Source organism: Enterobacter sp. Ap-867 (genome assembly GCF_011752855.1).
Lineage (GTDB): Bacteria > Pseudomonadota > Gammaproteobacteria > Enterobacterales > Enterobacteriaceae > Cedecea.
In genome coordinates this window covers 1,540,628-1,597,239 of record NZ_VWWS01000001.1, presented here as the reverse complement: position 1 = coordinate 1,597,239, position 56,612 = coordinate 1,540,628, and the positions used below count along the sequence as shown (strand labels likewise).

56 protein-coding genes (2 of these 56 running past the window's edge) are annotated in these 56,612 nt (G+C 55.2%); 25 read left to right on the top strand and 31 right to left on the bottom strand.

Annotated features, from left to right (window positions below):
* Both F3J26_RS07480 and F3J26_RS07475 read left to right on the top strand, forming a co-directional pair.
* A protein-coding gene (locus F3J26_RS07480; protein ID WP_166993002.1) for an aminoglycoside phosphotransferase family protein crosses the window boundary here: on the top strand, positions 1-814 show its 3' portion. 41 nt of this gene lie to the left of the window's left edge; 814 of the gene's 855 nt are visible here — the last part of the coding sequence; the start codon falls outside the window, past its left edge; the stop codon is at positions 812-814.
* A 10-nt stretch (positions 815-824) separates the two neighbouring features.
* On the top strand, positions 825-1,307 hold the full coding sequence (locus F3J26_RS07475) for a glutathione peroxidase (RefSeq protein WP_166992830.1): 483 nt from the start codon (positions 825-827) through the stop codon (positions 1,305-1,307).
* Between the two features lie 207 nt (positions 1,308-1,514).
* On the opposite strand, the gene F3J26_RS22780 is transcribed toward F3J26_RS07475, so the two are convergent.
* The 9 genes from F3J26_RS22780 to F3J26_RS07430 form a co-directional block, all read right to left on the bottom strand.
* On the bottom strand, positions 1,515-2,528 hold the full coding sequence (locus F3J26_RS22780) for an Imm63 family immunity protein (protein WP_353621168.1): 1,014 nt from the start codon (positions 2,526-2,528) through the stop codon (positions 1,515-1,517).
* Between the two features lie 35 nt (positions 2,529-2,563).
* A complete protein-coding gene (locus F3J26_RS07465; protein WP_166992827.1) occupies positions 2,564-2,986 on the bottom strand; it encodes a hypothetical protein in 423 nt (140 codons plus the stop codon).
* A gap of 354 nt (positions 2,987-3,340) precedes the next feature.
* Positions 3,341-3,634, bottom strand: coding sequence for a YciI family protein (locus tag F3J26_RS07460; protein ID WP_166865036.1), 294 nt, complete (start codon positions 3,632-3,634; stop codon positions 3,341-3,343).
* A 173-nt stretch (positions 3,635-3,807) separates the two neighbouring features.
* Positions 3,808-4,839 carry a methionine synthase gene (locus F3J26_RS07455; RefSeq protein ID WP_008459294.1) on the bottom strand — a complete coding sequence of 344 codons (1,032 nt, stop codon included), beginning with the start codon at positions 4,837-4,839 and terminating at the stop codon, positions 3,808-3,810.
* 25 nt (positions 4,840-4,864) lie between these two features.
* A complete protein-coding gene (locus F3J26_RS07450; protein WP_008459291.1) occupies positions 4,865-5,842 on the bottom strand; it encodes a DUF1852 domain-containing protein in 978 nt (325 codons plus the stop codon).
* 243 nt (positions 5,843-6,085) lie between these two features.
* Complete coding sequence (locus F3J26_RS07445) at positions 6,086-9,154, bottom strand: efflux RND transporter permease subunit (RefSeq protein ID WP_166992824.1); 3,069 nt, start codon at positions 9,152-9,154, stop codon at positions 6,086-6,088.
* On the bottom strand, positions 9,154-10,266 hold the full coding sequence (locus tag F3J26_RS07440) for an efflux RND transporter periplasmic adaptor subunit (protein ID WP_166992821.1): 1,113 nt from the start codon (positions 10,264-10,266) through the stop codon (positions 9,154-9,156). The genes F3J26_RS07445 and F3J26_RS07440 overlap by 1 nt, the downstream gene beginning before the upstream one ends.
* Before the next feature lie 78 nt (positions 10,267-10,344).
* Positions 10,345-10,962 carry a TetR/AcrR family transcriptional regulator gene (locus F3J26_RS07435; RefSeq protein WP_166992818.1) on the bottom strand — a complete coding sequence of 206 codons (618 nt, stop codon included), beginning with the start codon at positions 10,960-10,962 and terminating at the stop codon, positions 10,345-10,347.
* A gap of 82 nt (positions 10,963-11,044) precedes the next feature.
* A complete protein-coding gene (locus tag F3J26_RS07430; protein ID WP_008459283.1) occupies positions 11,045-11,923 on the bottom strand; it encodes a LysR family transcriptional regulator in 879 nt (292 codons plus the stop codon).
* 107 nt (positions 11,924-12,030) lie between these two features.
* Between F3J26_RS07430 and budA the strand changes: the two genes are divergently transcribed.
* The 4 genes from budA (at position 12,031) to F3J26_RS07410 (ending at position 17,339) form a co-directional block, all read left to right on the top strand.
* Complete coding sequence (gene budA, locus F3J26_RS07425) at positions 12,031-12,810, top strand: acetolactate decarboxylase (protein ID WP_034809472.1); 780 nt, start codon at positions 12,031-12,033, stop codon at positions 12,808-12,810.
* A 23-nt stretch (positions 12,811-12,833) separates the two neighbouring features.
* Positions 12,834-14,513: an acetolactate synthase AlsS gene (alsS, locus tag F3J26_RS07420; RefSeq protein WP_166992815.1), complete on the top strand. Its 1,680-nt coding sequence runs from the start codon at positions 12,834-12,836 to the stop codon at positions 14,511-14,513.
* A gap of 19 nt (positions 14,514-14,532) precedes the next feature.
* Positions 14,533-15,303, top strand: a complete 771-nt coding sequence (locus F3J26_RS07415; protein ID WP_008459277.1) for a (S)-acetoin forming diacetyl reductase — start codon at positions 14,533-14,535, stop codon at positions 15,301-15,303.
* Between the two features lie 143 nt (positions 15,304-15,446).
* Positions 15,447-17,339 carry a potassium transporter Kup gene (locus F3J26_RS07410; RefSeq protein ID WP_166992812.1) on the top strand — a complete coding sequence of 631 codons (1,893 nt, stop codon included), beginning with the start codon at positions 15,447-15,449 and terminating at the stop codon, positions 17,337-17,339.
* On the opposite strand, the gene F3J26_RS07405 is transcribed toward F3J26_RS07410, so the two are convergent.
* Positions 17,336-17,917, bottom strand: a complete 582-nt coding sequence (locus F3J26_RS07405; RefSeq protein WP_008459273.1) for a TetR/AcrR family transcriptional regulator — start codon at positions 17,915-17,917, stop codon at positions 17,336-17,338. The two genes, F3J26_RS07410 and F3J26_RS07405, sit on opposite strands and share 4 nt — an antisense overlap.
* A gap of 41 nt (positions 17,918-17,958) precedes the next feature.
* Positions 17,959-19,464, bottom strand: coding sequence for an MFS transporter (locus F3J26_RS07400; protein WP_166992809.1), 1,506 nt, complete (start codon positions 19,462-19,464; stop codon positions 17,959-17,961).
* Positions 19,465-19,653: 189 nt separating this feature from the next.
* Between F3J26_RS07400 and F3J26_RS07395 the strand changes: the two genes are divergently transcribed.
* Positions 19,654-20,268 (top strand): alpha/beta hydrolase, encoded by a 615-nt coding sequence (locus F3J26_RS07395; RefSeq protein ID WP_166992806.1) that lies wholly within the window; start codon positions 19,654-19,656, stop codon positions 20,266-20,268.
* 97 nt (positions 20,269-20,365) lie between these two features.
* Here the strand turns inward: F3J26_RS07395 and F3J26_RS07390 are convergent, their stop codons facing one another.
* Entirely contained in the window at positions 20,366-21,400 is a 1,035-nt protein-coding gene (locus F3J26_RS07390; RefSeq protein WP_008459267.1) for an AI-2E family transporter, read from the bottom strand.
* Positions 21,401-21,653: 253 nt separating this feature from the next.
* Here F3J26_RS07390 and F3J26_RS22850 point away from each other — a divergent pair, with 253 nt between their 5' ends.
* From F3J26_RS22850 to mrdB, 6 genes are all read left to right on the top strand, one after another.
* The gene (locus F3J26_RS22850) at positions 21,654-21,752 is read left to right on the top strand and encodes a protein YdgV (RefSeq protein ID WP_442892170.1); all 99 of its coding nucleotides are present in this window, start codon (positions 21,654-21,656) and stop codon (positions 21,750-21,752) included.
* A gap of 106 nt (positions 21,753-21,858) precedes the next feature.
* Complete coding sequence (gene mdtJ, locus F3J26_RS07385) at positions 21,859-22,236, top strand: multidrug/spermidine efflux SMR transporter subunit MdtJ (RefSeq protein WP_157141423.1); 378 nt, start codon at positions 21,859-21,861, stop codon at positions 22,234-22,236.
* The gene (gene mdtI / locus F3J26_RS07380) at positions 22,223-22,552 is read left to right on the top strand and encodes a multidrug/spermidine efflux SMR transporter subunit MdtI (RefSeq protein ID WP_008459264.1); all 330 of its coding nucleotides are present in this window, start codon (positions 22,223-22,225) and stop codon (positions 22,550-22,552) included. The genes mdtJ and mdtI overlap by 14 nt, the downstream gene beginning before the upstream one ends.
* 134 nt (positions 22,553-22,686) lie before the next feature.
* On the top strand, positions 22,687-24,840 hold the full coding sequence (locus F3J26_RS07375; protein WP_166992803.1) for a bifunctional diguanylate cyclase/phosphodiesterase: 2,154 nt from the start codon (positions 22,687-22,689) through the stop codon (positions 24,838-24,840).
* Between the two features lie 192 nt (positions 24,841-25,032).
* On the top strand, positions 25,033-25,674 hold the full coding sequence (locus F3J26_RS07370; RefSeq protein WP_008459260.1) for an ATP-dependent Clp protease proteolytic subunit: 642 nt from the start codon (positions 25,033-25,035) through the stop codon (positions 25,672-25,674).
* A gap of 134 nt (positions 25,675-25,808) precedes the next feature.
* Entirely contained in the window at positions 25,809-26,921 is a 1,113-nt protein-coding gene (mrdB, locus tag F3J26_RS07365; protein ID WP_166992799.1) for a peptidoglycan glycosyltransferase MrdB, read from the top strand.
* 51 nt (positions 26,922-26,972) lie between these two features.
* On the opposite strand, the gene F3J26_RS07360 is transcribed toward mrdB, so the two are convergent.
* The 5 genes from F3J26_RS07360 to ynfM all read right to left on the bottom strand — a co-directional run bounded on the left by F3J26_RS07360 (position 26,973) and on the right by ynfM (position 31,473).
* Positions 26,973-27,779: a trypsin-like serine peptidase gene (locus F3J26_RS07360; protein ID WP_008459256.1), complete on the bottom strand. Its 807-nt coding sequence runs from the start codon at positions 27,777-27,779 to the stop codon at positions 26,973-26,975.
* 98 nt (positions 27,780-27,877) lie between these two features.
* Positions 27,878-27,958: a small membrane protein YdgU gene (gene ydgU, locus F3J26_RS22845; protein ID WP_483862443.1), complete on the bottom strand. Its 81-nt coding sequence runs from the start codon at positions 27,956-27,958 to the stop codon at positions 27,878-27,880.
* Positions 27,959-28,073: 115 nt separating this feature from the next.
* The gene (gene asr / locus F3J26_RS07355; protein WP_166992796.1) at positions 28,074-28,511 is read right to left on the bottom strand and encodes an acid resistance repetitive basic protein Asr; all 438 of its coding nucleotides are present in this window, start codon (positions 28,509-28,511) and stop codon (positions 28,074-28,076) included.
* A gap of 152 nt (positions 28,512-28,663) precedes the next feature.
* Positions 28,664-30,148: a carboxypeptidase M32 gene (locus F3J26_RS07350; RefSeq protein ID WP_166992793.1), complete on the bottom strand. Its 1,485-nt coding sequence runs from the start codon at positions 30,146-30,148 to the stop codon at positions 28,664-28,666.
* A 74-nt stretch (positions 30,149-30,222) separates the two neighbouring features.
* Positions 30,223-31,473: a multidrug efflux MFS transporter YnfM/SxtP(Kp) gene (gene ynfM / locus F3J26_RS07345; RefSeq protein ID WP_008459250.1), complete on the bottom strand. Its 1,251-nt coding sequence runs from the start codon at positions 31,471-31,473 to the stop codon at positions 30,223-30,225.
* A gap of 99 nt (positions 31,474-31,572) precedes the next feature.
* Between ynfM and ynfL the strand changes: the two genes are divergently transcribed.
* From ynfL to bioD, 3 genes are all read left to right on the top strand, one after another.
* Entirely contained in the window at positions 31,573-32,475 is a 903-nt protein-coding gene (gene ynfL, locus F3J26_RS07340; protein ID WP_166992790.1) for a multidrug efflux transcriptional activator YnfL/SxtR(Kp), read from the top strand.
* Between the two features lie 125 nt (positions 32,476-32,600).
* The gene (mlc, locus tag F3J26_RS07335; RefSeq protein WP_166992787.1) at positions 32,601-33,818 is read left to right on the top strand and encodes a sugar metabolism global transcriptional regulator Mlc; all 1,218 of its coding nucleotides are present in this window, start codon (positions 32,601-32,603) and stop codon (positions 33,816-33,818) included.
* 123 nt (positions 33,819-33,941) lie between these two features.
* Positions 33,942-34,637, top strand: a complete 696-nt coding sequence (bioD, locus tag F3J26_RS07330; protein WP_008459243.1) for a dethiobiotin synthase — start codon at positions 33,942-33,944, stop codon at positions 34,635-34,637.
* Here bioD and clcB read toward each other — a convergent pair.
* The 9 genes from clcB to F3J26_RS07285 all read right to left on the bottom strand — a co-directional run bounded on the left by clcB (position 34,590) and on the right by F3J26_RS07285 (position 43,605).
* On the bottom strand, positions 34,590-35,882 hold the full coding sequence (gene clcB / locus F3J26_RS07325) for a voltage-gated ClC-type chloride channel ClcB (RefSeq protein WP_166992784.1): 1,293 nt from the start codon (positions 35,880-35,882) through the stop codon (positions 34,590-34,592). The two genes, bioD and clcB, sit on opposite strands and share 48 nt — an antisense overlap.
* A gap of 96 nt (positions 35,883-35,978) precedes the next feature.
* Positions 35,979-37,124, bottom strand: coding sequence for an osmoprotectant ABC transporter ATP-binding protein OsmV (osmV, locus tag F3J26_RS07320; RefSeq protein WP_166992781.1), 1,146 nt, complete (start codon positions 37,122-37,124; stop codon positions 35,979-35,981).
* A gap of 33 nt (positions 37,125-37,157) precedes the next feature.
* Positions 37,158-37,355, bottom strand: a complete 198-nt coding sequence (locus F3J26_RS07315; RefSeq protein WP_008459237.1) for a hypothetical protein — start codon at positions 37,353-37,355, stop codon at positions 37,158-37,160.
* Positions 37,356-37,366: 11 nt separating this feature from the next.
* Positions 37,367-38,005 (bottom strand): osmoprotectant ABC transporter permease OsmW, encoded by a 639-nt coding sequence (gene osmW, locus F3J26_RS07310; RefSeq protein WP_008459235.1) that lies wholly within the window; start codon positions 38,003-38,005, stop codon positions 37,367-37,369.
* Positions 38,006-38,014: 9 nt separating this feature from the next.
* Positions 38,015-38,920, bottom strand: coding sequence for a glycine betaine ABC transporter substrate-binding protein (locus tag F3J26_RS07305; protein ID WP_166992777.1), 906 nt, complete (start codon positions 38,918-38,920; stop codon positions 38,015-38,017).
* A gap of 18 nt (positions 38,921-38,938) precedes the next feature.
* Positions 38,939-39,655 (bottom strand): osmoprotectant ABC transporter permease OsmY, encoded by a 717-nt coding sequence (gene osmY, locus F3J26_RS07300; protein ID WP_008459233.1) that lies wholly within the window; start codon positions 39,653-39,655, stop codon positions 38,939-38,941.
* 312 nt (positions 39,656-39,967) lie between these two features.
* Complete coding sequence (gene dmsD, locus F3J26_RS07295; protein ID WP_166992774.1) at positions 39,968-40,594, bottom strand: Tat proofreading chaperone DmsD; 627 nt, start codon at positions 40,592-40,594, stop codon at positions 39,968-39,970.
* Between the two features lie 90 nt (positions 40,595-40,684).
* The gene (ynfE, locus tag F3J26_RS07290) at positions 40,685-43,126 is read right to left on the bottom strand and encodes a selenate/tellurate reductase subunit YnfE (RefSeq protein ID WP_166992771.1); all 2,442 of its coding nucleotides are present in this window, start codon (positions 43,124-43,126) and stop codon (positions 40,685-40,687) included.
* A 206-nt stretch (positions 43,127-43,332) separates the two neighbouring features.
* On the bottom strand, positions 43,333-43,605 hold the full coding sequence (locus tag F3J26_RS07285) for a DUF1161 domain-containing protein (RefSeq protein ID WP_008459230.1): 273 nt from the start codon (positions 43,603-43,605) through the stop codon (positions 43,333-43,335).
* Between the two features lie 107 nt (positions 43,606-43,712).
* Here F3J26_RS07285 and F3J26_RS07280 point away from each other — a divergent pair, with 107 nt between their 5' ends.
* Positions 43,713-44,423: a YnfC family lipoprotein gene (locus tag F3J26_RS07280; protein ID WP_166992768.1), complete on the top strand. Its 711-nt coding sequence runs from the start codon at positions 43,713-43,715 to the stop codon at positions 44,421-44,423.
* 52 nt (positions 44,424-44,475) lie between these two features.
* Here the strand turns inward: F3J26_RS07280 and F3J26_RS07275 are convergent, their stop codons facing one another.
* The 4 genes from F3J26_RS07275 to F3J26_RS07260 are packed head-to-tail and all read right to left on the bottom strand — an operon-like array spanning position 44,476 to position 48,479.
* A complete protein-coding gene (locus F3J26_RS07275) occupies positions 44,476-45,264 on the bottom strand; it encodes an HPr family phosphocarrier protein (RefSeq protein WP_166992765.1) in 789 nt (262 codons plus the stop codon).
* Positions 45,251-46,675 (bottom strand): fructose-specific PTS transporter subunit EIIC, encoded by a 1,425-nt coding sequence (locus F3J26_RS07270; protein WP_166992762.1) that lies wholly within the window; start codon positions 46,673-46,675, stop codon positions 45,251-45,253. The genes F3J26_RS07275 and F3J26_RS07270 overlap by 14 nt, the downstream gene beginning before the upstream one ends.
* Positions 46,676-46,685: 10 nt before the next feature.
* Positions 46,686-47,600: a 1-phosphofructokinase gene (gene pfkB / locus F3J26_RS07265; RefSeq protein WP_166992759.1), complete on the bottom strand. Its 915-nt coding sequence runs from the start codon at positions 47,598-47,600 to the stop codon at positions 46,686-46,688.
* Between the two features lie 24 nt (positions 47,601-47,624).
* The gene (locus F3J26_RS07260; RefSeq protein WP_166992756.1) at positions 47,625-48,479 is read right to left on the bottom strand and encodes a tagatose bisphosphate family class II aldolase; all 855 of its coding nucleotides are present in this window, start codon (positions 48,477-48,479) and stop codon (positions 47,625-47,627) included.
* A 352-nt stretch (positions 48,480-48,831) separates the two neighbouring features.
* Here F3J26_RS07260 and F3J26_RS07255 point away from each other — a divergent pair, with 352 nt between their 5' ends.
* The 8 genes from F3J26_RS07255 to paaY all read left to right on the top strand — a co-directional run bounded on the left by F3J26_RS07255 (position 48,832) and on the right by paaY (position 56,467).
* Positions 48,832-49,626 (top strand): DeoR family transcriptional regulator, encoded by a 795-nt coding sequence (locus F3J26_RS07255; RefSeq protein ID WP_166992999.1) that lies wholly within the window; start codon positions 48,832-48,834, stop codon positions 49,624-49,626.
* Positions 49,627-49,636: 10 nt separating this feature from the next.
* Entirely contained in the window at positions 49,637-50,590 is a 954-nt protein-coding gene (locus F3J26_RS07250) for a sugar kinase (RefSeq protein WP_008459223.1), read from the top strand.
* Between the two features lie 74 nt (positions 50,591-50,664).
* Complete coding sequence (locus F3J26_RS07245; protein ID WP_166992753.1) at positions 50,665-52,062, top strand: ATP-binding protein; 1,398 nt, start codon at positions 50,665-50,667, stop codon at positions 52,060-52,062.
* Positions 52,049-52,711, top strand: coding sequence for a winged helix-turn-helix domain-containing protein (locus F3J26_RS07240; protein ID WP_166992750.1), 663 nt, complete (start codon positions 52,049-52,051; stop codon positions 52,709-52,711). Before F3J26_RS07245 ends, F3J26_RS07240 begins: the two co-directional genes overlap by 14 nt.
* Positions 52,708-53,526: a DUF2861 family protein gene (locus tag F3J26_RS07235; protein ID WP_166992747.1), complete on the top strand. Its 819-nt coding sequence runs from the start codon at positions 52,708-52,710 to the stop codon at positions 53,524-53,526. Before F3J26_RS07240 ends, F3J26_RS07235 begins: the two co-directional genes overlap by 4 nt.
* 89 nt (positions 53,527-53,615) lie before the next feature.
* A complete protein-coding gene (locus F3J26_RS07230) occupies positions 53,616-54,803 on the top strand; it encodes a cellulase family glycosylhydrolase (RefSeq protein WP_166992744.1) in 1,188 nt (395 codons plus the stop codon).
* 126 nt (positions 54,804-54,929) lie between these two features.
* The gene (paaX, locus tag F3J26_RS07225; protein WP_008459212.1) at positions 54,930-55,856 is read left to right on the top strand and encodes a phenylacetic acid degradation operon negative regulatory protein PaaX; all 927 of its coding nucleotides are present in this window, start codon (positions 54,930-54,932) and stop codon (positions 55,854-55,856) included.
* Between the two features lie 14 nt (positions 55,857-55,870).
* Entirely contained in the window at positions 55,871-56,467 is a 597-nt protein-coding gene (paaY, locus tag F3J26_RS07220; protein WP_008459210.1) for a phenylacetic acid degradation protein PaaY, read from the top strand.
* A 124-nt stretch (positions 56,468-56,591) separates the two neighbouring features.
* Here the strand turns inward: paaY and azoR are convergent, their stop codons facing one another.
* Positions 56,592-56,612 carry the 3' end of an FMN-dependent NADH-azoreductase gene (gene azoR, locus F3J26_RS07215; RefSeq protein ID WP_008459208.1) on the bottom strand. It continues 585 nt past the right edge of the window, so the window shows 21 of its 606 coding nt (coding positions 586-606); its start codon lies beyond the right edge, outside the window; its stop codon occupies positions 56,592-56,594.

Genomic DNA, 56,612 nt, shown 5'->3' with positions numbered 1-56,612 from the left:
TCTGATTCCGGACGGCACTCCCTTTCAGACCCATACGTCGCAGCTGCTGCCGGTGAAAACCGCAGCTGATGGCGCTGAGGCTATGCTGAAAGTGACTGCCGACAGGGATGAACAAACGGGGAACTCGCTGCTGGTCTGGTGGGCAGGCAGGGGCGCGGCGCAGGTTATTGCCCATGAAGATGAAGCCATTCTTCTCGCCCGGGCCACCGGCTCCGCGTCATTAGCCACAATGTCCAGAGAAGGTCAGGATCTCGAAGCCTGCCGTATCTTATGTGCTACGGCAAACAGGCTGCATCGCGTTCGGCAAAAGCCTTTGCCCCAGTTGCCTTCGCTGGATGATTGGTTTGCTTCGCTAAAAATAGTGGCGCAGCAGCGGGGCGGCTTGCTGGCATTTTGTTCAGATATCTCCCAAGAACTGCTTACCACTCCGCAGGATGTTGTGGCCTTACATGGTGATTTACACCACGGCAATGTGCTTGATTTTGCATCATCGGGCTGGCGGGCGATCGATCCTAAAGGCGTCATAGGGGAGCGAGGATTCGATTTTGCTAATATTTTCACCAACCCGGATCTGGATAACCCAGCTCCGCCGGTCGCTACCGTGCCGGAGATTTTTAAGCGCAGGCTGCGTGCCGTGAGTGAGATAGCAAATCTCGACAGAGAGCGGCTTCTCAAATGGATCATTGCCTGGGGCGGACTGTCCGCAGCGTGGTCATTGGAAAGTGAAAGCACTAACCCCACTGCATTATGCGTGGCTAAGCTAGCGATAGAAGAATTACGGCCCGCGCTGCGTGGCCATTTTGACGTGCACTGAGGACCCCAACATGAATCCATTTCATCAACTGACGGCCACGAGCCTGACTGGCCAGCAGATCGCTCTGTCCGATTACGCCGATAAGCTGGTGCTGGTGGTCAATACTGCCAGCCAGTGTGGCTTCACGCCGCAGTACGCAGGCCTCGAGGCGCTCTATAAGAAGTACGCCGCGCAGGGGTTGGTGGTGCTTGGTTTCCCCTGCAATCAGTTTGGTAAGCAGGAGCCCGGTGACGCCGACGAAATTGCCCGGACGTGCCATATTAACTATGGCGTGAGTTTTCCGATGTTTGCAAAGGTCGAGGTCAACGGTACCTCCGCGCATCCGGTGTTTCGTTATCTGAAGAAAGAATTGCCTGGCCTACTGGGCGGGCGGATCAAGTGGAACTTCACTAAGTTCCTGATTGGCCGGGACGGAAAACCGCTGAAGCGTTTTGCACCGTTCACTACCCCGGAGAAAATGGAAGCTACAATCGTGGCGGCACTTAAAATCTGAGGTGCCCGTCATTGGAAAAGTAATGCTATCTGTGCGACGTGAAAGGGCTAAGTGAAGAACAGGGTGATGCAAAAAACTGGCGATCTCTCAATCAGGTGCTGCGGATATACGTTGCACAAGAGCTTGGCCTCGGAAGGCTTGTCGGCCCCTTGCCGGAAGCAGCCTATAGAGTAATACCATTAAGGTGAATAATGACTATTCCAGAGGTTATACGTGAAGATGAGATTTGATTTCATTTTTCTCTCTGGTTGCCCACGCTGTTTTTATTGAAAGCATCAAGTAAAACCGCTTTCTAAAATACGCCGTCCTGAACTCTTCATCAGGCGAGGCGTGTGTAGCAGCGTAACTTGAAGCTAACGCATTGACGCCGCAACTAGTAAACCAATAAAGAATTTCCTCATCACTTGGCGTTACCTTTCGTGTGATCTCCATACCTCGCTCGTTCACCACAAAATGATATTCCTGGTCATGAATCTCCAGGTAGGGTGTCGCGAAATAGTCAGGCTTATCAGGAATAATAAAGTAATGGTTTGGCCTGACGCCGCCCCCGAGTTGCTCGCCAATAGCCAGAAGCTCAGCTCTCAGCGTTTCGATAGTTTTCATTGTGCGATGTTCAACATGTCGGTTCTCCCTCACTCCAGGCTGGGTGTTTAAGTTTTTTATTAATACACCAGTGTTCAATGAAAGTTTGAAGTCTACCCATCCACCAGGAGGATCCCATTCTCCCCGAGCAGAAATGATATCGCCATCAATATCATCTATCACTACGCCATCAATAGCGCACATTTGGGACTGCCAGAGAATACCTTTAGTGAGGTTGAGCAAAAAAACGTAGCAGTAAGTTGCGACCAGGAAATTCTCGCTAAGCTCAGTGCTGGCAGGGTTATAGATTGAGTAAATATGCCCGACAGAGTCGCCAGGTCGTATGCTTTTGACCTGTTTTGAAGATATTTCAACGATATGTACGTGCTGGCCTGACAGGATAACCACGTATTCATTATTACTTAGCATTTCACAAAAACAGCTATCCGTAATATAGCCGTCATTATCCACCTCAACATAAACGTTGATCAATAAAACAGGGGCGCCATGCTCACAGACTAACACCTTCGTTCTTAAGTGATGGGATTGTGGATTTGGGTCCGCATCTATATTCGAAATGGAATGGTGAAGATAACCATCATCGTTAGATGTGTCTAAGAAATGAGCGCTGTATCGCACTGCAAAGGACTCCATCTGGAAGAGAAAAGTAATGCCTATGAAAATGTTACCTGCATTTCTGGTTGAGATTTAGCCCATTCGATAACCTCGTCTGAGGACACTGTTTTTCCAGAACAGAAATCGACGAGATAACCCTCGGATAATTTTGTCAGGCAGCTTGCAGCTGCGAGTGCAGCAATGGCTTCAGCAGCAGGCGCCCCGGCGCAAAATGAGATATCGAAGTTCAGGGATCTGGATAAGTTAAGTTCATTGAGCACCTCGTTATCCAGGTCGCTGGCGTAATATTCGAAGCCAGAAATTACGCCGTTAACTGAACAGGGCAGGAATCCACTGAACGTTAGTAAGGCGATATCGCTGTCAAGCTCACAGGGAAACCCTTGCTGTAATATCTCTTCTTTCCACTCTTCTGGCGTCGGTAGGTTGTGCGTGTGTAAATAAACACCGAAATCACGAGACATATTTAACTTGCCCTGATTTGAACTTAGTTTTTCGACGAAAAATAGGAGCGTGCCGAACCGCAGATAACGAAAGCGATAATGATGCTGATCAACCAGGGAATCTTCGAACCATAAAAGAAACGATTGCCAATCTCGTTTCCCAGAGTAAAACACGTAAATATCGTAGCACCTGAGTACCAGGCTCGGATAAAGTCTCTTTTCTTGAGCATCTTATAACTTCTCGAATGTCGAATACCAGGATGCTACTGCTGACGCGGGTAAAAAATCAATGACCACAACCTGACAATATTGGTAGTTATCAAACGTTATGCGCAATTATGTTTGGCATCGCTGGAATGCTGATTCGGACTTAAGTTAAAAAACAACGTCCAGTAACTGCGTTTTCATTGTGGCTTCAAAGGGCAGAATTTCAGCTGTAGCAATGTTGAGTTTCTGGAATGGATCCTGGCTAAGGCGGGCTTCCAGAGACTCAATGCTGTCACATTTTGCAAGAATAACGCCGCCATTACGGGGAATTCGTCTTCCTGACGCAAGAAATACTCCCTCTGCGTAACCTTTCTTCAGCCACTCAACATGAGCAGGAATTTGAGCGTCAACTTCTTCTAACGGTTTTATATAAGTGAGAACAACAACGTAAATGATGCTCATCATAAGATCCTGATGTAAGAAACCGCGGGTTTGTGAGTCATTTATAAATGGACAGACGTACGAATGCAAAGCCCGGCAGGTTGCTCGTTTTAAGCTATGAGAGTAGACGCTATCGTACGGAATAAAAAACCTGGCGATCTCTCAATCGCCAGGCGGGTTGCAAAGACTTTAGGTTATTTACCCAGAATCTCTCTGCGGACGATCTCTGCCCCAGCGCTCAACGCGTGCAGTTTGCCTCTGGCCACATGGCGCGGCAGCGGAGCCATACCGCAGTTGGTGGATGGGTAGAGATTCTCGGCATCAACGAACTGCAGCGCTTTGCGCAGCGTGTTAGCAACTTCTTCCGGGGTTTCAATGGCGTGGTTGGCCACGTCGATGGCGCCCACCATCACTTTCTTGCCACGAATCAGCTCGAGCAAGTCCATCGGCACGTGGGAGTTGTGGCACTCCAGCGAGATGATGTCGATGTTTGAGGTCTGCAGCTTTGGAAACGCCTCTTCGTACTGGCGCCACTCCGAGCCCAGCGTTTTCTTCCAGTCGGTGTTGGCTTTGATGCCGTAGCCGTAGCAAATATGCACGGCGGTTTCGCACTTCAGGCCTTCGATGGCGCGTTCCAGCGTGGCGATGCCCCATTCGTTAACTTCGTCGAAGAACACGTTGAAGGCTGGCTCATCGAACTGAATGATGTCCACGCCGGCGGCTTCCAGCTCTTTCGCTTCCTGGTTCAGGATTTTGGCGAATTCCCAGGCCAGTTTTTCACGGCTTTTGTAGTGGTTGTCATACAGCGTGTCGATCATGGTCATCGGGCCAGGCAGCGCCCATTTGATTGGCCGATCGGTCTGTTTGCGAAGGAACTTCGCATCTTCCACAAACACCGGTTTTTGACGAGCCACGGCACCGACCACGGTCGGGACGCTGGCATCGTAGCGGTTACGAATGCGCACGGTTTCGCGTTTCTCGAAATCCACGCCGTCCAGGTGTTCGATAAAGGTGGTCACGAAGTGCTGGCGAGTCTGCTCGCCGTCGCTGACGATGTCGATATCGGCCAGCTGTTGTTCGTGCAGCGCCAGGCGCAGGGCGTCCTGTTTACCCTCAATAAGTTCCTGATCCTGCAGCTTCCACGGCGACCACAGCGTTTCAGGCTGGGCCAGCCAGGACGGTTTTGGCAGGCTGCCGGCAGTGGACGTAGGCAATAATCTTTTCATGTCGAATAACCTTGTGTTTGGTGTCTCAAAGAGGGTAGTTAGCAGACCACTGCTCTAAAATTGTTTGGTACGGTTTGATGAAGTGCTCTTCAGTAAACTTCCCTTGTTCGATGGCCAAACGGCTGCGTTCTTCACGATCGTAAACAATTTGAGTAAATGAATGATCCTGGTGGTTCAGGCTTGGCTGGAAGCACAGCCCGGCCGGAGAATTCGCGTTGTAAATCTCAGGGCGGTAGATCTTCTGGAACGTCTCCATGGTGCTGATGGTGCTGATAAGCTCGAGATTCGAGTAGTCATTCACCAGGTCGCCCGTGTGGTAGAAGGCAAACGGCGCCACGCTGTTGGGCGGCATGAAATAGCGAGCCTTCAGCCCCATTTTGTTGAAGTAGAGATCGGTCAGGGAAGATGAATCTTGTTCATATTCAATGCCGAGCACCGGGTGGCGGTTTCCGGTCTGGCGGTAAACGTTTTTGCTGGAAACGCTCAGGCAAATCACCGGCGCTTTATTGAAATTTTCTTTGTAGGTGTCTGACCCAACGAAGTGTCTGAACAAGTTCCCGTGCAGCACGCCGTAATCTTCCGGGATGGTGAATTCTGCGCGATCCTGGTTGTACGCTGGCAGCAGAACGCTGAAATCATAGTCGCGAACGTAGGAAGAGAAATTGTTCCCGACAATGCCTTCGATGCGCTGGCCTGTTTTCTTATCCAGCACGTGAGTTTTTAAAATCTCAATCGCCGGGAAGGTCTTGCCGTTGCCTTCGACATCCAGCTCAACGGAAATAATTTCAAGTTCAACGCCGTAGCGGTCGGAGGTGGGGTTGTCCCAGTTCGCCAGGGAGTTGAAGCGGTTATCAATCATGATCAACGCGTTACGCAGGTTCTCCTGACGCTTCTCGCCGCGGGCCAGGTTAGCAAAATTGGTTGTGATGCGCGTATTCCCTGACGGGTTGTAATTCTCATCAAAAACAATGCTCTTAAGAGTAAAAGTAAACGCTTTAGTCATGGTAATCCGGCACCTTAGTTCTGTTTTTTGCCTGTATCTACTGCTTGATTTCTCACATATAACCTTTGGTTAGCTGTGGTTTTACCTGTCAGTAATCTTCACATTGCATGTCGTTAACAATATTGCATCTTTTATGCCTGAGTCACAGTTTTAGTAAAAGTGATTTAATTTCATTAGAACATGAGCGGTGTTCATGATTTGGAATATGGCCCGGAGAGGAGTCCTCCGGGCCTGATGAATCGGTCAGTTATCAACCTTTGGCGGGCGAATTTTGAACCAGATCGCATACATGGCGGGCAGGAACAGCAGCGTCATAAAGGTGCCGCCAAACGTCCCGCCGATAAGCGTGTAGGCCAGCGCTCCCCAGAACACGGAATGGGTCAGAGGAATAAACGCCAGAATCGCCGCCAGGGCGGTCAACAGCACCGGGCGCGAACGTTGGACCGTCGCTTCAACCACGGCATCAAAAGGCGTCAGCCCGGCCTGCTCGTTATGCTTAATCTGGCCGATGAGGATCAGCGTGTTGCGCATCAAAATCCCTGAAAGCGCAATCAGCCCCACCAGGGCGTTGATGCCGAACGGCTGGTTGAAAATCAGCAGCGTCGGTACCACGCCGATAAGCCCCAGCGGGCTGGTGGCGAACACCATCAGCATGGCTGAGATCGACCTAACCTGAAGAATAATCACCAGCAGCGTTAGCGCGATCATGATCGGGAACAGCGGAGCCATTGCCGCCGTGGCCTTGCCGGATTCTTCAATGGCGCCCGCTTCTTCGATGCGGTACCCCGCCGGAAGCTCTGCCACAATAGGTTGAATTTGTTTCACGATCGCCGTCGACACATCCGGCGGCTGAAGGCCATCGGCGACATCGCCCCGCACGGTAATGGTTGGCGTTCTGTCGCGACGTCGGAGCACCGGATCTTCCATCACAACTTCAACCTTACCGATTTGCGAGAGCGGCACTTTTTGCCCGTTCGCGCCAATGAGCGTTAGCGCGGCGAGCTGTGCCGGGTCGTCCCGCACGCTGCCGCGCGCCCGGCCCGTGACCTGCACGGAGCGAATATCTTCCCGCACTTCGGTCAACGGCGCGCCGGAAAGCAGGAATTGCAATTGCTGCGAGACGGAGGCGGTGGTTAAGCCCACGGCGTAAAGCCGGTCCTGGTTCAGGGTGAAATGTAGCGTAGGCACCCGGGAGCCCCAGTCGATGTTCACGGTGCGCATCAGCCCGCTTTGATTCATCACTTTTTCAACCCGTAACGAAATCGTTCTGAGCACGTCCGGGTCTGGCCCCATCACGCGAAACGCTACCGGGTAGGGCGTATAAGGACCGAAGACAAGTTGGGTGACGCGCACCTGAGCCTCCGGAGCCAGGCCGTTGCTGATGGCCTGCCGCAGCCGCATTTTCAACGCTTCTCGCGCATCAGGATCGGGCGTGAGAATCACGATTTTTGCGAACGAAGGGTCGGGCAGCTCCGGAGCCATGGCCAGGTAGAAACGCGGCGCGCCCTGGCCAATGTAGGAGGTGACGATTTTTGACTCTTTCTGCGCGCTGAGCCATTGCTCAATGCGCTCGGTAGTCTTCGTCGTTTGCTCGATAGACGTCCCGTAAGGCAGCTGAACTTCTACCAGCACTTCCGGGCGGTCTGAGATGGGGAAGAACTGCTTTTTCACCACGGCCATTCCGGCTATCGCCAGCACAAACAGGCCGACGACTGAACCGGCGGTCAGCCACTTGCGGGCGATGACTTTTTTCAGCAATGCCCGGAAGCGATTGTAATTTTTGCTGGTGTACAGCGCGTGTTCCGCCAGCGCGGCTTTGTGCATATCGGGTAGCAATTTCACGCCGAGATAGGGCGTGAATACCACGGCCACCAGCCAGGATGCTATCAGCGCGATACCGACGATCCAGAACATGTTGCTGGTGTACTCCCCGGCGGTGGAGTGGGCGAAGCCGTTCGGCATAAAGCCGATGGCGGTTACCAGCGTGCCCGCCAGCATGGGCGCGGCGGTGTGGCTCCAGGCGTAGGCGGAGGCCTTAACACGGCTGTAGCCTTCCTCCATTTTCACCACCATCATTTCAATGGCGATGATAGCGTCGTCCACCAGCAGGCCCAGCGCCAGAATGAGTGAGCCTAAGGTTATCCTGTCGAAGTTTTTATCGGTGGCGGCCATGACGATAAACACCACCGCCAGTGTCAGCGGTACGGCGGCGGCAACCACGATGCCCACTCGCCAGCCCATGCTGATAAAGCAGACCACCATCACCACCAGCAGGGCGACAAAAAACTTCACCATAAACTCATCCACGGCGGAACTGATGTTCACCGACTGATCGCTGACTTTACTGAAGCTCATGCCGAGCGGCATCGTGTCGTTGATTTTACGGGTTTCCTGATCCAGGGCTTTGCCCAAATCAAGCCCGTTCCAGCCGTCGCGCATGACCACGCCGAGCAGCAGGGCCGGCTCGCCGTTGTTTCTGACGAGGAACGTAGCCGGGTCTTCATACCCGCGCTCGACGTCAGCTACGTCGGACAGTTTCAGCGTTTTCCCCTGGGCCACAATGGGGGTATCGCGGATTTTTGAGAGCTGATCCAGCGCGCCATCCACGCGAATAAACACCTGCGGGCCGGCAGTTTCTATTGAGCCTGCGGGGGTAAGCAGGTTCTGGTTACTCAGCGCCTGAAAGATGTCCAGCGGCGAAACACCAAGCGTGGCAAGCCTGTCATGAGAGAACGAAACAAAAATGCGTTCCGCCTGTTCACCGATAATATTCACCTTTTTCACGCCGGGGACGTGCAGCAATTGCTGGCGCAGGTTCTCGGCATCGCGCACCAGCAGGCGCTGCGGCTCGCCTTTTGCTTTCAGGGCAAACAGCGCGAAGGTGACGTCCGAAAATTCGTCATTTACCAGCGGGCCTATAACGCCATCCGGCAGATTTTTGGCCTCATCGCTGATTTTTTTCCGCGCCTGGTAAAACGCCTCCGGCACGTTGGCGGGCAGCGTGCTGTCTTTTAGGGAGACAACGCTGTAGGCAAGACCCGGACGGGTATAGGTTTCCGTGCGGTCATAATCGTCCAGCTCCTGCATTCTCTTTTCCAGCGGCTCGGCCACCAGATCCTGCATTTGCTGCGCGGTGGCCCCCGGCCAGGCGGTGATCACGGTCAGCTGTTTCACCGTAAAAGGCGGATCCTCGGCTCGGCCCAGTTTAAAGAACGCGATGATCCCGGCCAGCGTAATGAGCAGGATCAGGAACAGAGTGACTGATTTTTCACGTACCGCGAGGGCGGAAAGGTTAAAGCGAGAGTCGCTCATTACGGTGCTCCCGCCAGATCGGTGGCGCCCTGTGCAAGCAGTCTGACTTCTTCGCCGTCATGCAGCAGATGTGCGCCGAGGGCAACGATGCTGGCGTGGCTGTCGATTTGGGTGGCAACAATGGCGGATTCATCGGTGATGCGGCGGATGCTCACCGGGTGCCAGCTCACTTTGGCCGGTTTACCGCTTACCACCCAAATGCCGGTGCCTTTCTCTTTCCCGGCGTCATAGAGCGAGGCCAAAGGCACAATCACGTTTTGTGAGGGAGTGCCTGCGTCAGGAATGGTGACGGTCACCGTGCTGCCGAGCGGCGCCTGGGCAAGTGCGCCAGCGAGCACAAACTTCGCTTCAAATGTGCGGGTTTGTGGGTCGGCGGCGTCGGAAAGCTGACGTAAGGTAGCGGCCACGGGAGCGCTATCTGAACCGTAAAGATGAGCCTGAGCTACGGTGCCCAGCGCCGGGCGCAGCGTTTCCGGCAAATCGACGACCGCTTCACGCTGGCCCGCCCGGGCGAGACGAATCACCCCTTGCCCGGCGGCGACAACCTGGCCTGGCTCGGCCAGCGTATCCACGATCACGCCGTCAGAATCAGCCGTCAGCACCGCATAATTCATGGCGTTTTTAGCCACATTGGCCTGGGCAATGGCCGCCTGCAGATCCGCTCTGGCGCTGTCGGCCTGGGCTTTGATTTGATCGTACTGCGAGGCTGAAATCGCGCCGCTGCCGACAATGCTTCTGTAGCGGGCCTCATCGGCGGCGGCCTGTTTAGCGCGGGCTTTGGCAGCGGCGACGGCCTGATCCTGCGCTTTAGCCTGCAGGCTTAAATCCTGAGGATCGAGTCGGAGCAGGGGCTGGCCGTTTTTTACCGTCTGGCCTTTGTCCACCAGGCGCTCAAGAATTTTTCCCGGAACGCGAAAACCGAGGTCGCTTTGGATTCGCGAGGCGACAATGCCGGTAAAAGCCCGGGCGTCATCATTGGCGGACTGAACCGCGACAACGCGAACCAGCGGAGGCTCGGTACGCGGATCCTCTGGCTGAGATGAGTCACCGCAGGCGGTGAGCGCCGAGCACAGCAGCGCCACGGCGGCTGGAAAAGGCTGAAGACGAAACATACGTTCCCTTATAAACGCGGAGCAGGAACGCAGATAATTATTCAAGTGACCAATTTAGTCAATGGTCACAAGATGCGATCAGGGCATTAAACTTTTCAGGAGCAGCGCGGGCAAAAGCTGTTCGGCTTGCTTAGCCAGTTCGAGGTTGTATTGCAGCTGTATCGGGCTGATATACGGCAGCATGACGAGAAAAACGGCGTTAACGGTTTCATCCATCGGGCTGCGGCGCTCAAATTCACCGGACTGGCGGCCGGCATGAATAATGGCGGTAAGCACTTCCCGCAGCTGCAGCTTGTAGCGTTCGGCCGAGGGCCAGTTTTCCAGGCAGGAAACAATGGCGATGTCGTGGAGCTTACGGTCGTAGAAAAACAGATCGCTGCCTGCGGCAATGAGCGCGCTGAACATCGCCCGCAGCTTAGCCGACGCACCGGGGGCGTCATCCACCGACTGACTGACGATTGCCATCATCTTTGTCAGGCGGTTGTCGCAGATAACTTCGCCGATTTCCTGCTTGGATTTGAAGAACTTGTAGATATAAGCCTTGGAATAGCCGATGGCTTTGGCGAGATCGGATACCGTCGTTTTTTCAAACCCGTAGTGGCCAAAGAATTCGGTCGCTGCCTCGATGATCTGTTCCCTGACGCTGTGTTCCGCAGGCCCTCTGGTTTCCCCGCCCTGAACGTGAGTTTCAGACATATTTTCTCCCTGTGTTCGGATTTGTGAATGGTGACTATTGTAGCATTGGGTCACTCAGGGAGCGATGTCGTTGCGGCCAGGCTCAGTGGGCGAACAGCTGGATAAAGCGTTTCACCGTCGGAGAGCGTTCAAACTGCCGCCAGGCCAGCGCAATGTCCGTTTTCACCTGGTCACCGCGAATCGCGTGGAAGGTGACGTTCGGGCAGGCGATGCAGGTCATCGATTGGGGGACTAAGGCGAACCCGAAGCCTGCCGAGACCATGCTTAACGAGGAAGAAATTTGCGAAGCCTGGCAGGCACTTTTCAGATCGATGCCCGCTCGCAGGCAGGCGTTATACATCAGTTCATATAATCCGGGGGCCACTTCTTCCGGGAACAGCACTGGCGGCACATCGGCCAGCGCCTGCAGGGCCAGCTCTTTCTCGCCGGATAGAGGATGGTCCTTGTGCAGGGCAATCATCATCGGCTCTTCGTCAATTAGCTTGAGCGTAAACCGCTTGCTGCTTTCACAGGGCAGGCGCACAAACGCCACGTCCAGCAAGCCATCATCCAGCTCCTGCATCAGGCCCGCCATATTGGTTTCTCGCTGGCGCAGTTCGATGGCCGGATAGTGCGCCTGAAACTGGCGCAGCAGGGAAAAAATCTTTGGATTGAACGCGTTTGAACTGGTTATCCCGAGCGACAGCTTGCCGTTAATACCGCGGGCAATGCCGCGGGCTTTCTCCAGCGCGGCATCGCTGTGGGCCAGAATCTGGCAGGCATCCTGATAAAACGCTTCTCCCGCATCCGTCAGCTCTACACCTCTGGTCAAGCGGTGCAGCAGGGGCGTGCCCACTTCACGCTCCAGGCGCTGAATCTGCTGGCTAAGAGGAGGCTGCGAAATACCCAACAGCTCGGCTGCCCGGGTGAAATTATGCGTCTGGGCAACGGCGACAAAATAGCGGAGATAGCGAAGTTCCATATCGAAAACGTCTCAAACCAGAAGGGCTTTTATATTGGAACTGTGAGCTGGATCACGTCAACATTTAATTAATGTTTCTTAACCTTCAGCCCGAGGTGACAGACGCCATGAGCGATCTAACTCTATGTTCCTGCGAAGAAAGTCTTTTAGAGATGGTCGAGACCTTCGCCGCAGCCAATAAAGAAAACATGATATATCAGACTTCATTGATGAGCGCATTATTGAGCGGCGTCTATGAAGGGGAAACCACCATGGCCGACCTGCTTAAGCACGGTGACTTTGGCCTGGGGACCTTTAACGAGCTGGACGGCGAGATGATTGCCTTCAACAGCAACGTGTATCAATTACGGTCAGACGGCAGCGCCAGGGCGGCCAGCCCGCAGCAGAAAACCCCGTTTGCGGTGATGACCTGGTTTAAACCTCAGTACCGCTTGCGCATCAATAGCCTGACCAGCCGTCAGAAACTGCACGAGATTATCGACGCAAAAATTCCCTCCGATAACCTGTTTTGTGCGCTGCGCATCGACGGTCATTTCCACCACGCACATACCCGCACGGTACCGCGCCAGAAGCCGCCATATCGCGCGATGACAGACGTGCTGGACGACCAGCCGGTGTTCCGCTTTAACGGCCGTAAAGGCGTGCTGGTGGGGTTCCGCACCCCACAGCATATGCAGGGCATCAACGTGGCGGGCTATCACGAACACTTTATTACCGATGACCGCCAGGGCGGCGGGCATCTGCTCGATTATCAGCTGGAGCAAGGCGAGCTGACCTTCGGTGAGATCCACAAGCTGATGATCGATCTTCCGGCAGACAGTGCATTTCTTAACGCCAACCTGCACCCCGAAAATCTCGACGCGGCTATCCGCGCGGTTGAAAACTAGCGTTCCCTGAGGAGATGTGAGCCATGAATAATAAAAAACCTTTGCGCCAGTGGGCGCACGGCGCTGACATGGTGGTCAGCCAGCTTGAAGCTCAGGGCGTGAAGCACGTCTTTGGGATCCCCGGGGCGAAGATCGATAAGGTCTTTGATTCGCTGAACGACTCGCCGATTGAACTGATTCCGGTCCGCCACGAAGCCAATGCAGCCTTTATGGCGGCGGCGGTGGGGCGCATCACCGGGAAAGCGGGCGTGGCACTGGTGACCTCCGGCCCAGGTTGCTCAAACCTGATCACCGGCATGGCAACAGCCAACAGCGAAGGTGACCCGGTTGTGGCGCTGGGTGGCGCGGTAAAACGTTCAGATAAAGCCAAACTGGTACATCAAAGCATGGACACCGTGGCGATGTTCAGCCCGGTGACGAAATACTCGGTGGAAGTCCCTTCTTCGGACGCCATTGCTGAGGTGGTTTCAAACGCCTTCCGCGCCGCCGAGCATGGTCGCCCCGGTAGTGCCTTTGTCAGCCTGCCGCAGGACATCAGCGACGGCCCGGCAACCGGGAATATTTTGCCAGCCAACGGGGCGGTGAAAGCCGGTGCAGCGCCTGACGCCGCTATTAACGATGTGGCGAAACTTATCTCGCAGGCTAAAAATCCTGTATTCCTGCTTGGGCTGATGGCAAGCCAGCAGGAAAACAGCGCGGCGCTGTTCCATCTGCTGGAAAAAAGCCATATCCCGGTCACCAGCACCTATCAGGCCGCAGGCGCGGTGAATCAGCAGCACTTTGCTCGTTTTGCCGGGCGCGTGGGGCTTTTTAATAACCAGGCCGGTGACCGCCTGTTACAGCTTGCGGACCTGGTGGTTTGTATCGGCTACAGCCCGGTGGAGTATGAGCCGGCGATGTGGAATACCGGTGATGCCACGCTGGTGCATATTGACGTTCTGCCCGCCTATGAAGAACGTAACTACGTGCCGGACGTCGAGCTGGTGGGCGATATCGCCAGCACGCTGGACAAGCTCACCGCCCGTATAGAAAAACCGCTGGTCCTTAGCCCACGTGCGTCAGAAATCCTTGTTGACAGGCAGCATCAGCGTGAACTGCTGAGCCGCAGGGGCGCACAGCTGAATCAGTTTGCACTCCACCCGTTGCGCATCGTCCGGGCGATGCAGGACATCGTGAACGACGACGTGACCCTGACCGTCGATATGGGCAGTTTCCACATCTGGATCGCCCGCTATCTTTATAGCTTCCGCGCCCGTCAGCTGATGATCTCCAACGGCCAGCAAACCATGGGCGTAGCGCTGCCGTGGGCCATTGGCGCGTGGCTGGTGAATCCGGGCCGCAAGGTGGTTTCGGTGTCCGGCGACGGCGGGTTCCTGCAGTCCAGCATGGAGCTGGAAACGGCGGTACGTCTGGGCGCTAACGTGCTGCACATCATTTGGGTGGATAACGCCTACAACATGGTGGCGATTCAGGAAGAGAAAAAATACCAGCGTCTGTCCGGCGTGAACTTCGGGCCGGTGGACTTCAAAGCTTACGCGGATGCCTTCGGTGCACGGGGCTTCGCGGTGGAAAGCGCGGAGGCGCTGGAGCCGACTTTACGCGCCGCCATGGATGTGAAGGGTCCGGCGGTGGTCGCCATTCCGGTTGATTACAGCGACAACCATTTGCTGATGAGTCAGCTGCACCTCAGCCAAATTCTTTAAACTACAGAAGGATATTGTGATGAAAAAAGTAGCATTGGTTACCGGGGCCGGTCAGGGGATCGGGAAAGCTATCGCGCTGCGTCTGGCTAAAGATGGCTTTGCCGTCGCCGTGGCGGACTACAACGCCAAAACCGCAAAAGAAGTGGCGGACGAAATTAACCGCAATGGCGGCCGCGCGCTGGAAGTGACTGCGGACGTGTCCGACCGCGATCAGGTCTTCGCCGCCGTTGAGGCTGCCCGCAAAGGACTGGGCGGGTTTGATGTCATCGTCAACAACGCTGGCGTAGCCCCTTCCACGCCTATCGAGGACATCACCCCGGAAATCGTCGATAAGGTCTATAACATCAACGTGAAGGGCGTGATTTGGGGTATTCAGGCCGCGGTTAAAGCCTTTAAAGCCGAAGGGCACGGCGGGAAAATCATTAACGCCTGTTCCCAGGCTGGGCACGTGGGTAACCCCGAGCTGGCGGTTTACAGCTCCAGCAAATTTGCCGTGCGCGGCCTGACCCAGACCGCGGCGCGCGACCTGGCCCCGCTGGGCATCACAGTGAATGGTTACTGCCCAGGGATCGTCAAAACCCCAATGTGGGCCGAAATCGACCGTCAGGTGTCTGAAGCAGCGGGTAAACCGCTGGGTTATGGCACCGCAGAATTCGCCAAACGCATCACTCTGGGACGTTTGTCCGAGCCGGAAGATGTGGCTGCCTGTGTGTCTTACCTGGCCAGCGCGGACTCTGACTATATGACCGGGCAGTCGCTGCTCATCGACGGCGGGATGGTCTTTAATTAAAAAAAGGTTTTAATGTGGAGTACCTTTTGGCCTGGCGGGGAACCGTTGGGCCTTTTTTATTTGCCACTGTTTATCTTAAGTTTTTTATCCACCTCTATACTTTGTGATGGCAACAGCCAGAAAAATCACAGAAAGGACTGGACATGACAAACCTGTCGCAGACGGACGGCGCGGAAGCCTCCGGGACAACGCCGCATAAATTTATCCTCGCGGGAAGCGCCCTCGGCGTGGTGTTTGGCGATATCGGCACCAGCCCGCTTTATACCCTGAAAACGGTGCTGCTGTTATCCGGCAACGATCCGACCCCGTCGGTTATCCTGGGTCTGCTGTCGCTGATTATCTGGACGCTGATCCTCATCACCTCGGTGAAGTATGCGATGTTTGCGATGCGCATCGACAACCACGGGGAAGGCGGCATTATGGCGCTGATGTCGCTGCTGGTGGCGAGAGACAAAGGCTCGCGTTGGGTGGTGCTGGCGGCTTTATTGGGCGCGGCGCTGATCTACGGTGACGGAGCGATTACGCCCGCAATTTCAGTGCTCTCCGCCATTGAAGGGCTGAATATTATCCTGCCGGAGGCCGAAACCTGGGTGCTGCCAATTGCGGTGACGATTCTGGTACTGCTGTTTGCCGTGCAGCCTTTCGGCACGGCTAAGATAGGTAAAGTTTTCGGGCCGATTATGGCGCTGTGGTTTATTGCTATCGCCGGGCTTGGGATTTGGGGGATCGCGCAGCATCCGGCCGTGCTGCTGGCTATCAATCCCTTGTACGGCCTGCAGTTTCTCGTCTCTAACGGTTTTGTCAGTTTTATGGTGCTGGGCGGCGTGTTTCTGTGCGTCACCGGGGCGGAAGCGCTGTATGCCGACATGGGGCATTTCGGTAAAAAGCCTATCTGGATGGCGTGGTACGGCGTGGTCTTCCCGAGCCTGCTGCTGAACTATGCGGGGCAGTCGGCGCTGATCCTTTCCGGGGCCGATATCACCCAGAATATCTTCTTCCGCCTTTGCCCGCCGGCACTGCTGATCCCGCTGGTGATCCTTGCCACGCTGGCCACCATTATTGCCAGTCAGGCGATTATCACCGGGGCATTTTCGATGACCCGGCAGGCGATTCAATTGGGCTGGCTACCGCGCCTGCGCATTCGCCAGACGGCGGCGGAGAGCTACGGGCAAATTTATATCGGCGTGATCAACTGGCTGCTGATGGGCGTCACGCTGTTCCTGACGGTGTTCTTCAGGTCGTCTGAGAACCTGGCGGCGGCTTACGGGATTGCGGTATCTCTCACCATGCTGATGACCTCCGGGCTGCTGTACGTGGCGATGCGTCACATCTGGCAGTGGCGGCGGCTGACCAGCGCGCTGGTGGCGGGGGGCTTTTTGATCGTCGATACCTGCTTCCTGATCGCTAATCTGATCAAGGTACTGGAGGGCGGTTATATTCCACTGCTGCTGGCGGCGATTGTCTGCACGACGATGCTGGTCTGGCACCGTGGCGCGGCGGCGTCGTCCAGGGCGGTGAACGAAAAGGTGATCGATGTGAACACCTTCTTCGCCGCGCTGAAAGAGCGTGGCGTGCCGCGCGTGCAGGGTTCAGCGGTGTTTCTGACCAAAACGCGCAACGGTATTCCGCCGGTGATGCGGTGGCATGTGGCGCGCAACCACGCGCTGCAGGAGCAGGTACTTTCGCTGACCATTTCTATCATGAACGTCCCGCGCGTACCGGCTGGAGAACGGCTGGTAATTGTGGAGCAGGCACCGAATTACTGGCGCGGTATCGCCCAGTACGGCTTTATGGAAAGACCGCATATTCCTGAGCTTATGGCGAGACTGGGAGAGATGGCGTGTGCCTTCCGCGTAGAGGATGTGACCTACTATCTGGGCCATGAAACCATCGTGGCCCGTGAGGATGGGCAGGGGATGCCAGCCTGGCAGCGTAAGTGCTTCGCGTTCATGGTGAGAAACGCCACGCACGTGACGCACTATTACCGCCTGCCGAGCGACAGCGTGGTAGAGATCAGCCGGCGGATAGCAATTTAACCCGCCCGCAGGACCAGGCGAATAAAACTGTCGATATCGTCCAGCGCCAGCTGCCTGTCGGCAGGGGCTGAGGCGACCAGCAGTTTGTCGGCATAACCGTTGAGAAGGGCGCTAAACTGGCGCGTAGCTCTGGCAGCATCCACCGCTTTAAAAACGCCGGCCGCAATGCCGTCATCGACGATATCGGCCAGCACTTTTTCCCATTTTTGCGTCATCACCAGCGCGAGCTCGGCCCATACGCTGCTGTGCGCTGCCTGGTGCCACAGCGCGCCGTAAAGCTGCCAGACAGCGTCCGGCGCGTGAGGGAGATACGTGTGGATCAAGCGTTGCAGCTTATCTTCCGGGGAAAACGTGTTGGTTTCAGCGGTAAACTTGTGCAGATCGGCCATCAAAAACGCGGTCATTGCTTCAATGCAAAGCGTTTGCCAGTCGCTGAAGTAGTGGTAAATGTGGCTCCGTGAAATACCCACCCGCTCGGTGAGTTCGCGGGTGGTCACCTTTTCAATGCCTTTCTCAATGAACAGCTCAATGGCCCCGCTCAGGATTTTGCTTCTTAGCGTGTCCGGTGCTTCTTTCATGACGTTTCCACGGTTATCTGAATCGCTGATGGAGCATCTTATCAGTTTTTAACACGCTGGCTGGACAGCTTTTCCGGCTGGCGCAGCACATATTTCAAGATCGCGGTGCTGACGGCGACCAGCACGGCGGCGCAGATAATCACCGTCAGATAGGCATGGCTGAAGGCGTTTCGCGCCAGCTCTTTCAGCAGGGCGGCGCTTGCCGTGCTCATCGAGCCTGCAAGGTGCAGAGCCTCATCCAGACTGTCGTACGCGCTGTTTCCTGCCACCAGGCCTTCAGGCAACACCAGGCTTGCGCTGTAGACCGCGGTCATCAGGCCGCCCAGCAGCGTCACGCCAAGTACGCCGCCCATTTCCCATGAGACATCCTCAATCGCCGCGACCATGCCGGCTTTTTCTTCCGGGGCATTGAGCATGATGGATGTTGATGCGGCGGTAAACGCCACGCCGAGCCCAAGCCCGATGACAAACAGCGCGGCGAGCTGTGGCGTCAGACTGTAATCGGCTAGCAAAGCCATACCCGTCATACCCATCGCTGTCACCAGCAGGCCGAAGACCATAAGTTTTGCGCCGCCCCAGCGTGGCAGCACGACGCCGGCCAGCGGTGAAGCCAGGGCCGAGCCAATCGGAATAGGCAGAATCGACAGCCCGGCTAACAGCGGCGTCAGGCCCAGGACAAGCTGCAGGCGCTGGGTCAACACCAGCTCAATGCCGGTTAGCGCGATCATGGTGATAATCGCCACGCTAATGCCGCTGGCAAACATGCGGTTACGGAACAGCGAGAAATCGATCATCGGCTGGGCCGAACGCTGTTGGCGACGAACAAACAGCGTTAAAAAGACGACGCCAGCCAGCAAAGAGCTGGCTACGGTTAGCCACGAGGCATCCATCTTGCTGAGTTCCTTGAGCGCGTAAATCACGCCTACAAGGCCAAGCATAATCAGCAGTGAAGCGGTGAAATCACAGGGACGGTTGGCGTTCCCCGCATCCCGTGGGATCAAGAACCAGGCAAAAACGATAACCAGCAAGACGACCGGCACGTTAATCAGGAAGACCGATCCCCACCAGAAGTACTCCAGCAGCACGCCGCCAATAACCGGGCCAAGCGCCGCGGCGGCAGAAGCCACGGCAGACCAAATGCCGATGGCCAGCGCCCGTTCGCGCTCGTTGGTAAAGACCTGACGCACGATGGCAAGCGTGGCTGGCATCATCATCGTGGCACCTATAGCCAGAAACACGCGAGAAGCGATCAGCAGTTCAGCCGTGGGCGAGTAGGCCGCGCAGAGCGAAGCGAGGCCGAAAACAGGTAACCCGGACATAAAGAGCAGCTTGTGGCCCAGGCGGTCACTCAGCATGCCCGCGCCGGGTAGCAGGCCCGCCGCCACCAGCGGGTAGGCGTTAATGATCCACAGTTTTTCAGACGCCGTAGCGTTTAAGGCCTGGGTGAGCCTGGGCAGTGCCGTGTAAAGCACCGTCATATCTATAATGATCAGGAAAAGGGTGCTGGTCAGGATCGCCAGAATCAGCCAGCGGTTAGTGAAGCGCATGTTGAATGCCTCTAAAATAATCCAAATTTGAGCGGTTGCTCAAGCGCGAAATATACTTGAGCGGTTGCTCAAAAACAAGCTCGGTATTGCCGCGTATTTAGCGGCGGTTGACTTGTTGTGAAGGGGGGGATCGCGATAAGGTAGCCGCCTGCGAGGATATTCATTCAGGTTTGAGCACAGGGCAGGGAAATGAAAAAACTGATCGTGATGTTACATGGGGTAGGGAGTTCCGGGGCGGATCTCGAAGGGCTGGGGCTTTTTGTCCAGCAGGTCATGCCTGAAGTGCTATTTGCCTCCCCGAACGGCAGCGAGCCTTTTGACGGCGGCGGCGATGCCTGGCAGTGGTTCAGCCTGGATGGCGTGACAGCACAAAACCGCCCGCAGCGAGTGGTAGAGGCCCGGGCCGCGTTTGATGCGAAGCTGCAAGCTATTTTTAAGCAGCATGACGTGACGCCGGGTAAAGATCAGGTCATTCTGCTGGGCTTCTCTCAGGGATCTATCATGGCCCTGGATGTTCTGGCCACCTCCCGTTTTCCACTGGCGGGCGTAGTGGCATTTTCCGGGCGTCTTGCTTCACCCAAACCGTATCACGTGGCGGCAGATGCGTCGGCGCTGTTGATTCATGGTATGGCGGATCAGGTGATTCCGTGGGCTGAAAGTGAAGCGGCTGCCGCGGCATTAATTGAAGCTGGCGCGGAAGTTGAAACGCTGTTTGAACCCGGCGTGGTGCATACCATTAGCGCGGATGGCGTGTCGCAGGCGCTGGGGTATATTGCGGAGCGTTTTGAGTTAGATCCGGAGTGATTTTTCCCTCACCCTAACCCTCTCCCAAAGGGAGAGGGGATAAAATATATTGCATGTGATCTTACCTCTCCCTCCTTTTGGGGAGAGGGCAAAATCTTCAGGACTTGCTCATATCACTCAGCAGCACCGCAATACTTTTCCCGCCTTCCGTTTGTTCCAGCGCAATCTTCACCGCAATCGTCAGCGGCACGGACAGCAGCATACCGACCGGACCGAGCAGCCAGCCCCAGAAGATGAGTGACAGGAATACCACCAGCGTAGAGAGCCCAAGCCCTCGGCCCATCATGCGCGGCTCCAGGATATTGCCAAACACCAGGTTAATCAGAAGATAACCCGCGACGACAATCAGGGCCTCGTACAACCCGTTAAATACCAGAACCTGCACCACCGGCGGGATGGCCGCCAGCACGGAGCCGATGTTTGGAATATAGTTGAGTGCGAAGGCCAGCAGCCCCCAGATAAAGGCAAAGCGGACGTCAAGGGCGGCAAGCATGCCCCATACGACAAGGCCGGTGACGATGCTGATGGCCGTTTTTAGCACCAAATAATGGCTGACGCTGTCCAGCGCACGCTGAATGGCGCCCATACCTTCTTCCGGGCGAGCCATCAGCTGCTGCAGCTTGCGCGGCAGTTGTGGGACCTCAATCAGCATAAACACCACGGTCAGCAGCAGTAAAAAGATAGACGTCATCGCGTTGGAAAGTTGCGTCAGCAGACCGGTAACCAGCGTCATCAGGGCATTAGGATCGACATACTTCATTAACTCATCGACAGAAACAGAAATTCCCGCGCGCTGCAGCCAGGGTTCAAGGGTTTTTAACGGCACCACCAATGAAGAGCGGTACTGCGGCAGGGTCCGCGCAAGTTCGTTTAGCGAAGTGCCGAGATAGGCCAGCAGCAGCACCATGCTCAGGATAATGACGACAATTACCAGGCTGATGGCCAGCACGCGCGGCACCCGAAGCCGTTCAAGACGACGAATTAGCGGGTTTAGAATAACGGCAATAAATAGCGCCAGAATAAATGGCACAATGATGTCGGCAGCCGCTTTAATACCCACCAAAATAATGACCAGCATGCCCAGCATGATCACGGCCTTCAGTGCTTTGAGTGTAATAATTGGTTTTGCCATCGTGGCGGGTTCTCCAATGTGCGGGCGGGGGAATAATACACCACCGTTAAAACAGGTGTCCCTTTATTACGTTATTTTAAACGTTAAAAACAGTTTGATACATTGTGTTTTTGCTGTCGTTTTGCGTAAAGGAGTGTAAAGGTCAGCCGCTAACATACCGAATTATGGTATAAAATCACCGTGTTTAACTACTGAGGACAATTTTCTATCCGCAACTGATGAGAAGCAACACCGCGGGTAAGTTGGAAATATTATGGACAATACGTTCAGCACTTCATTCAATCAGCATTCTGTTTTTATCACATCTACATCTTCACTTTCTGGTGAGCAGCACTGGCGCAACGCGCTATAGTCCCTTTCTTCTGACATTTTTTTTCTGGTTTTCAAATTTTCGCTTGCTCGTCGTGTGACGTGGCTTGTCGGTTTTTTGTATCTTTATTTTCTCTGTCAGGAGAGAAATCATGATTTATTGGGTTTTATTGGGATTAGCCATCGTTGCCGAAATTACCGGCACCTTGTCAATGAAATGGTCAAGCGTAAACGAAAGTAATATGGGGTATATTTTCATGCTGGTCATGATCGCGATCTCCTATATTTTTCTGGCGTTTTCGGTGAAAAAAATCGCCCTTGGCGTGGCATATGCCATGTGGGAAGGCATCGGTATTCTGTTTATTACCGTCTTCAGCGTCATGCTGTTTGATGAGTCCATTTCACCGCTAAAAATACTTGGCTTAACTACGTTGGTTATTGGTATTGCGCTGATTAAATCGGGTACGCGAGAGAAAAAATCACGCCCGGTGATATCAGAGAAAGGGGAGCATCATGCAGTCGTTTGAGTGGGTACACGCCCTGTGGCTAACGTTAGCCATTATTCTGGAAATCGTCGCCAATATCTTTTTAAAACAATCTGATGGTTTCAAACGCCCGATTTACGGTGTGCTGTCTCTGCTGGCCGTGCTGGCCGCGTTCAGCGCCCTGGCTCAGGCCGTTAAAGGCATTGAGTTATCCGTCGCCTATGCGCTCTGGGGCGGGTTTGGTATCGCCGCCACCGTGGCCGCGGGCTGGATCCTCTTCGGCCAGCGCCTTAACCGCAAAGGTTGGGTTGGACTAAGTTTGTTGCTGGTAGGGATGGTTATTATCAAAATTGCCTGATCCATCACGCTGCTCGTTAATGATTCGGGCAGCGCTTTCCTCAGGGTGTATTACGCTTATTTTACGGTAAAAGCACTTCTCTAAATCAAAAGCCTAAAAACCTTCACGTTATTTCACTTAGAAGAGAGCTGAAATTGCGTAATCCTCTTAGCTGGAAAAACACGCCCGTTGCTGGAGCCCTGTTTGCCATGGTGTTTATGGCAGGCATCGGGCTGATCGTGTCTATTATCGCGCTCCTCTACCTTTCACTTCACCTTATTAGCAGTAAAACCAATGAGATAGATGAACACCGAAGCGCCCTGTCGGTACAGGGGGCCATACAGACTTCGGTCAACCGCGTGTGGGCGTTGGTTATTGATAATGCGGTCTGGGACGATGCCGTAAATCAAGTTTATCGCCCTGAGCTGGACGTTAACTGGCTGTATAACACCTGGGGCGCGGGTTACAAAATCAATAACCTCTATGATGGCGTGTACGTGCTGGATGAAGGGTTCAATGTGCTTTGGGGCTCGTTTCGTGGGCAACGCGTAACGGGGCAAAACATTTCTCAACTTGGGAAGGGGTTTGCGTCCCTCGTCCACCAGAACGCGCAAACGCTTAAAGACGACAAAAAAATTTTTGCCGGGATCACGCAAACCGAGAGCGGCGTTTCGTTTATTGGCATTGGGCTGATTCGGCCCATGTTGGGGCGGCTTCAGGTTCACGACGCCACGCGCCGTTACCTGGTGATTGGCCGTCAGATTAATAACTCAATGCTAAAAGAGCTGGGAAACACGTTTCAGATTGAAAACCTACGCCTGACGCCTACGCCATCTGATTCTTCAAGTGTCCCGCTGAACAGCGCCTCCGGTGAAACGCTGGGATACCTTAGCTGGCAGCCGCGGCAGCCTGGAGCAGAGGCGGCCCGCGCCGCTTCGGCAGATATTATGCGCATTACGATGCTTGCGGCGGTGCTAATCCTGGTCTTTATCGTCATCAGCAGCCTGGGGCTGTACAAGCTGGCTCGAGGTGAAAAGCAGGCGAGAAATATCGCGTTAACCGACTGGCTCAGCCATTTACCTAACCGACGAGCGCTCATCGAGCGGCTGGAAACCATCAGTAAACGGGGAGATAGCGACGAAAAAAGCGTGGTATTTATCGATCTCGATGGTTTTAAGGACGTGAATGATATTTACGGGCACGATAAAGGCGACCAGTTAATCGTGACCATTGCTCATGCTCTTCGCGATCGCGTGCCACCAAACGGCATGCTGGTGCGCATGGGAGGGGATGAATTTGCCATGATGATCGGCGGGGAGAGGGCCGGGGAACACTCAGCCGCCTTCGCGGGTTCAGTCCTGGATTTTCTTAGCCAGCCTGTCCCCGTGGGAGAAAGTACCCTTCATATTAGCGCCAGTATCGGAATAGCTTCGGGCTCGCTGGTGGATTGCAGCAGCTCGGAGCTGTTCCGCCGGGCCGATATCGCTATGTATCACTCTAAAATTACCGGAAAAGGTCGCACGACTTATTATGATGCCGCGTTGAATAACGTTCGTGAGCGCCGTTTAACCATCGAAAATGACATTCGCGCGGGCCTTCTACGGAATGAGTTTGAGGTTTGGTACCAGCCGATTATGGATGCACGTAGCCAGGCGATGGCCGGTGTGGAAGCGCTGGTACGCTGGCCGCGTCGCCCAGGAGGAGAACTGTTGCCAGATGAGTTTATTCCCGTGGCTGAAACGAGCGGTCTTATCTATTCGCTCGGATTGTTTGTGCTCCGCCAGGCGTGCAGTGATTTAGCTCCCCATGAGGATCTGCGGCTGTCGGTAAACATTTCTCCGGCGCAGTTCCGCGACCCGGAATTTGAAGACAAGGTTGCCCGGGTGCTACAGGAAACGGCGTTCCCGGCGCAAAGGCTTGAACTGGAAGTGACGGAAAGCTATGTGCTGGAAAACCCGGAGCGCGCCCTGACGGCAATTCGCAATCTTAAGTCTCAGGGCACGGCGGTGGCGCTGGACGATTTCGGCAACGGTTATTCGAGCATCGGCTATTTGCGCCGTTTTAACTTTGACACCATCAAAATAGACAAGTCCCTGGCCGGACTGGTGGACCGCGATGAACAAGCGCTGGCGCTGGTGAATGGAACGGTACGTATTGCCACCGCGCTGGGGATGGCAGTGACGGCGGAGGGCGTGGAAAACGAAGAGCAGCTCAAGCTGCTTGGCCGGGCAGGCTGCGACCGGCTGCAGGGCTATTATTTCAGCCCGCCTAAGCCGCTGGAGGTCATTTTGGCGCTACGCCCGGCGTAGTGGGCTATTAAATTATGGGTTAATATTCCTGCTATTACAGAGGGTTATTTTATTTTTTAAGTTATTGGGTTTTTTCTTTTCAATATTAACTCTTTGTTTAATTACTGGTTATAAATCACCTTGCTTTTGCAATCCCATGTTATAAGCTATGAAGAAATGGAATGTTAAGTTGAGTTTATCAAGGAGAGACATGTGAAAGCCGCAATACACCTGATCATTACAGTGTTAATTTCGTATTCTTCATTTGCTGCAGCGCAGCCAGTGGAAGATAAAAATAAAATAGCCAAAATTTATTATACCGGAGAAATGCAACCTTCCGCCGTATCGAGGCTGGTCAGCGCTTTTGATGAAGTTAATAAAAATAATGATGTAGAAAGAATTTATCTCTACATCAATAGCTATGGCGGTGATATGGATGCGGGCTTGATGGCCGCCGCTGCCGTCAGAAGCTCTGCTATCCCCGTAACAACCGTGGCTATGTCCACCGTCGGCTCTTCAGCAACGATCATGTTTTGCGCCGCAGACGACAGGCGCTCATTGCCTGAAGGCAGCCTGTTCCTGCACCCGGCCTCTATCTCACATCAGGGAGATGTCAGGCCAGCAGATGTGGCTTATCTTGAAAAAGAAACACGTCGTTTCAATGAGATGTTTAAAAAAACGTATCGGGCATGTACAAAACTTGATGATGCCAAAATAGCCGAGATACTGCATAGCGAGTATAACCTTACAAACTATTCTCCCAGTGAAGCAATGGCCATAGGGTTAATATCCTCCGTGGATAAAAAAATAATTCCGGCCACCTACAGCTACGCTATCACCAGCAGCTCAAATTAATAGTCAAATATTACCGGGTAAACTATCGGGTCATGATGTGGATATGGAAATAACGCTGAGGGCAATCCGCTAGTTTGTCCCGTGAATATATCAGGAACCATGCCTGAATTACCTTGTGGTGGCAGAGGTATTACATGGAAAATATTCATCAGAAAAGAATGTTTTGGCTAAAGATGCATCTTGATGCTTCGCTGCTGCTGTTGATTATGCTGCTGCTTGCCTACAGCGCGTTTGTGATGTGGAGCGCCAGCGGCCAGGAGCCTGGGATGATGGAGCGCAAAGCCGGGCAGATAGCGATGGGACTCATCGTGATGATCGCCATGGCGCAAATCCCTCCTCGCTTTTATGAAAGATCCGCCCCCTGGCTCTTTGCCCTGTGCGTGATTTTACTGCTAATGGTGGATAGCATCGGGCAAATCAGTAAAGGGGCTCAGCGCTGGCTGGATCTCGGCGTTATCCGCTTCCAGCCTTCTGAAATCGCAAAGATTGCCGTCCCGCTGATGGTGGCGCGGTTTATCAATCACAATCCCTGTCCTCCATCGCTAAAACATACCGCCATCGCCCTGGCGCTGATTTTTGTTCCCACCTTGCTTATTGCGATGCAGCCCGACCTCGGGACCGCCGTTCTGGTGGCCACATCCGGTCTTTTCGTGTTGTTCCTGTCCGGCATTAGCTGGCGGATTATCGCCGCCGCTGCCGCGCTAATTGCGGTGTTCATTCCGGTGCTGTGGTTCTTTCTTATGCATGACTATCAGCGTGAACGCATCATGATGCTGTTGGATCCGACCCGCGATCCGCGTGGGGCGGGCTATCACATTATTCAGTCAAAAATTGCTATTGGTTCTGGCGGTATGGTAGGGAAAGGCTGGCTGCACGGCACACAGTCGCAGCTGGAGTTTTTACCGGAGCGGCACACCGACTTTGTGTTTGCCGTTCTGGCGGAAGAACTGGGCTTTATCGGCATTTTAGTGCTGCTGGCGCTGTATCTGCTGGTGATTATGCGCGGGTTGATCATCGCCGCTCAGGCTCAGACGCTTTTTGGCCGCATGGTTGTCGGTAGCCTGATACTGATTTTGTTCGTTTATGTGTTTGTGAACATCGGTATGGTCAGCGGAATCTTGCCGGTAGTAGGTGTTCCGCTGCCGTTAATAAGCTACGGAGGCTCGGCGTTGATCGTGCTAATGGCCGGGTTTGGCATCATTATGTCAATACATACGCACCGCAAGATGATGTCAAAAAATGTTTAGCTGCCGGGCAACCGTTATTGCTACGGTGCCCGACGGTATCGGGTTGAGCGCTTATTGTGCCAGCGCTTCCAGTCTGTCGCGGAAGCCGGTGACTGAAATGGCGCGGTTGTCAGCTCTGTATCTGTCTTTAGCTGCCGGGGCGGAACTTTGCACCGCAATCAGCTGCCAGCCCTGATCGGTTTTCAGCAACAGCGGTGAACCGCTATCGCCGGGGAGCGTATCGCACTGGTGCGACAGCACGGACGCTTGCGCCCAGCCCGTCACCAGACAGTTGCTGTGGGTATACAGGTCGTCGAGATGATCCAGCGGATAGCCGGACTGCGTCACTTTACGATCCTGCGCCTTTAATGCTTCGGTTAGCGCGTCTTTGTCGCCGGTAAACAGCGGCAGTGGCGTGATACCTGAAGGCGGATTACGGATAATAATCAGGCCAAAATCGTAAGGCGCTGCGTTAGACGGAACCAGCCACCCGTCACCGTCCGGCTTAAGGCGGCGACCGAGGGACTTGTCCACGCGGCCTTCGATATCATGGATCTCATAGCGCCATTGCCCTTTGTGGGAAATAAAGCGCAGGGCGATGGCTTTGTCTGCCTTACCACGCGGCGGCTGCAGCAGGCAGTGCCCGGCAGTTAAGGCCAGATGCGGTGAAATCAGGGTGGCGGTACATAAGTTGCCGCTGGCGGTTTCCAACTGGCCAATGGCATCCCAGGGGGCGTCCTCAGGGTTGGTCACGCGAATACGGTCATCTTTGCCGAAGAACAGTGTTTTAACGTTCGCCGGGCTGTCGTCTTCGTCCGCGTGAACGAGTTGAGGTAAAAGGATCAATGCTCCTAAAAACAACACAACACTTTTGCGCATAGCTCTCTCTGAAGGGGCTAATAATTATGGTTTTTATAGATGCAGTAACTATAGTCGGAACGGACCGAAAGTGGGAGTGAAAACAGCAGACTACGCTATCAGAGCCAGAAGCTCAGCGTAATAATACCGCAGATGATCAGCAGGGCGAGGATTAACTCGAAACTGTAGCGTCGCAACATTATCCGCACTCCAGAAATAAGTACGTGCTAAAGGCTGTGCCTTATTCCTAATAAAACACCCGGCAAGCCGGGTGTTTATGTAAACGCTTCAAGCTAACGGGTCGCCCCGTTTAACTTATGCTGCTGGCTGTGCTGCTGGCTGTGCAGCTGGTTTAGCAGCGGCTTTGTGATGTTTTTTCACGTGTTTTTTAGCAGCCTGAGCTTTCTGTGCAGCTGGTTTTACTGCTTTTTTGTGGTGTTTTTTAGCAGCCTGGGCTTTCTGAGCAGCTGGTTTGGTTGCTTTTTTGTGGTGTTTTTTAGCAGCCTGAGCTTTCTGCTCGGTGGCTGGTTTAGCGGCTTTTTTGTGTTTCTTTTTAGCAGCCTGAGCTTTCTGAGCGGCAGCTTTTTTGTGTTTCTTGTGATGCGTTACTTTTGCAGCTGGCGCTTTAGCAGCAGGAGCAGCAGCGGTGGTTGCTGGAGCAGCAGCTGGAACGGTAGCGGTGGTGTCAGCAGCGAAAGCGGCAGAAGACAGACCCATAGCAGCGGCAACAACCAGAGCTAATACTTTTTTCATTTCGACATCCTCGAATTTGTTTGTGTGTCAACCCCACTGCGGGGCCGTTGAAATGAACTATAGGCTGGGGAATCAAAGTGTTCAGTGAGTGATTGGTATCGGCATGTAACGTAATGTACAACGCCGGGTACAGACGACCCGGCGTGAGGGGATTACAGGTAACGTGATTCTAAATGCTTGCGGAAATACAACGGGTTAAGATCTTCTCCGGTGGCGTTGGTTATCAGCTGTGAGGTGGTGAAACGGCTGCCGTGCTGCCAGATATTTTGCTTCAACCAGTCAAATAAGGGGGTGAAATTCCCGCTGGCGATCGCCTGCTCCAGGTCCGGCAGCGCGCGTGATGCCGCGCTAAAGAGTTGCGCCGCGTACATCGCGCCCAGAGTGTAGGACGGGAAGTAGCCGAAAGCGCCGTCAGTCCAGTGAATATCCTGCATACAGCCGTGGCGGTAATTGCCTTCGGTGGACAGGCCCAGCCAGGACTGCATCTTCTCATTCCACAGCGCCGGAATGTCATCCACCTCGATATCACCGTCGATCAGCGCCCGTTCAATTTCATACCGCAGCACGACGTGCGCCGGGTAGCTCACTTCATCGGCATCGACGCGAATGTAGCCGCGTTCCACCTGCTGGTTGACGTTGATAAAATTGTTCAGCTCGAACGCCGGCTGCGGACCAAAACGCTCAATCACTTTGGGTAACAGCAGTTTCAGGAACGGCGCGCTGCGCCCAAGCTGCATTTCAAAGAACAGACTTTGGGATTCATGAATGGCGGTAGAACGCGCCAGCGCAACGGGCTGGCCGAGCCATTCCCGGGGCAGGTTTTGCTCATAGCGGGCGTGGCCGGTTTCATGAATCACGCCAAACAGCGAGCTGAACATCTCTTCTTCGTTATAGCGAGTCGTGATTCGCACATCTTCAGGCACGCCGCCGCAGAAGGGATGCGCGCTGACGTCAAGGCGGCCGCCGTTAAAGTCAAAGCCGAGCAGCGCCATGGTATCCAGCCCGAGCTGGCGCTGGGTTTCGGTGGCGAAAGGGCCCTGTGACGTCAGCATTTTTTCTTTGGACTGCTTATCAACCACCTTCTGGAGCAGATCCGGCAGCCAGCCGCGCAGATCGCCAAACAATACGTCGAGCTTGGCGCTGGTCATGCCGGGTTCATAGATGTCCAGCAGCGCATCATAGCGGGAAATGCCTTTTGCCTCTGCGCGCAGACGTGCCTCTTCGCGGCTGACGCGAACGACTTCCTTCAGGTTCGCGGAAAAACCCTGCCAGTCGTTCGCCGGGCGCTGGGTACGCCAGCCGTGCTCGCAGCGCGTACCTACCAGTGATTTCTCTTCTACTAACGCATCCGGGAGCAGCACCGCTTCCTGGTAGTGGCGAGTCATTTCACGCAGGTTGGCACGCTCCACATCGTTCAGATCTTCCTGAGCTGCGGCCTGGAGCAGGGTGGCAATTTTCTTGTCGGTCAGGATCTGGTGCTTAAGCACGCTGAGTTCAGCGAGAGCCTCGCCGCGCGCCTGGCTACCGTTAGCGGGCATCATGGTGGACATGTCCCAGCCGGCAATGGCTGACAGATGATCAAACCGGGACAGACGCTGGAAGGTACGGGTCAGGTGATTATAGTTTTGCTTTTCCATATGGCCTCGTGAACAGGTTGTTAACGCCAAAGAAAATAGCATTAAGCTTGCCTGAACACGAGAGCGGCAGCAGGTTAGTGCGCCTTATGGTGCAAACGGGTGGCAACCAGCAGGGCGACCAGCAGCAGCGAGCCGATAAACGCCGCCACGCCGTTCCAGCCAAACTGGTGCCAGAACACGCCGCCAAGGGTACCCGCCAGGCTGGAGCCCAGGTAATAGCTGAACAAATACAGCGACGAAGCCTGGCCTTTGGCCCGACGTGCGCGTGGCCCAATCCAGCTGCTGGCAACCGAATGGGCGGCAAAGAAACCGGCGGAGAACAGCAGCATCCCGGCAAAAATAACGATAAGCGAGGAGAAAACGGTCAGCGTTAAACCAAGGAACATAATGGCCGTGAAGCCAATCAGCACGGGACCGCGGCCATATTTCGCGGTCATGGCGCCTGCTTTAGGTGAGCTCCATGTCCCGGTCAGATAGGCGACGGACAGCAGGCCCACCACCGCCTGGCTCAGAAACCATGGGGCTTCCATCATGCGGTAGCCAATGTAGTTAAAGAGGGTGACAAACGCCCCCATCAGCAGGAAGCCTTCCGCAAACAGCAGCGGTAACCCCTGGTCCCGCCAGTGCAGGCGGAAGTTAATAAACAGCGTTTTAGGGCGAAGGCTGGAGGCGCGAAAATGCTGCGACTGCGGCAGAATCTTCCAGAACATCAGCGCTGAGGCAAGGGCAAAACAGCCGATAGCCGCGACGGCCACGCGCCAGGTAAAGAAGTCGGTGAGTACCCCGGTGATCAGGCGGCCGCTCATTCCGCCGATTGAGTTCCCGCTGATGTACAGGCCCATCGAAAACGCCACCACGCTCGGGTGCATCTCCTCGCTGAGGTAGGTCATGCCCACGGCAGCAACGCCGCTAAGGGAAAGGCCGATGAGCGCGCGCATGATCAAAATGCCGTGCCAGCTGGTCATCAGCGTTGACAACAAAGTACAGCAGGAAGCCAGCAGCAGAGCCGTAACCATGACCTGTTTACGGCCAATGGCGTCCGACAGCGGGCCGGTAAACAGCAGCCCGATAGCCAGCATGGCGGTAGAAACCGATAGCGAAATACTGCTGCTTGCCGGGCTGACGCCAAATTCATGAGAGAGCACCGGTAAAATAGGCTGGACGCAATAGAGCAGGGCAAAGGTAGCCAGCCCGGCGGAAAACAGCGCCAGCGTGACGCGCATAAACTGAGGGGTACCGCGTTTGATATAGCTGACAGAAGGGGCAGACCGGCTTTCGTCAACATCCTCTGTCGGGGCTGTGCTGACGGTAGTTGTACGACTCAAGGGAGATCCTTACGCAGGTGTTAACTTATTCTTTACAGAGTAGAAAAGTGTAAATGTTATGTCTAATATATTAATAATCTCAAATGATACTTTAAACATATGAATATAGAGCTGCGCCACCTGCGCTATTTCATCGCCGTTGCCGAAGAGCTGCATTTTGGCCGGGCGGCGGCACGGCTGCGGATCTCCCAGCCGCCTCTTAGCCAGCAAATTCAGATCCTTGAAGAGCAAATCGGCGCTCGCCTGCTGGCGCGTACCAACCGCAGCGTTAACCTCACCGCAGCCGGCCAGCAGTTTCTCTCTGATGCCAGGCAAATTCTCGGCCAGGTGGATGCCGCAGCCGCGCGTGCTGCCCGGCTGCATCAGGGCGAAACCGGCGAGCTGCGCATTGGCTTTACCTCATCAGCACCGTTTATTAAGGCCGTTTCTGACAGCCTGTCTCGCTTTCGCAAGCGCTATCCTGACGTGCATCTTCAGATGCGGGAAGTGAACACCCGGGAACAAATTGCCCCCCTGAATGAGGGCGAGCTTGAGCTGGGATTGATGCGCAATACGCGTCTGCCGGATACCCTGAACTGGACGCTCATCCTGCGTGAACCGCTGCTGGCGATGGTGCATCGCGATCATCCGCTGGCAGGCAGCCGTTCGATATCGCTGACACAACTTGCTCAGGAGCCGTTTGTTTTCTTTGACCCGCACGTAGGCACCGGGCTTTACGACGACATTATTGGGCTGCTCCGCCGCTATAACATCGTGCCGTACATCACCCAGGAAGTTGGCGAGGCGATGACGATCATTGGGTTGGTGTCTGCCGGGCTGGGGGTTTCCATCCTGCCAGCTTCGTTCCAGCGCATTCGCCTGAGTGATGTGGTTTGGCTCCCCATTGACGAGCCAGAGGCACAGTCTGAGCTGTGGCTGGTCTGGCCAAAGCATCGGGAATTATCGGAAGCAGCGAAGCGAATCTCGGCGCTGCTGACCGAGGCCTCATGGGCGTTAAAATAGGCCAAATGTGGCGGGAATATGTGCGGTAAATCACAACCCTACGTAAATATTTGACGACCCCACTTGAAGTGTTTCACCATAGCCTAAAAGTTTATTTCGAAGCGCGAAAATAAAGGGAGTACCACGTGGTTGCTGATAGTCAACCGGGCCATATCGATCAGATTAAACAAACCAATGCCGGCGTTGTTTATCGTTTGATTGATACCCACGGTCCGGTGTCGCGAATCGATCTTTCCCGCCTGGCGCAGCTGGCTCCGGCCAGTATCACTAAGATTGTGCGGGAAATGCTTGAGGCGCATCTGGTACAGGAAACGGAGATTCAGGACCCCGGCAGCCGTGGTCGCCCCGCGGTGGGCTTAATGCTTGAAACAGAAGCCTGGCATTACCTCTCAATTCGCCTGAGCCGCCGTGAAATTTCACTGGGACTGCGCGACCTTAGCAGCAAGCTGGTGGTTGAAGACACGGTAGACTTGCCGACGGACGACCCGCAGCCTTTACTGGAACGCATCATCTTTCAGGTCGATCAGTTCTTTATTCGCCATCAGCAAAAGCTTGAACGCCTGACCGCCATCGCCATTACGCTACCGGGCATCATTGATACCGTTCATGGTGTTATTCATCGCATGCCGTTCTACGATGTCTGCGATATGCCGCTGGGCGAGGCGCTGGGCAATCACACCGGCGTCCCGGTCTTTATCCAGCACGATATCAGCGCCTGGACCATGGCTGAAGGGCTGTTTGGTGCTTCTCAGGGCGCAAGAGATGTGATTCAGGTGGTGATTGATCACAACGTTGGCGCAGGCGTTATCACCGATGGGCGTTTGCTTCACGCGGGCAGCAGCAGCCTGGTGGAAATTGGCCACACGCAGGTCGATCCTTACGGAAAACGCTGCTACTGCGGCAACCACGGCTGTCTTGAAACCATTGCCAGCGTCGAAAGCGTGCTGGAGCTGGCGCAGCAGCGTATGAGCCAGTCAATGGGCTCAATGTTACACGGCCAGCCGCTGAGCGTGGAATCCCTGTGCGACGCCGCGTTAAGCGGAGATCTGCTGGCAAAAGATATTATTATCGGCGTCGGGCAAAACGTGGGGCGTATTCTGGCCATCATGGTTAACCTGTTTAATCCGCAAAAAATTCTTATCGGTTCACCGCTTAACCGCGCCGCCGCCATCCTTCACCCCGCGATTACGGACTGTATTCGCCAGCAGGCATTACCCGCCTATAGCAGTCATACGGTGGTCGAAGGGACGCAGTTTGATAACCGAGGTACCATGGCCGGCGCGGCGCTGGTAAAAGATGCAATGTATAACGGCTCTTTATTAATTCGCCTGCTGCAGGGCTAATCTTCGGCCCTGATTCACCAAAAATTGCGCTATCTCAATCTGGCTACAGCGCCATTCTTTTAGACTTTCCCGCGTTAGTTTTTCTCTTTAATTATCTGGCTAGCATTACCTCGGGAGACAGCCATGCTTAAGCGTTTCTTTATAACAGGTACGGATACTGCCGTCGGGAAGACGGTGGTGTCACGAGCCTTACTGCAGGCGTTGTCGGCCAGCGGGAAAAGCGTCGTTGGCTACAAGCCGGTCGCGAAGGGCAGTAAAGAGACGCCAGACGGGCTGCGCAATAAAGATGCGCTGGTACTGCAAAGCGTCTCCACGATCAAACTGCCCTATGAAGCGATCAATCCTATCGCGCTCAGCGAGGAAGAGAGCAGCATCAGCCATCACGGGCCGATTAACTACTCGCTGCTGTCGAGCGGCCTGCAAAGGCTGGCCGACCAAATGGATCACGTCGTCGTCGAAGGCACGGGCGGCTGGCGCAGCCTGATGAACGATCTTCGTCCGCTGTCGGACTGGGTGGTACAAGAGCAGCTGCCGGTGCTTCTGGTGGTGGGGATTCAGGAAGGGTGCATCAACCATGCGCTGCTGACGGCGCAGGCGATTGCCAACGACGGGCTGCCGTTTATTGGTTGGGTCGCGAACCGTATCAACCCAGGCCTTGCGCACTACGCGGAAATTATCGAGGTGTTGAGCAAAAAACTGCCGGGGCCGCTGGTCGGTGAACTGCCGTACCTGCCCCGGGCCGAACAGCGTGAGCTGGGAGCCTATATCGACCTAACCCGGCTGCGTAGCGCTCTGACGGTAGACCGACTGCGGGCGTAGCCAGCGCGAAAGCGTGGAGGCTATCACGCAGGTCAGCAGCAGACCGGGGAGCAGCGTAAACTCCCCGGTCATTTCACAAATCATCAGCGTCGCCATGATAGGCGCGTGCGTCGTGGCCGCCAGCAAAGACGCCATTCCCGTCAGCCCCAGCAGGATCATCAGCGGTTCACCGCCGCCCCACAGGCCACAAACCTGGCCAAACAGCATGCCCAGTGCCGCCCCCATAAACAGCGTGGGCGTAAATACGCCGCCCGGTGCGCCGGAGCCGCTGCTTGCCATCACCGCCAGCAGTTTGCACAGCAGCACGCCACCGACAAACAGCAGCGCAGGCGGGCTGGAAAGAAACGACTGCACCACGCTGTAGCCGTTGCCCCATGCCGTCGGGGTGACCAGCGAAAGCAGGCCGACAATCAGCCCGCCGAGCGCCAGCTGCAGCGGCGGCGACAGCTTAAGTGAACGAAACAGCGTGCTGCTTCGCGCCAGCAGCCAGAGAATTAGCGGCCCGAGCACGCCCGCGGTTAAGCCGAGCAGCGCCATTAGCCCATAATGCGAAGGCTGAGGGGGATCAAGAAGCGTGACGATATACAGCGGAGCCTGCCCGCCGTTCAGCAAATGCGTCATCAACAGGGCGCTGACGGCGGCAATCACCACCGGCCCCAGCGAGGCAAGCATCAGTGAGCCAAACAGAATTTCCGCAATAAACAGGCTGCCCGCCAGCGGTGCATGATAGGCGCTCGCCATCCCCGCAGCCGCGCCGCAGGCGACCCACAGCTTCCACTCTTTGTCCGGAGTAAAGCGCTGGGCAAACAGCGAAGCAAAAACCGTTGCCAGCAGAATCATCGCCCCTTCGCGTCCTATTGCGCTCCCGCTGGCGACGACTATCAGCGAAGCGGCGGACTTCACCAGGCTGGACGGCACGTCCAGACGACCATCGCCGGTTTCGATGGCTTCCATATAGTCGGTGGGGGCAGAAGGGCGTTGGCGAGTGGCTCGTTGCCAGCTCCACAGCAAAAGCCCGGCCAGCAGGCCACCTGCGGCAGGCGTCAGGACGCGTCGCCAGGGTTCGAGTGCCGCAGCGGCTGCAACCAGGCTGCCGCCGTGATCGCCGAGGAAGACGTTTTCAAGCAGGTACATGGCCTGCCGAAATAGCCAGACCACCAGCGCGGAAGCCAGGCCAATGAAGACCGCAATCACCAGTCGGCGAAGCATCACTCTGATGTCAGGCAAGGCTTGTATTCGGTGCATAGCGCATAAGATGGCGAAAGAATGGCGCTATTGTGGGGGAGAACGTCGCTAAGCTCAAAGGAAAATGCGCCGCCACAAAGCAGCGCATAGGATTGATTAACTTTGTTGGATATTCAGCGCCCGACGGGTGCGGCCCGAGCTGAGATAATCGGCAATATAATCCTGCGAAATTTCGCCACTGTAGCGGCCATCTTCATCGGTGATCGGCATCCAGACCATGTTGTGCTCATAGAGCTTAGAAAGCACGATGCGCAAGTTTTCCTCCGCGCGGCCGGTGACGCGGAACGGGTGAAGGAGGTCGGTGCAAGTGCCCGTCGCGCCTCGCGCTTCACGCCGCTTAACGAAGCCAAGCGGTTTACCTCCGGCGTCAACGACGGTGATGGAACGCATGTCGTTGTCATCCATGGTGGCGAAAGCTTCCGCCAGCGGCGTGGATTCACGAGCCGTAATGGTCGGCTGCTGGTCGGTTACGTCTCCGGCCTGCACCAACAGGAGGCGCTTCAGCGTGCGGTCCTGGCCAACAAACGAGCCGACGAAGTCATTGGCCGGTTTCGCCAGCAGCTCGTCAGGGCTGGCGCACTGCACAATTTTACCCTGGCGGAAGACGGCAATCCGGTCGCCAAGCTTCAGCGCCTCGTCGATATCGTGGCTGACCAGCATTACCGTTTTCTTCAACTGGCGCTGCATCTCCAGAAACTCGTTCTGAATGGTTTCGCGGTTAATCGGGTCAACCGCGCCAAAAGGTTCATCCATCAGCAGCACCGGAGGATCCGCCGCCAGGGCTCGGATCACCCCGATACGCTGCTGCTGGCCGCCGGACATTTCGCGCGGATAGCGGTTGAGGAAGCGGTTAGGATCGAGGGCGACCATGCTCATCAACTCCTGGGCGCGTGCTTTACAGCGCGCTTTGTCCCAGCCCAGCATACGTGGCACAACAGTGATATTCTCTTCAATCGTCATGTTCGGGAACAGGCCGATTTGCTGGATAACGTAGCCGATATTGCGGCGCAGTGTGACGGAATCCAGATCGTTGGTGTCCTGGCCGTTGATTAAAATCTTGCCGCCGGTGGGTTTTATCAGGCGGTTGATCATTTTCAGGGTGGTGGTTTTACCGCAGCCGGAAGGGCCGAGCAGCACGCACATTTCACCTTCTGGCACGTTCAGGCTGACGTTGTCGACAGCGTTAAAAGTCTGCCCGTTTTTCTGTACAAATTGTCGCGTGAGGTTTTCAAGTTTTATCATTATCGGATCCTCTTTGGCGCTGGTCTCAGCGCCTTAATTCATAAGCTTGCGGCGGGAGTCTTCACACTTTTGTTTCAGACGCTGTACCGCGTCCGGCAGCATAGGTGCGGTCATCATATGGCGATAGTTCATGCACTCTGGGGTGTCCTGAGGCGGTTCTGGCGCTGGCCGGGAAGAGCAGGCTGTCAGCAGCGCCAGCGTTGAAAGTATGCAGAGTGGGATAAAACGCATAGCGGCCTCTTTTACCATTTAGTGAAATGCAGCTGCAGACGATGCAGCAGCCAGTCGAGCACGATGGCTAACAGGCAGATCATCACCGCCCCGGCAATGAGCATGCGGATATCACTCCCGCCGATGCCATTAAGCAGCAGCAAGCCCAGACCGCCCGCGCCAATGACGGCGGCAATGGCCATGACGCCAATGTTCATCACCACCGCGGTTCGAATTCCGCCAAAAATCACCGGCAGCGCCATAGGAATTTCCACCCAGCGCAGGCGCTGCCAAAACGTCATCCCGATGCCTCGCCCGGCCTCACGTAACCCCGGCGGCAGGCTGTCCAACGCGGTGTGGGTATTGCGGACAATCGGCAGCAGCGAATACAGGAACACCGCTGTCACCGCAGGGACTACGCCAATACCCTGACCGATCAGCGAAAACAGGGGAATCATCAGGCCAAACAGCGCCACGGACGGAATGGTGAGCAAAATAGTGGCAAAACCGAGTATTGGCGTGGCAAGCCATTTATGGCGCACGATAAGAATGCCCAACGGCACGCCAATCAGGATTGCCAGGCCGACGGCGATCAGCACCAGCCACAGGTGATGCAGGGTGAGAGAGCCAATATACCCTGCGTTATCAATCATATAATGTAACGTTTCCACGATACCTCCTCAGAGCAAGCCTTTCTGCTGCAGGAATTCACGGGCCACCTGCTGCGGGGTTTCATGGTCGATATCAACTTTAGCGTTCAGGGTTGTTATCACCTCATTGTTCAGCTCGGACGAAAGGGTGTTCAGCGCCTCCTCAAGGCCTGGATGCGAGTCCAGTACGTCTTCACGCACCACAGGCGTGACAGCGTAACTTGGGAAGAAGCCCTTGTCGTCCACCAGCGCTTTCAGGTCAAACCCCTTCATACGCCCGTCGGTGGTGTAGATCAGACCGGCATCAACAAACCCGTCACGGATGGCGTTATAGACAAGGCCGGGGTCCATCTGGCGGATTTGCGGGCGGTCCAGCGGCATGTTGTACACCTGCTGCAGCGGCTTCAGGCCGTCGCTGCGCCCGGCAAACTCCAGATCCAGGCCCAGCATCCAGTTATGTTTTGGGTCGGTCTGGCGCACATGTTCGATGCGCTCCACCAACTGCGACATCGTGGTAATGCCTTCTTTTTCTGCCCGTTCGCGCTTCATGGCAAAGGCGTAAGTGTTGTTCATCTCCGCGGGTTTAAGCCAGACGAGGCCCAGCTTTGCGTCCAGTTTTTTGACCGTGTTGTACGACTCTTCCGGCGTCATTCGCTGATTAATGTGGTTAAAGATAATCAGCGAGGTGCCGGTGTACTCCCAGGTCATATCAATCTGCTTGTTGATCATCGCATTGCGGGAAATTACGGTGGCAATGTTGGTCTGCGGCGTCACCTGAAAGCCCTTTTTAGCCAGATACTGCGTGGTCATGGCCGACAGAATATGCTGCTCGGTAAAGCTTTTGGTCGCCAGAATCAGCGGTGCGGCCTGAGCCTGGGTGGCGATAAGGGAGGCTGCGGCAAACGCCGTAGTTAGCATCCGTGAAAGCAGTTTCATACACGCTCCTTATTGTTGTTATTGGGCGGTGTGGGGGCTGAGCACCCGCCCTAGGCTGGCAAGCGCTAAGTCGAGGATGAGCGCAAACAGTGCCGTCGCCACGGCGCCGAGTATCAGCGTTGGGAAATCGTTCAGGTAAATCCCCGGGAAAATAAGCTCTCCGTAGCTGCTCGCGCCGATAAGAAAGGCCAGCGGGGCGGTGCCGACGTTGATGGCGGTGGCAATCCGCACGCCGGACAGGATCACCGGCCAGGCGTTGGGGATCTCCACCTGACGCAGCCGCTGGAATTTGGTCATGCCAATCCCATTGGCGGCTTCTATCAGTGACGGAGGAACGCTGCAAAGCCCGGCATAGGTATTACGGACAATCGGAAGCAGTGAGGCAAGAAACAGGGCGACGATCGCCGGTTTGTCGCCAATGCCGATAATCACCATCGCCAGAGCTAACACCGCCAGCGGCGGCAGCGTGTTGCCGATATTAAAAATCTGCATGACGTACTCGGCCCAGCGGCGAGCCGCAGGGCGGCTGAGCAATATTCCGCTGGGGATACCGACCAGCAGGGCGAGCGCCATTGAGCTGAACACCAGAATCAGGTGCTGCTGCCCGAGATAGAGTAAATCGACCTGCCGGGCTTTCAGTGTGTCGAGGCCGATGCCCCAAACCACCAGAGCAAGCACTAAAATCAGCGCCACTAGCCCAAGTAAGAACCGTGTTGCGAAGGATGCGTTTTGCATTGCAGTGTGTCTCCCTGTGTGCACGCGTTATCGCCGCCGGGGAGGCGGCCTGTTGTTATGCCATGTGTCGGCAGGGTGTCTGGAGCTATAGCAACGCAGCGGGAAGGATTCCAGTTTAAGGGACAATTAAGAGGCTAATGATTCAGTCGATAAACTGATGCTCAGGCCTTATGGCATCTGGCCTGTGGATGAAAAGTAAAGATTTGTCTTAAAAATGTTAACGCAAGGTGACGTTGTCACATTCACGGAGTGCAGAAATCCTCGTTTTTTCAGGAAACCGGATGCGTCCGGCTTCCTGAAAGCCCAGGATTCTTAGAAATGCAGTTCTTTGCTGGCGACGGGCATCAACATGCCGTTTTGCCAGCCTGAGAGGGTCAGTTTTGCCAGCTCGCCCAGGCCACGATAGAAATCATTCGCTGTGTTTTCGGTTAACAGGCTCAGATAACGTTCGGCCCAGGGCAGCAGATGCCAGGCCAGCAGCTCATCCAACGGCTGCCGCAGCCCCTGGTCGGCCAGCCAGGCCGCCAGCATCAGCATTAAGCCAAAATGATCTTCAGGCTCGTTTTGTTCCGTCTGTGGGGCAAAGCCTTGGGTCCGCATCCACTGGCGAAGCTCAAGCAGCGAGTCGCCAAACAGCACATTTTCTTTGTCGAGATAGACCGAGCCCCACGGCGGGGCCGGCAGCGCATAAGGGCCGATGAACAGGCGCTGGAACTCTTCGTTTATCGGCGTGGCCTGATCCGCAAGGCCTGCAGTCATGAGAGGCGCAACTGCCGCCAGCGTTGGGGTCTGGAACGGCCATTCGCTCACCCAGTCCGGTGCGGCAAGCATCGCCATCAGCGCGGCGCTGTCCGGGTGGTTGGGGGCATGATAAAACAGGGCTCCGAGCACCCGGCCGCTAAGGGCTATCGCCGACAGGCGTTGTTGTTCAGAGAGCATTTTCATTCCTTTTCGTCGGGCACCCGGCTCCGCTATACGTCGCTGGAGCCGGGTGAATACAGGCAAAGCGATAAGCCTTTGCCATCACGCTTAAATCTTCTTAATTTCAACCAGATTGGTATGCTGCGGGTTGCCTTTTGCCAGCGGTGAAGGGCGGTGCGTGGTTAGCGTATTAATGCAGGCGCCGTGGTCAATGCGGTCGCCGTTCATGTCGGCGTCATGCCAGGCGCCCTGGCCCATAGCGGCAACGCCAGGCATGATGCGCGGGGTGACCTTCGCCTCAATATGCACTTCACCGCGCCCGTTAAACACGCTGACTTTGTCACCGTTGGCAATGCCGCGACGTTTTGCGTCGAGCGGATTAATCCAGACTTCCTGACGCGCGGCGGCCTGCAGGACGTCAATGTTGCCATAGGTTGAGTGGGTCCTGGATTTGTAGTGGAAACCAAACAGCTGGAGGGGAAACTCGCTGCGCTGCGGAGAGTCCCAGCCTTCAAACGTCGAGGCATACACCGGCAGCGGACTGATGGTTTCATCTTTTTCCAGCTCCCAGCTGGCGGCAATTCCGGCGAGCTTGCTGGAGTAGATTTCAATTTTCCCGGACGGCGTTTTGAGTGGGCTGGCCTGAGGATCTTCGCGGAATTTTTTGTAAGCCACAAAATGGCCAGCCGGATCTTTACGCTTGTAAATACCCATCGCCCGCAGATCTTCATAAGCAGGCAGCGCCGGGTCTTTCGCCAGCATTTTCGCGTACAGATATTGCAGCCACTCGCGCTGGGTTCGTCCTTCCGTGAAGGCCTGATGCACCTCGTCGCCCAAGCGTTTAGCCACTTCGCTCATCATCCAGTAGATAGACTTGCGCTCAAACTTAGGCGCGGTGGCGGGCTGGATGAAAATCAGGTAGCCCATATTACCGGCGTAATCGTTAGGAATAATGTCCTCCTGCTCGACGGTCATCAGGTCCGGCAGCAGGATATCGGCGTATTTCGCCGACGAAGTCATAAAGTTCTCGATCACCACAATCATTTCGCACTGCTTATCGTCCTGCAAAATGGCGTGGGTTTTATTGATGTCGGAATGCTGGTTAATAATCGTGTTGCCGGCATAGTTCCAGATGAACTTGATCGGCACGTCCAACTTCTCTTTCCCGCGCACGCCGTCTCGTTTGGCCGTCATTTCGGGGCCGCGAGTGATGGCGTCCGTCCAGCTGAAGCAGGAGATCTGCGTTTTGACCGGGTTTTCCAGCACCGGCATACGTTCAATGGTGATGGTATAGGTGGATTCACGCGCGCCGCTGTTGCCGCCGTTAATCCCCACGTTGCCGGTCAGGATCGGCAGCATGGCGATGGCGCGTGAGGTCAACTCGCCATTGGCCTGGCGCTGCGGCCCCCAGCCTTGGGCAATGTAAGCGGGTTTTGCACCCGCAATCTCTCGCGCCAGCTTGATGATTCTGTCCACCGGAATACCGGTTATCCGGGAGGCCCAGTGCGGCGTTTTCTCTGTCCCGTCATCGCCTTCACCTAAAATATAGGCTTTGTAGTGACCGTTGCGTGGGGCATCGGCGGGCAGGGTTGTCTCGTCATAGCCGACGCAGTATTTATCCAGGAAGGTCTGGTCGACCAGATTTTCGCTAATCATGACGTGGGCAAGCCCGGCCACCAGCGCGGCATCCGTTCCGGGGCGAATAGGGATCCATTCATCTTCCCGGCCTGCCGCAGTATCGGTGTAGCGCGGGTCGATAACGATCATGCGGGCGTTGGAACGTTCGCGAGCCTGTTCAAGGTAATAAGTGATACCGCCGCCGCTCATCCTCGTTTCTGCTGGATTATTGCCGAACAGGACGACCAGTTTACTGTTTTCGATATCCGAAGTGCTGTTGCCGTCATTGCTGCCGTAGGTGTACGGCATGGCGCAGGCAATTTGGGCGGTGCTGTAGGTGCCGTAGTGGCTCAGAAAACCGCCGTAGCAGTTCATCAGCCTGGCGACCAGCGAGGCGTAAGGGGAAGAGCGGGTGATATTCCCGCCAACCACGCCGGATGAGTAATTAATGTAGACCGCTTCGTTGCCATATTTTTCAACGGTCTGCTTCAGGCTGTGGCTGACAATCTCCAGCGCTTCGCCCCAGCTGATGCGTTCAAATTTACCTTCACCCCGTTTGCCCACGCGCTTCATCGGATAATTCAGGCGTTCCGGGTGGTTGATCCTGCGGCGGATGGAGCGCCCGCGCAGGCAGGCGCGAACCTGGTGGTCGCCATAGGTGTCCAGCCCGGTATTGTCCGTTTCAACCCAGTAAACCTCTTCGTCGCGAACGTGCAGCCGCAGGGCGCAGCGGCTGCCGCAGTTAACCGAGCAGGCTCCCCAGACAACTTTGTCTTTATTTTCCGGCGACAGGGCGTCGGCAACCGCGGCCGCGGCGCTGCGCATACCAAAAGGCAGCGAAATGCCGCCTGCGGCGAGGGCCAGGCCGCCAATGGCTGATGATTTTACCAGGCTGCGGCGGCTAATCCCGCCTGGATGATTGAGGTTCGACATCGCTCTCTCCATGACTTTTTGTCGTGTGGAAGACGTTATTATTTGTATTTTTTGTGGTTCGGTGATTGCTGAGCCTGCCCGTCAGGGGGCGCTCGGGGGAAGAGTGTTACTTAATTAGGAGTAGACGTTATTAACGCCAGTCAAAGTTGCGGTGGATGAGGGGAAATAGATGAAGGAAAGCAGGGTGCCCGGCACCCTGCAGGGGATTATTGCGGTTCATTTTCCGGCGCAGCACCGCCCGCGATACGGGTATAAACGATTTTTTGCGTGTCGTTCGCACAGTGGCCGACGACCTGGCCGCCGGCTTTGTCTGCCTGATCGTTAGGTACGATAGTGAGCGAGAAACCTGACTCAGGCACGCCGTTATTGACAATTTTCTGCTGAATATCCGCTTTCACTTTTTCGCAACTGCCCTGTGCGGCCAACGCCGGTGCGGCAGCGATCAGCAGTATCGTGCTTAACCAAACGGTACGTTTCATCATCCCTTCCTTATGTTGAGTTGAACGTTAAGAATAGCGCTTTTAGTGTAAAGTGTTGTATTTGCTTATATCATGTTATGACATAAAAACAGGAGAGCGGCAAAAACGTGAAGAAAATCATTACCCTCGGTGCGCTGGTTTTTAGCCTTGTAGGCTGCGATAACTCGACGTCGCCGCAGGCGTACACGCCGGAAATGGCCAGTTTTTCTAACGAATTTGATTTCGATCCAATGCGCGGCCCGGTAAAGGATTTTAGCCAGACGCTGATGAACGACAAAGGTCAGGTTTTGAAAAGGGTCAGCGGTACGCTTTCGGAAGAAGGCTGCTTCGACACGCTGGAATTTCACGATCTGGAGAACAACAGCGGGGCATCGCTGACGCTCGATGCAAACTACTATGTTGATGCGGTCAGCCTTGAAAAACGCGTTCGGCTGCAGGGGAAATGCCAGCTTGCTGAACTGCCTGCCGCGGGCATCAGCTACGACACCGACGACAACGACTTTGTGACCGCCGCCAAAGGCAAAGATGTGCTGGTGACCTATAAGTACGACAGCGAAGGCTACCCGCTGGGGAAAATCACCAAATCGAAAGACAGCGAGCTTGCCATCGTGGCGAAAGCGGGTGTCGATAAAAAGAAAAAGCTGGATTACAGCGCGACAACCAGCCTGAACGGCAAAATCATCGGGGTCGCAAAGCAAAGCTGTGACTATGACCGCCATTTCAACTCGCTGTCCTGCGATCTGGAAATGACGGATGATTCCGTCACGCCGCCAAAGGTGGACCGTTACACCATTAAAAATACGGTGGAGTATTATTGATCGTATCGGTGTTACAAATACCGGATGCCACAATGACATCCGGCAAATGAAGTTAACCAAACAAGCGGGATAACCAGCCGCGCTTCGGTTGTTCTGGCGGGGCGACAGGCATCTCTCCCAGCCCCTGATCAATACTTTGCCCAATGGCTGCAAGCGCCGTGCGGGCATCGGTGCCATTCGCCGTGAACCGTATACGGTGGCCCGTTTTTACCCCCAACGAAACCATCTTCATCAGATTTTTGCCGTCAACGGGCCCGGCCTGGCTGTCCATATTCTCAACGGTGACACGGCTTTGAAACTGCTTAATCAGTTTCACCAGCACGGCGCTCGGTCTGGCATGTAGCCCGTGAGGATTACGGATCACAAACGTGGCCTGTTCTCCTTCCGTGTGGGATGTTTGTGGCTCACTTTCGGCGTTATTACCGGTCAGAATCGCTAAAACCTCAGCCGGCGTTGTGGCCTTCGCCAGCGCGTGCGGCACGCCTTCATCGCTCAACGCCCGGGTGAGCTGACGCAAAATATCGAGATGTTCGTTCGACCTTGCGGCAATCCCGGCCACCATATACGCCACATTATCTTCTCCCCAGTCCACGCCCTGCGGGAATATAATCACTTTTACGCCAGTGCTCAGCACCGCATGACGGGTATCCGGTGTGCCGTGGGGAATGGCAATGCCGTGGCCCAGGTAAGTGGAAATCTGCGCTTCTCTGGCCAACATGCCTTGAAGATATTCCGGCGTGGTATTGCCCGCTGATACCAGCCTGTCGCTGACTTGCTCGAGCGCAGTGACTTTATCGACCTGCTCATGGCTGATGAAAATATCCTGTTCACAAAGTTGCATTCTGACCTCCTGTCTGCAGCCCGGCTGTAGGCTGTTTGCGGTTATTCCAGAGTCGCCACGTACCTAGCATCACCGCACCGCAGGCGGAGCCGGCCAGGATGCAGAGCACCCAGATTAATGGTTTGCTGACCAGCGGCAGGATCAGGAACCCGCCGTGCGGTGCCGGGACTTCTATATGCATGCTGTAGCTGAGTACGGCCGAGATGGAAGAGGCGATCATCATCATCGGGATCACGCGCAGCGGATCTTTCGCTGCAAAGGGGATGGCACCTTCGGTGATATGCGTGCAGCCGAGAATATAGTTCACCATCCCGGCCGCACGCTCCTCTTCGCTAAAACCTTTGGGGAAGAAAGTGGTTGCCAGAGCGATGACCAGCGGAGGCGTAATACAGGCGGCGGACACGCCGGCCATAAAGAAGAAGTTCCCCTGGCCGAGCAGCAATGTTCCCGTGACGTACGCTGCTTTGTTGACCGGGCCGCCAAAATCGAAGGAACACATCGCCCCGACAACAATACCCAGCAAGATCGGATTGGCTTGTTGCAGCGAACTCAGCCAGTCCATCATGCCGTTGTTGATGGCCGCGACGGGCTTGCCGAGCAGCACCATCAGTACGCCAATCACCAGCACGCCAATCAGCGGCATAATGAAGATCGATTTTAAGCCTTCATACTGACGCGGCAGCCCGTCGAGCAGGCGGCGAACAAGCAGCATGAAGTAACCGGCGGCGAAACCGGCAATGATCCCGCCGAGAAAGCCCGCCCCCGTGGCGTTAGCCAGCAGGCCGCCAACGAACCCGGCAACCATCCCGGCGCGGCCGGAAATCGACCAGGCAATATAGGCCGTAAAAACGGGCACCATAATGGAAAATGCCTGCTGGCCCACCTGCATTAAAGTTGCGGCAATCGCGTTGTACTGAGGTGAATTGGGGTCGGCGGAATAAATGCCCCACAGAAAAGAAATGGCAATTAAAATACCGCCTGCTACCACGAAAGGCAGCATGTTAGAGACACCGCTCATCAGGTGTTTATAAATTTGCCTGCCGAAGGATTCTTGTTCATATTTTTCTGCTGTTACAGAAGCAGAAGATATCCCCTGGCGGCGGGAAAGTTGCCCGCTGATGACTTTATCAATAAGGTCTACCGGGTGGTGAATCGCTTCTTTAACCGGCACTTCAATCACGGGTAATCCATTAAAGCGTTCGGCGTTGACATCTTTATCTGCGGCAATGATGATGCCGTAAATATTTTTTAAGTCTTCAGGCGTTATTTCATTTTCAACACCGGATGCGCCATTAGTTTCTATTTTTATTTCGACATTTAATTTTTTTGCTGCGGTCTTCAAGGCTTCTTCAGCCATAAACGTGTGGGCAATACCCGTAGGGCAGCCGGTAACGGCAATGATTTTTTTCATAATCAGACCTTTATAATTGGACGATTTGAACCTGTTGTAATAATGCTTCCAGACGATTGAGTTTCCCGAGGCCGGCAGACGCGGCGACGTCCGCACCCGTGGCGCTGGCGAGGGCTAGTGCCTCGGGAATGTCTTCACCATTCAGCCAATGGCTGAGAAATGCCGCTAGCGCGGCGTCCCCAGCACAGGCTGAACTGACCAGCTCTATTTCGGGCGCGGAGGCGAACCACAGCTGACAACCGTCGGAAAAATAGAGCCCTTTTGCGCCGAGGGTTAATAACACATTACGTGCGCCCAACTGATGTAAGGTCTGCATCGCCTCGCGCACCTGGTGGATGCTTTCTACCTGAAGATTGAATATTTCTTTTAATTCATCGTCATTGGGTTTGATCAGCAGGGGATTAAGCTCAAGTAACTGCCGCAGCGCAGGGTGGCTGATGTCCAGAATGACTTTTCCCCCGCGCTGTTCGCAGAGTGACATAACCTCCACATAAAACTGGCTTTCAATACCCGGCGGCAAACTGCCGCTGATCACTAAATAATCGCCGGGGCGGATGCAGTCCAGATGCTGAATAATCTGTTGTTTACATTCATCATCAATATGCGCCCCGGCATTGACCAACTTATATTCATTGTTGCCGTCATTTATAAACACATTAATTCGCGTAGGGGCCTGCACCCAGGATGGGGTAACGTTAATTTTTTGTTTTTTAAGTTCCTCCACAATATAGCGCCCGGTAAATCCGCCGAATATGCCCATGACGTGGGTCGGCCGCTGAAAGTGCTTCAGGACCAAAGAAACGTTAACGCCTTTGCCGTTAGGGCAATATTCCGTGCGCTGGGTGCGGTTCACGCTAGAAGGCTGCAGAGAGCCGCAAAAAATATTCATATCAATCGCGGTGTTTAAAGTCAGGGTATGGATCACGACATTGCTCCTTGCGTCCGTGGGTTAGCGCTGTCCTTCACAACCACAGACATGAATGACTTTACGGACGACTTCTTTCATCGCCTGTTTGGCAGGCTGCATGTAATGCCGGGGATCGTTAGCCCCAGGCTGCTCGATGAAGTACTGCTTTAGCGCGTCTGAAAACGCGATTTTCAGTTCGGTAGCGACGTTGACCTTACAGACACCGAGCGAAATAGCCTGACGAATATCGCCCTCTGGCAGACCAGAAGCACCGTGTAATACCAGGGGAACATCCACGCATTCACGGATCGCCGCCAGACGATCGAAATCGAGCTTTGGTTCGGCGGCATACAGTCCGTGAGCCGTCCCGATAGCTACTGCCAGGGAATCAATCCCGGTACGGGAGACAAACTCACGAGCCTGCTCCGGGTTGGTATACAGCGCATCTTTGGCGTCAACGACCAGATCGTCCTCTACGCCGCCCAGCCGCCCAAGCTCCGCTTCTACGCTGGCATCGTAGCGGTGACTCAGCTCTACAACGTTTTTCACCAGCGCAACATTCTCTTCAAAAGCATGATGCGACCCGTCAATCATTACTGAGCGGATCCCGGCCTGCACTTTACGGGTGATGTCCACGAGGTCTTCGTGGTGATCAAGGTGCAGCGCGAGTGGCTGATCCCAAAGTCTGGCCAGATCGCTGGCGATGGCGACAACGTTGCCGGTCCCGGCGTAGCTATAAGTGCCCGGCGTCCCGGCAAGGATCAGCGGGGAACGCATTTCAGCAGCCGTTTCCACCACCACCTGCATCGTTTCCAGATTGTGAATGTTAAATGCCGGTACGGCGTACCCCAGACGCTGAGCTTTTAACAACATGTTTTTGCTGGAAATAATATACATATTTGCTCCTTTATGTTTAAAAATGAAATCGTTATTTGAATGATAACTTACGTTTTGAAAGTAATTTAGCGATCCTATGCCTGTGTCGCTGTGATCGAAGCCACACAACGGCGATTTTATTTACTAAATGAAAGTTATTCGGCATTGATAATATTCATTTTTAAAAATATTGTTGAGAGGTGCTTTCTGTTAATGCATTGAAATAAAGGCTATTTGTTTATTTTTATTTGTTGGGTGATAGACAGGAGTTTGACAAGAGAAAAGATAAATTTAAAAATGAAAGTTATTACTCGAATGACTTAAAAGGCACTCTACTGTGGCAAAACCGTCAACCAGCCTGCTGAAAAGACGCCTGGATATTGCAGAGATCGTCCGTAAAAACGGCGAAATTAAAGTAGATGATTTGGCGGAGATGCTTGCTGTGTCTGGCGTCACCATTCGAAACGATCTCAATTATCTGGAGCAACAAGGCTACCTGAAGCGCTCGTTTGGTGGCGCAATTTATACCGCCCGGCAGGGGGCACCGGTGGCTCAGCCCCGGGAACCTGCCGCCGTTATGGATAAAGAGCTGGAAGCCGAAATGGCGCGCCAGGCTGCGGCCTTAATCAGCGAGGATGAAACCGTATTTTTAGGCCCTGGCTCTATTTTACGTAAAGTGATTCCTTTCCTTACGGGCTATGACGATCTGCGACTGCTGATGAATGACCTGGCGCACGTCTGTTTTGCGCAAGAGTTTCTTCCCGGTGAAAAGATCCTGCTTGGCGGCGTATTGAGCGGAGATGGACACAGGGTCGAGGGTGAGGTGGCATTAAATGCGCTTCGCCATTACCGCCCGAGCCGCACGTTGATTGCCGTCGACCATATTGCAGAAGATGGCACGCTGAGCGTCAGAGATGCACCAGGCGCACGTCTGTTGGGTGAGGCCGTTGGGCAGAGCAAACACCTGATTGCCATCGTCGCCAACCGGCCCGTTTACGGCGAAAAACGCTATGCCGTTGGCCAGCTCGCGCAGGCAAGCGGCCTCATTACGCCCCAGGTTGTGGCAGCGGAATACCATTCCCGCTTTCTCGCTGTGGGGTTGAGCAATAGCTACACCAACAATGAGTGCCTGACGTGGCTCAACCCAGCGCTGCAAAAAGCAAAATGAAGGAGCGGTGATGAACGTGACGATATGTACCATCGGCGAGCTGTTGGTGGAGTTTTTGGCCAAGAAAGAAAGTCAGGGCTTTTCGCAGCCGGGCGAATTCTGGGGGCCTTATCCCAGCGGTGCGCCAGCCATTTTTGCCGATCAGGTGGCTAAATTAGGATTCGGTTCGGTGCTGTTCAGCTGCGTCGGCAGCGATGCCTTCGGGGAGATGAATATTGCCCGGCTGGAAAAAGATGGGGTCGACGTGAACGGCATTACCGTCCTGCCAAAAGCCACCACGGGCAGCGCCTTTGTCAGTTACCGCACCCAGTCGCAGCGTGATTTTATTTTTAATCTGCCGAACAGCGCCTGCGGCTCGCTTACTGCCGACCATATCGACGACACCTTGCTTAACCAGTGCAATCATTTTCATATTATGGGCTCGTCGCTGTTTTCGTTTCGCATTATCGATGCCATGCGAAAGGCGATTGAAAACGTGAAGTCACGCGGCGGCACCGTCTCCTTCGATCCTAACATCCGGAAAGAGATGCTTAACATCCCGGAAATGTCACAGGCGTTTGAATATATCCTTGATTACACCGATATTTTCCTGCCGAGCGACGGGGAGTTAGATTACTTCGGGCGGCATCAGGGGGAGGATGAGCAACGGCTGGTGGACAATCTGCTCAAGCGCGGAGTGAAACACGTGGTGATCAAACGAGGGCCGCGAGGGGCGAGCTACTTCAGCGATCGGCAGACCTGGCATATACCCGGCTTTAACGTGTCGGTGGTTGACCCTACCGGGGCAGGTGACTGCTTTGGTGCCACGTTTGTCAGCCTGTTTTTGTCCGGCGTTCAGCCACAGGAAGCGTTGACCTGGGCCAATGCCAGCGGCTCGCTGGCAATTTCGCAGCGTGGTCCGATGGAGGGCACCTCCACCCGCTCGCAAATTGAAGCCTTTCTTGCGGCACAATCGGCGAGATAAACATGCTGCCAGCCAGGCAGCTTTCCACCTCCTCATAAATTAAGGCCTTTCTCGTGACCCGGAGATTTGTCCCGTTGTTTCGTTACGCGATACTCTGGCTGTGTGCTGCCCTTTGGCTGCATGCAGGTTCGACTCGTGCGGCGGAACTTGACGAGGATCTGGCCCGCTTTAGCGCGGCGTTAAGCCGGTCAACCCCGGCGGCGCAAGTCTCGCTGCAAACCCTTCAGCAGCTTGATGCTACGTTGCTCAAGCCCGAATCCATGTATCCTCAGTTTCAGGCCTGGTCGCTGCCGGACCTCACGGCGTTTTACCACCTGGACAAGCGCTGTGCCAGCGGGGACGAGCTATCACCCTCGGTGAAATCATTTCTTGCCGCCTTATGCCAGCCGGACATTCCGCCTGCATCCTGGTTCGCCGCGAATCCGCTCTATCCGCTTGGGGGAAGCAGTGCCTGGCAGTACATCTTGCGTCATCCGGGCGCGGCAGCGGTGCTAAGAAACTCGCTGCATGTGCGGGAAAGACCTGACGACCTGGCGGGCATTGGCAGGCTGTCCGATGACAATCTTGAGGCATTGCTTGGGGGCCAGCGCTGGCTGCTGCAAAACGGCCAACTCTGGCGATTCAGCCAGCAGCAATGGCAGCGTTATGAGGCAAAGGTCTGGCAGCCTCTAGCCCGACAGTCCGATATCGAACTGGTTAATGCCGGGGAGCGCTGCGATATGCGGGCAGGGGCGCTGTGCGTCAATGCTCGGGAAGGTTATCGCGATGTCTGGCGCTGGCTTTTTGGCCTGCTGGCGCTGTTTACCGCGTCGGGGTTGATATGGATGGCCTGGCAGCGGAGGCAACTGCGTGAGCGTCAGCGCTTTATTACGCAAATGCTGACCCATGAGCTGCGTACGCCCATCGCCCAACTGAGCAACGTGGTCGAACATTTTCGCCGTGACTTCGACCAGTTGCCGGAAGGTGCCCAGCTTAATTTTGTGGCTCTGGCCGACACGCTGCAACGGATGCGGCAGATGGCCGATACCAGTAAACACTACCTGATAGCGGAGCATCAGCGGGAGGCGCTGGAAACACCCACTCAGGTCCGGCTCAGCGACTGGCTCGATCACCTTTGTGCGGATCGGGACGGGCTGACGTACTGCCTGGAAGAAAACATGATCGTGGGCGTGTCGCTCTACTGGGGCAGCCTGTGTCTGACGAATTTACTGGATAATGCGTTCCGTCACGGAAAGCCTCCCGTGCACCTGACGGTGCATAAAAGTAGAACTCACCTTATTTTTCAGGTTAGCGATAGCGGAAACATCACTCAAAACCCGCTGCTGAACAGCCGCCGTTTACGCTGGTCAAGCAGCAGTCTGGGTCTTGGATTGACCATTGTTCAGCGGGTTGCTCGTCGCCTCAACGGAAAGTTGACGTTCAGCCCCGCGCCAACCACGTTTACCCTGGAGTTGCCGTATGAACCCGACTAAAGCGCATACTTTATTGTTAATTGAGGATGATATCGCGCTGGGCGAAGGGCTGGCGACATTTTTGCAGCAGGAGGGGTTCAGCTGCCGCTGGCTGCGCAGCAGTGAACATGTTCTCGACCATTGGTATCAGGCGGATTTGGCGATTCTCGACCGCCAGCTTCCCGAAGGCGACAGTCTTCGGTTTTTGCCTCAGTGGCTGGCAAAAAAAGCCCTGCCGGTGATCGTGCTGACGGCAAAAGTGAGCATTGAAGAGCGGGTGGCGGGGCTGGAGGCGGGCGCGCGTGACTATCTGAGCAAGCCGTTTGCCCACGTTGAACTGCTGGCCCGCATCCGGGCTCAGCTTCGCCCTTTAGGCGACGGGTTGCTGGTCTGCGGTGAACTCAGCTTACTTCCGGCGCGGCAAATTGCTACCTGGCAGGGTAAAGAGGCCGCGCTGACGGCAACCGAGTTTGCGCTGCTGGCGATGCTGATGCAGATGGCGGGACGCGTGTTTACCCGGGATGAATTGCTCAATCAGGTTTGGGGCTATCAAAGCTTTCCGTCAACCAGAACGGTGGATACGCATGTTTTACAGTTACGGCAAAAACTGCCGGGCCTGCCGATTGCGAGCGTGCGCGGGATTGGCTATCGGCTGGAGCTAGCGGAATGAAACTTCTCCTGTCAGCTCTGCTGATCGTCTTCTCGTTCAGCGTCGGTGCAACGTTGCCCCAAACGCCGCTGGAGCCCGTATATCATCAGCTGTTTAACCAGCGAGGTGACCTTGCTAACAGTCAGCTGATTGATGTCTGGCCGCGGCTGAATAGCGCGGCACAGCGGCTGGCCTGGAAAGAGGCGCTTAATGCCGTGGTCAGTCGGCAATGCGGCAAAGATCTTACTCCGGCGGTTCCTGAGTGGCTGGACGACTTAACGCTCACGTTGATGCAGCGTGATATGCCGCTTAACCGAATTTATCGCATAACTTTAAGTGGAAAGAGCCCCCGCCAGGATATTAACGTTGCCCTGATGCTGCCCGATGGCAAAAAAGCGCTCGCCGCAATGCCGGTGCAGTATGAAGCGGCAGGTGAGTTTCGGGTCGAAAGCGAAGAGTTTACTCAGCCGCTGAGCGAAGGGGTTTATCTGCTGACCGTATCGAGCGGCGGGCAGCAATGGCAGCAGCCTCTGGCGTTACAAGGCCTTGACGGGTTAACGCAGATCCAGCTTCACGATCGCGCCATTACGCTCACTTCGCCGCAGGTGTCTCCTGCTTGCCCCAAACCCTGGCTTGAGCAAACGCTGCTTAATCGCAGCGACTATAGCCAGATTTGGTGGGCAAAAAGCGACCAGCTGACGCTGATGCCCTGGCCTGCGAAGCCTGCCGAAAGCGTATGGGCCACGGTGGCCGTGGTCAGTGCGGAAAATCGGGGCAGCGTGGCGGTAAGAACCGAACACCGCCTCGCCGGTCCGCTGGCAACGATGAAAAACTAAGGCCTATACCGCTATCCTGACATTCCTCTGACAATCGATGCCCGCTAACCGGCAATACTGCAGCCTCTTTCGTTACTGAGGTATTTGTCATGAAACTCAAAGCACTTTGGGCAGGACTGGCGCTGCTCTCTGGTTCCGCCTTTGCCATGGACAGCATCGCCTTCTGGAATTCGCCGCAGCACGGAGGCAACAGCTTTAACCGTCTGCCGCCCGATCAAGCCTATTTCACCGCTCTCAAAGGCTACGGTGCCAGTTGGGTAAGGCTTTCGTGGGACAAATGGCGACCGGAACAACGTGATTTTTTGCTGGGTAATGCCGACAACTATCGGAGGCTGATGACGCAGGATCTCCGCATCCTCAAAGAGACGCTGGCGCGTGCTCACGCCGCCGGACTTAAAGTGGTGATTACGCCGCTGTCGCTGCCCGGTATGCGCTGGGCGCAAAACAATGATGGCCGCTTTGACGACCGGCTGTGGCAGGATAAACTTTACTGGCAGCAAAGCGCGCAGTTCTGGCGTGACCTTGCCGGGCAGCTAAAAGATAACCCGGCGATTGCCGCCTACAACCTGATCAATGAGCCTGCGCCGGAGAAGCGGGCTGGTCTCCCCGAACACGCCTCGCTGGAGGAAATGAAGGCCTGGTACAAAGCGCACCAAGGCACGGCCAGAGACTTGCCAGAGTTCTATCAAACCGTGATCAACGCGATTCGCGAAGTGGATAAGACGACGCCCATCATGGTGGATAGCGGCTGGTACGCCGCCGCCGACAGCTTTAGCTACTGGCCTTCCGCCCTGAGTGACGATCGCGTGCTTTACAGTTTTCATATGTACGAACCCTACGACGCGACCAGCGCGCCAAACCTCAAACGCCTGAAGCCGTATGTCTATCCCGGCGTTGTCCCTTTTGGCGGTAAGCAGGAAAAATGGAACGGAGAGCGCGTGGCCGGGTATCTGCAGCAGCCATTCTGGTGGGCTAAGCAGCGAGGGGTGGCGCAGAATCGTATGGTGGCGGGGGAGTTTGGCTGTATGCGCCAGTTGGCCGGGTGTCGCCAGTATCTCGAGGATGTCCTCAGCGCGCTGGATAAAACACAGGCGCACTGGGCATTCTACAGCTTTCGCGAAGATGCCTGGGACGGCATGGATTATGAGCTGGGAAAAAGGAAAGTGCCCTGGTCGTACTGGCAGGCGATGGATGAACATAAGCCGGACACTTTACCGCGCCATGCCACGCCTGAGTTTGAGCCGATTAGCCGCCGACTGGGGCCGTCGACGCGTTAAGTTATGCGTTACGTTAAGATGAGTGATTTGAGATTTTTTGAATCATAACACCTAATTCAATGTGGGCCGTCCGCTTTATTATGCTATGTTTTTTCTCTGAAATTCCCATAGCGGCAATGAGGCAGGATGAGCAGCAAACTCGACACTTTTATTCAGCAGGCCGTCAGCGCCGTGCCCATCAGCGGCACGTCGCTGATTGTCTCTTTGTACGGCGATGCGCTGGCTCATCGAGGCGGCGAAATCTGGCTGGGTAGCCTCGCGGCGATGCTGGAGCCTTTGGGATTCGGTGAGCGTTTTGTGCGCACGTCGCTTTTTCGCCTCAATAAAGAGGGCTGGCTGGACGTGGAGCGAGTGGGGCGCCGCAGTTTTTATCGCCTGACCGATATGGGCCAAAGAATGACCCGCCGCGCTGAGTCGAAAATTTATCGCGCCGGACAGCCGGCCTGGGATGGAAAGTGGCTGCTGCTGCTTTCCGAAGGGTTGGAAAAAACCACGCTGCAACAGGTGAAAAAACAGCTCATCTGGCAGGGTTTTGGGGCGCTCGCGCCGAACCTGATGGCTTCGCCCTCGCAAAACCTCGCGGATATCCAAAGCCTGCTCCATGAGGCAGGCGTGGCTGAGCAGGTCATCTGTTTTGAGGCTGAATCCCCGCTGCAAACGTCCCGCGCAGCGCTGAGATCCCGCGTGGAAGAGTGCTGGTTGCTGACCGACAAAAACGAACGTTACGCTGAATTTATCAACTCTTTTCGCCCGCTTTTACCGCTGCTGCGTGAGGCGGGAAACGATGAGCTAACGCCGCAGCGCTGTTTTCACATTCAGCTGCTGCTGATCCACTTCTACCGCCGTGTCGTGCTGAAAGATCCGCTGTTGCCGGATGAACTGCTGCCGCCGCACTGGCTGGGGCAGAATGCCCGCCAGCTGTGCATCAATATCTATCAGCGGGTCGCCGCCGGCGCGCTTACCTACGTCAGCGAGCTGGGCGAAACCTCGGTGGGCGACTTGCCCGCCCCGGTGGGCGGTTACCAGAAGCGATTCGGTGGACTCAACCCCTAAAATAAGGAGCCCGTATGTCAATTTATCAGATTGATGGCCTGACGCCTGTCGTCCCGGAAGACAGCTATGTTCACCCGACGGCGGTGCTGATCGGCGACGTTATTCTCGGGCACCGCGTTTACATTGGCCCCAATGCTAGCCTGCGCGGTGATTTTGGGCGGATTATCGTCGAAGACGGAGCGAATGTGCAGGACAACTGCGTGATGCACGGTTTTCCTGAACAGGACACCGTTGTTGAACAGGACGGCCACATCGGGCACGGCGCCATTCTGCACGGCTGCCGGATTGGCAAAAATGCGCTGGTGGGCATGAACGCGGTGATCCTGGACGGGGCACAAATTGGTGAGAATTCGATTGTCGGCGCCGCGGCTTTTGTTAAAGGCAAGGCGGAATTTCCGGCGAATACGATGATTATCGGCAGCCCGGCGAAAGCGATACGTGAATTACGGCCTGAAGAGCTGGCCTGGAAGAAACAGGGCACGAAGGAGTACCAGGATTTAGTGATTCGCTGCCAGCAAACAATGCATCAGGTGGAGCCGCTGCGGGAGGTTGAGGCGGGGCGGAAGCGTCTGGTGTTTGAGGATTTGCATCAGCCTAAGAAAAGCTGTTAATTCCCCTCACCCCGGCCCTCTTCCCAAAGGGGCGAGGGAGAAAGCGGACCTGGAGAATAGTGTTTTTCTCCTCTCCCTTTTAGGGAGAGGGCAAGGGTGAGGGTCAGTCACCCCAGAGCAAATCTTACGCAGCAACGATGCTGTC

What these genes read in the sequence shown, in the direction of transcription:
- F3J26_RS07475 (WP_166992830.1), top strand. Translation starts at nt 825, where the DNA reads ATGAATCCATTTCATCAACTGACGGCCACGAGCCTGACTGGCCAGCAG.
- F3J26_RS07465 (WP_166992827.1), bottom strand. Translation starts at nt 2,986, where the DNA reads ATGTCTCGTGATTTCGGTGTTTATTTACACACGCACAACCTACCGACG.
- F3J26_RS07460 (WP_166865036.1), bottom strand. Translation starts at nt 3,634, where the DNA reads ATGAGCATCATTTACGTTGTTGTTCTCACTTATATAAAACCGTTAGAA.
- F3J26_RS07455 (WP_008459294.1), bottom strand. Translation starts at nt 4,839, where the DNA reads ATGAAAAGATTATTGCCTACGTCCACTGCCGGCAGCCTGCCAAAACCG.
- F3J26_RS07450 (WP_008459291.1), bottom strand. Translation starts at nt 5,842, where the DNA reads ATGACTAAAGCGTTTACTTTTACTCTTAAGAGCATTGTTTTTGATGAG.
- F3J26_RS07445 (WP_166992824.1), bottom strand. Translation starts at nt 9,154, where the DNA reads ATGAGCGACTCTCGCTTTAACCTTTCCGCCCTCGCGGTACGTGAAAAA.
- F3J26_RS07440 (WP_166992821.1), bottom strand. Translation starts at nt 10,266, where the DNA reads ATGTTTCGTCTTCAGCCTTTTCCAGCCGCCGTGGCGCTGCTGTGCTCG.
- F3J26_RS07435 (WP_166992818.1), bottom strand. Translation starts at nt 10,962, where the DNA reads ATGTCTGAAACTCACGTTCAGGGCGGGGAAACCAGAGGGCCTGCGGAA.
- F3J26_RS07430 (WP_008459283.1), bottom strand. Translation starts at nt 11,923, where the DNA reads ATGGAACTTCGCTATCTCCGCTATTTTGTCGCCGTTGCCCAGACGCAT.
- budA (WP_034809472.1), top strand. Translation starts at nt 12,031, where the DNA reads ATGAGCGATCTAACTCTATGTTCCTGCGAAGAAAGTCTTTTAGAGATG.
- alsS (WP_166992815.1), top strand. Translation starts at nt 12,834, where the DNA reads ATGAATAATAAAAAACCTTTGCGCCAGTGGGCGCACGGCGCTGACATG.
- F3J26_RS07415 (WP_008459277.1), top strand. Translation starts at nt 14,533, where the DNA reads ATGAAAAAAGTAGCATTGGTTACCGGGGCCGGTCAGGGGATCGGGAAA.
- F3J26_RS07410 (WP_166992812.1), top strand. Translation starts at nt 15,447, where the DNA reads ATGACAAACCTGTCGCAGACGGACGGCGCGGAAGCCTCCGGGACAACG.
- F3J26_RS07405 (WP_008459273.1), bottom strand. Translation starts at nt 17,917, where the DNA reads ATGAAAGAAGCACCGGACACGCTAAGAAGCAAAATCCTGAGCGGGGCC.
- F3J26_RS07400 (WP_166992809.1), bottom strand. Translation starts at nt 19,464, where the DNA reads ATGCGCTTCACTAACCGCTGGCTGATTCTGGCGATCCTGACCAGCACC.
- F3J26_RS07395 (WP_166992806.1), top strand. Translation starts at nt 19,654, where the DNA reads ATGAAAAAACTGATCGTGATGTTACATGGGGTAGGGAGTTCCGGGGCG.
- F3J26_RS07390 (WP_008459267.1), bottom strand. Translation starts at nt 21,400, where the DNA reads ATGGCAAAACCAATTATTACACTCAAAGCACTGAAGGCCGTGATCATG.
- F3J26_RS22850 (WP_442892170.1), top strand. Translation starts at nt 21,654, where the DNA reads ATGGACAATACGTTCAGCACTTCATTCAATCAGCATTCTGTTTTTATC.
- mdtI (WP_008459264.1), top strand. Translation starts at nt 22,223, where the DNA reads ATGCAGTCGTTTGAGTGGGTACACGCCCTGTGGCTAACGTTAGCCATT.
- mrdB (WP_166992799.1), top strand. Translation starts at nt 25,809, where the DNA reads ATGGAAAATATTCATCAGAAAAGAATGTTTTGGCTAAAGATGCATCTT.
- F3J26_RS07360 (WP_008459256.1), bottom strand. Translation starts at nt 27,779, where the DNA reads ATGCGCAAAAGTGTTGTGTTGTTTTTAGGAGCATTGATCCTTTTACCT.
- ydgU (WP_483862443.1), bottom strand. Translation starts at nt 27,958, where the DNA reads ATGTTGCGACGCTACAGTTTCGAGTTAATCCTCGCCCTGCTGATCATC.
- asr (WP_166992796.1), bottom strand. Translation starts at nt 28,511, where the DNA reads ATGAAAAAAGTATTAGCTCTGGTTGTTGCCGCTGCTATGGGTCTGTCT.
- F3J26_RS07350 (WP_166992793.1), bottom strand. Translation starts at nt 30,148, where the DNA reads ATGGAAAAGCAAAACTATAATCACCTGACCCGTACCTTCCAGCGTCTG.
- ynfL (WP_166992790.1), top strand. Translation starts at nt 31,573, where the DNA reads ATGAATATAGAGCTGCGCCACCTGCGCTATTTCATCGCCGTTGCCGAA.
- bioD (WP_008459243.1), top strand. Translation starts at nt 33,942, where the DNA reads ATGCTTAAGCGTTTCTTTATAACAGGTACGGATACTGCCGTCGGGAAG.
- clcB (WP_166992784.1), bottom strand. Translation starts at nt 35,882, where the DNA reads ATGCACCGAATACAAGCCTTGCCTGACATCAGAGTGATGCTTCGCCGA.
- osmV (WP_166992781.1), bottom strand. Translation starts at nt 37,124, where the DNA reads ATGATAAAACTTGAAAACCTCACGCGACAATTTGTACAGAAAAACGGG.
- F3J26_RS07315 (WP_008459237.1), bottom strand. Translation starts at nt 37,355, where the DNA reads ATGCGTTTTATCCCACTCTGCATACTTTCAACGCTGGCGCTGCTGACA.
- F3J26_RS07305 (WP_166992777.1), bottom strand. Translation starts at nt 38,920, where the DNA reads ATGAAACTGCTTTCACGGATGCTAACTACGGCGTTTGCCGCAGCCTCC.
- osmY (WP_008459233.1), bottom strand. Translation starts at nt 39,655, where the DNA reads ATGCAAAACGCATCCTTCGCAACACGGTTCTTACTTGGGCTAGTGGCG.
- dmsD (WP_166992774.1), bottom strand. Translation starts at nt 40,594, where the DNA reads ATGCTCTCTGAACAACAACGCCTGTCGGCGATAGCCCTTAGCGGCCGG.
- ynfE (WP_166992771.1), bottom strand. Translation starts at nt 43,126, where the DNA reads ATGTCGAACCTCAATCATCCAGGCGGGATTAGCCGCCGCAGCCTGGTA.
- F3J26_RS07285 (WP_008459230.1), bottom strand. Translation starts at nt 43,605, where the DNA reads ATGAAACGTACCGTTTGGTTAAGCACGATACTGCTGATCGCTGCCGCA.
- F3J26_RS07275 (WP_166992765.1), bottom strand. Translation starts at nt 45,264, where the DNA reads ATGCAACTTTGTGAACAGGATATTTTCATCAGCCATGAGCAGGTCGAT.
- F3J26_RS07270 (WP_166992762.1), bottom strand. Translation starts at nt 46,675, where the DNA reads ATGAAAAAAATCATTGCCGTTACCGGCTGCCCTACGGGTATTGCCCAC.
- F3J26_RS07260 (WP_166992756.1), bottom strand. Translation starts at nt 48,479, where the DNA reads ATGTATATTATTTCCAGCAAAAACATGTTGTTAAAAGCTCAGCGTCTG.
- F3J26_RS07250 (WP_008459223.1), top strand. Translation starts at nt 49,637, where the DNA reads ATGAACGTGACGATATGTACCATCGGCGAGCTGTTGGTGGAGTTTTTG.
- F3J26_RS07240 (WP_166992750.1), top strand. Translation starts at nt 52,049, where the DNA reads ATGAACCCGACTAAAGCGCATACTTTATTGTTAATTGAGGATGATATC.
- F3J26_RS07235 (WP_166992747.1), top strand. Translation starts at nt 52,708, where the DNA reads ATGAAACTTCTCCTGTCAGCTCTGCTGATCGTCTTCTCGTTCAGCGTC.
- F3J26_RS07230 (WP_166992744.1), top strand. Translation starts at nt 53,616, where the DNA reads ATGAAACTCAAAGCACTTTGGGCAGGACTGGCGCTGCTCTCTGGTTCC.
- paaX (WP_008459212.1), top strand. Translation starts at nt 54,930, where the DNA reads ATGAGCAGCAAACTCGACACTTTTATTCAGCAGGCCGTCAGCGCCGTG.
- paaY (WP_008459210.1), top strand. Translation starts at nt 55,871, where the DNA reads ATGTCAATTTATCAGATTGATGGCCTGACGCCTGTCGTCCCGGAAGAC.